60 protein-coding genes, 1 pseudogene and 1 riboswitch (1 of these 62 running past the window's edge) are annotated in these 53669 nt (G+C 70.2%); of the genes and pseudogenes, 32 read left to right on the forward strand and 29 right to left on the reverse strand.

Annotated features, from left to right (window positions below; all coding sequences use genetic code 11):
* The coding region (locus G6045_RS07200) for an RNA-guided endonuclease InsQ/TnpB family protein (RefSeq protein WP_235967657.1) at nt 1–1291 on the reverse strand (1291 nt) is incomplete at its 3' end.
* 52 nt (nt 1292–1343) lie between these two features.
* On the opposite strand from G6045_RS07200, the pseudogene tnpA reads away from it, so the two are divergent.
* Nucleotides 1344–1585, forward strand: a pseudogene (gene tnpA, locus G6045_RS42470) (IS200/IS605 family transposase); the annotation flags it as partial.
* Entirely contained in the window at nt 1578–1853 is a 276-nt protein-coding gene (locus tag G6045_RS41260) for an alpha-N-acetylglucosaminidase C-terminal domain-containing protein (protein ID WP_235967659.1), read from the forward strand. The pseudogene tnpA and the gene G6045_RS41260, both read left to right, overlap by 8 nt.
* Before the next feature lie 28 nt (nt 1854–1881).
* On the opposite strand, the gene G6045_RS07210 is transcribed toward G6045_RS41260, so the two are convergent.
* Nucleotides 1882–2796, reverse strand: coding sequence for a helix-turn-helix transcriptional regulator (locus tag G6045_RS07210; RefSeq protein ID WP_165330982.1), 915 nt, complete (start codon nt 2794–2796; stop codon nt 1882–1884).
* 164 nt (nt 2797–2960) lie between these two features.
* On the opposite strand from G6045_RS07210, the gene G6045_RS07215 reads away from it, so the two are divergent.
* Entirely contained in the window at nt 2961–3986 is a 1026-nt protein-coding gene (locus G6045_RS07215) for an SMP-30/gluconolactonase/LRE family protein (RefSeq protein ID WP_165330983.1), read from the forward strand.
* Here the strand turns inward: G6045_RS07215 and G6045_RS07220 are convergent.
* Complete coding sequence (locus G6045_RS07220) at nt 3921–5822, reverse strand: glycosyltransferase (protein ID WP_165330984.1); 1902 nt, start codon at nt 5820–5822, stop codon at nt 3921–3923. The two genes, G6045_RS07215 and G6045_RS07220, sit on opposite strands and share 66 nt — an antisense overlap.
* 612 nt (nt 5823–6434) lie before the next feature.
* On the opposite strand from G6045_RS07220, the gene G6045_RS07225 reads away from it, so the two are divergent.
* The 3 genes from G6045_RS07225 to G6045_RS07235 all read left to right on the forward strand — a co-directional run bounded on the left by G6045_RS07225 (nt 6435) and on the right by G6045_RS07235 (nt 7889).
* Nucleotides 6435–6839, forward strand: a complete 405-nt coding sequence (locus G6045_RS07225; protein ID WP_165330985.1) for a hypothetical protein — start codon at nt 6435–6437, stop codon at nt 6837–6839.
* 210 nt (nt 6840–7049) lie between these two features.
* A complete protein-coding gene (locus G6045_RS07230) occupies nt 7050–7223 on the forward strand; it encodes a hydrophobic protein (RefSeq protein ID WP_165330986.1) in 174 nt (57 codons plus the stop codon).
* A 111-nt stretch (nt 7224–7334) separates the two neighbouring features.
* Entirely contained in the window at nt 7335–7889 is a 555-nt protein-coding gene (locus G6045_RS07235; RefSeq protein ID WP_165330987.1) for a type 1 glutamine amidotransferase domain-containing protein, read from the forward strand.
* A 3-nt stretch (nt 7890–7892) separates the two neighbouring features.
* Here the strand turns inward: G6045_RS07235 and G6045_RS07240 are convergent, their stop codons facing one another.
* Nucleotides 7893–8402 carry an SRPBCC family protein gene (locus G6045_RS07240; RefSeq protein ID WP_165330988.1) on the reverse strand — a complete coding sequence of 170 codons (510 nt, stop codon included), beginning with the start codon at nt 8400–8402 and terminating at the stop codon, nt 7893–7895.
* 117 nt (nt 8403–8519) lie between these two features.
* On the opposite strand from G6045_RS07240, the gene G6045_RS07245 reads away from it, so the two are divergent.
* From G6045_RS07245 to G6045_RS07255, 3 genes are all read left to right on the forward strand, one after another.
* A complete protein-coding gene (locus G6045_RS07245; RefSeq protein WP_165330989.1) occupies nt 8520–9005 on the forward strand; it encodes a hypothetical protein in 486 nt (161 codons plus the stop codon).
* A 218-nt stretch (nt 9006–9223) separates the two neighbouring features.
* Nucleotides 9224–9961 carry a class I SAM-dependent methyltransferase gene (locus G6045_RS07250; RefSeq protein WP_165330990.1) on the forward strand — a complete coding sequence of 246 codons (738 nt, stop codon included), beginning with the start codon at nt 9224–9226 and terminating at the stop codon, nt 9959–9961.
* Nucleotides 9958–10344 carry a VOC family protein gene (locus G6045_RS07255; protein ID WP_165330991.1) on the forward strand — a complete coding sequence of 129 codons (387 nt, stop codon included), beginning with the start codon at nt 9958–9960 and terminating at the stop codon, nt 10342–10344. The genes G6045_RS07250 and G6045_RS07255 overlap by 4 nt, the downstream gene beginning before the upstream one ends.
* A 59-nt stretch (nt 10345–10403) precedes the next feature.
* Here G6045_RS07255 and G6045_RS07260 read toward each other — a convergent pair whose 3' ends face one another.
* Nucleotides 10404–11993, reverse strand: coding sequence for an FMN-binding glutamate synthase family protein (locus G6045_RS07260; protein ID WP_328707684.1), 1590 nt, complete (start codon nt 11991–11993; stop codon nt 10404–10406).
* 103 nt (nt 11994–12096) lie between these two features.
* On the reverse strand, nt 12097–13404 hold the full coding sequence (locus G6045_RS07265; protein ID WP_165330992.1) for an alpha/beta fold hydrolase: 1308 nt from the start codon (nt 13402–13404) through the stop codon (nt 12097–12099).
* A 193-nt stretch (nt 13405–13597) separates the two neighbouring features.
* Between G6045_RS07265 and G6045_RS07270 the strand changes: the two genes are divergently transcribed.
* Together G6045_RS07270 and G6045_RS07275 are read left to right on the forward strand one after the other, a co-directional pair.
* Nucleotides 13598–14677, forward strand: a complete 1080-nt coding sequence (locus G6045_RS07270; protein WP_165330993.1) for an NAD(P)H-dependent amine dehydrogenase family protein — start codon at nt 13598–13600, stop codon at nt 14675–14677.
* Complete coding sequence (locus G6045_RS07275) at nt 14674–15156, forward strand: carboxymuconolactone decarboxylase family protein (protein WP_165330994.1); 483 nt, start codon at nt 14674–14676, stop codon at nt 15154–15156. The genes G6045_RS07270 and G6045_RS07275 overlap by 4 nt, the downstream gene beginning before the upstream one ends.
* Nucleotides 15157–15194: 38 nt before the next feature.
* On the opposite strand, the gene G6045_RS07280 is transcribed toward G6045_RS07275, so the two are convergent.
* From G6045_RS07280 to G6045_RS07295, 4 genes are read right to left on the reverse strand one after another with little or no spacing between them, the layout of a single operon-like run.
* Nucleotides 15195–15674, reverse strand: a complete 480-nt coding sequence (locus G6045_RS07280; RefSeq protein ID WP_165330995.1) for a GNAT family N-acetyltransferase — start codon at nt 15672–15674, stop codon at nt 15195–15197.
* Between the two features lie 34 nt (nt 15675–15708).
* Nucleotides 15709–16236 (reverse strand): 2'-5' RNA ligase family protein, encoded by a 528-nt coding sequence (locus G6045_RS07285; protein ID WP_165330996.1) that lies wholly within the window; start codon nt 16234–16236, stop codon nt 15709–15711.
* 39 nt (nt 16237–16275) lie between these two features.
* Nucleotides 16276–16869: a DinB family protein gene (locus G6045_RS07290; protein ID WP_165330997.1), complete on the reverse strand. Its 594-nt coding sequence runs from the start codon at nt 16867–16869 to the stop codon at nt 16276–16278.
* Nucleotides 16870–16929: 60 nt separating this feature from the next.
* Nucleotides 16930–18075, reverse strand: a complete 1146-nt coding sequence (locus G6045_RS07295) for an ABC-2 transporter permease (RefSeq protein ID WP_408056308.1) — start codon at nt 18073–18075, stop codon at nt 16930–16932.
* Nucleotides 18076–18159: 84 nt separating this feature from the next.
* On the opposite strand from G6045_RS07295, the gene G6045_RS07300 reads away from it, so the two are divergent.
* Nucleotides 18160–18606, forward strand: coding sequence for a MarR family winged helix-turn-helix transcriptional regulator (locus G6045_RS07300; protein ID WP_165330998.1), 447 nt, complete (start codon nt 18160–18162; stop codon nt 18604–18606).
* A 13-nt stretch (nt 18607–18619) separates the two neighbouring features.
* On the opposite strand, the gene G6045_RS07305 is transcribed toward G6045_RS07300, so the two are convergent.
* Nucleotides 18620–19846 (reverse strand): amidohydrolase family protein, encoded by a 1227-nt coding sequence (locus G6045_RS07305; RefSeq protein ID WP_165330999.1) that lies wholly within the window; start codon nt 19844–19846, stop codon nt 18620–18622.
* Between the two features lie 105 nt (nt 19847–19951).
* A complete protein-coding gene (locus G6045_RS07310) occupies nt 19952–20512 on the reverse strand; it encodes a TetR/AcrR family transcriptional regulator (RefSeq protein WP_165331000.1) in 561 nt (186 codons plus the stop codon).
* Nucleotides 20513–20628: 116 nt separating this feature from the next.
* On the opposite strand from G6045_RS07310, the gene G6045_RS07315 reads away from it, so the two are divergent.
* From G6045_RS07315 to G6045_RS07330, 4 genes are all read left to right on the forward strand, one after another.
* Nucleotides 20629–21315 (forward strand): SDR family oxidoreductase, encoded by a 687-nt coding sequence (locus G6045_RS07315; protein ID WP_165331001.1) that lies wholly within the window; start codon nt 20629–20631, stop codon nt 21313–21315.
* Nucleotides 21316–21352: 37 nt separating this feature from the next.
* Nucleotides 21353–22357: an NADP-dependent oxidoreductase gene (locus tag G6045_RS07320; RefSeq protein ID WP_165331002.1), complete on the forward strand. Its 1005-nt coding sequence runs from the start codon at nt 21353–21355 to the stop codon at nt 22355–22357.
* 85 nt (nt 22358–22442) lie between these two features.
* A riboswitch (guanidine-III (ykkC-III) riboswitch) is annotated at nt 22443–22505 on the forward strand.
* 13 nt (nt 22506–22518) lie between these two features.
* Nucleotides 22519–22833, forward strand: coding sequence for a DMT family transporter (locus G6045_RS07325; protein WP_165331003.1), 315 nt, complete (start codon nt 22519–22521; stop codon nt 22831–22833).
* A 136-nt stretch (nt 22834–22969) separates the two neighbouring features.
* Nucleotides 22970–23131 carry a hypothetical protein gene (locus tag G6045_RS07330; protein ID WP_165331004.1) on the forward strand — a complete coding sequence of 54 codons (162 nt, stop codon included), beginning with the start codon at nt 22970–22972 and terminating at the stop codon, nt 23129–23131.
* Here G6045_RS07330 and G6045_RS07335 read toward each other — a convergent pair.
* Nucleotides 23104–23676 (reverse strand): dihydrofolate reductase family protein, encoded by a 573-nt coding sequence (locus tag G6045_RS07335; RefSeq protein WP_165331005.1) that lies wholly within the window; start codon nt 23674–23676, stop codon nt 23104–23106. The genes G6045_RS07330 and G6045_RS07335 overlap by 28 nt on opposite strands.
* 189 nt (nt 23677–23865) lie before the next feature.
* Here G6045_RS07335 and G6045_RS07340 point away from each other — a divergent pair, with 189 nt between their 5' ends.
* A complete protein-coding gene (locus tag G6045_RS07340) occupies nt 23866–24648 on the forward strand; it encodes an alpha/beta fold hydrolase (protein ID WP_165331006.1) in 783 nt (260 codons plus the stop codon).
* Nucleotides 24649–24734: 86 nt separating this feature from the next.
* On the opposite strand, the gene G6045_RS42150 is transcribed toward G6045_RS07340, so the two are convergent.
* Together G6045_RS42150 and G6045_RS07350 are read right to left on the reverse strand one after the other, a co-directional pair.
* Entirely contained in the window at nt 24735–25715 is a 981-nt protein-coding gene (locus G6045_RS42150) for a GNAT family N-acetyltransferase (protein ID WP_165331007.1), read from the reverse strand.
* 68 nt (nt 25716–25783) lie between these two features.
* On the reverse strand, nt 25784–25975 hold the full coding sequence (locus G6045_RS07350) for a hypothetical protein (protein ID WP_165331008.1): 192 nt from the start codon (nt 25973–25975) through the stop codon (nt 25784–25786).
* Between the two features lie 246 nt (nt 25976–26221).
* Here G6045_RS07350 and G6045_RS07355 point away from each other — a divergent pair, with 246 nt between their 5' ends.
* From G6045_RS07355 to G6045_RS07370, 4 genes are all read left to right on the forward strand, one after another.
* Entirely contained in the window at nt 26222–26881 is a 660-nt protein-coding gene (locus tag G6045_RS07355; protein WP_165331009.1) for a class I SAM-dependent methyltransferase, read from the forward strand.
* 156 nt (nt 26882–27037) lie between these two features.
* Nucleotides 27038–28684 carry a GMC oxidoreductase gene (locus G6045_RS07360; RefSeq protein WP_165331010.1) on the forward strand — a complete coding sequence of 549 codons (1647 nt, stop codon included), beginning with the start codon at nt 27038–27040 and terminating at the stop codon, nt 28682–28684.
* 148 nt (nt 28685–28832) lie between these two features.
* Nucleotides 28833–29876, forward strand: a complete 1044-nt coding sequence (locus G6045_RS07365; protein ID WP_165331011.1) for an enoyl-CoA hydratase/isomerase family protein — start codon at nt 28833–28835, stop codon at nt 29874–29876.
* A 119-nt stretch (nt 29877–29995) separates the two neighbouring features.
* Nucleotides 29996–30787 (forward strand): ArsR/SmtB family transcription factor, encoded by a 792-nt coding sequence (locus G6045_RS07370; protein WP_165331012.1) that lies wholly within the window; start codon nt 29996–29998, stop codon nt 30785–30787.
* Between the two features lie 12 nt (nt 30788–30799).
* Here G6045_RS07370 and G6045_RS07375 read toward each other — a convergent pair whose 3' ends face one another.
* Genes G6045_RS07375 through G6045_RS07385 form a run of 3 tightly spaced genes read right to left on the reverse strand, consistent with a single transcriptional unit; the run spans nt 30800 to nt 33259 of the window.
* Nucleotides 30800–31546, reverse strand: coding sequence for a maleylpyruvate isomerase family mycothiol-dependent enzyme (locus G6045_RS07375; RefSeq protein WP_165331013.1), 747 nt, complete (start codon nt 31544–31546; stop codon nt 30800–30802).
* Between the two features lie 37 nt (nt 31547–31583).
* Nucleotides 31584–32405: an aminoglycoside 6-adenylyltransferase gene (locus G6045_RS07380; protein WP_165331014.1), complete on the reverse strand. Its 822-nt coding sequence runs from the start codon at nt 32403–32405 to the stop codon at nt 31584–31586.
* A gap of 14 nt (nt 32406–32419) precedes the next feature.
* Complete coding sequence (locus G6045_RS07385) at nt 32420–33259, reverse strand: alpha/beta fold hydrolase (RefSeq protein ID WP_165331015.1); 840 nt, start codon at nt 33257–33259, stop codon at nt 32420–32422.
* 141 nt (nt 33260–33400) lie between these two features.
* Here G6045_RS07385 and G6045_RS07390 point away from each other — a divergent pair, with 141 nt between their 5' ends.
* Nucleotides 33401–33829, forward strand: a complete 429-nt coding sequence (locus tag G6045_RS07390; protein WP_165331016.1) for an STAS domain-containing protein — start codon at nt 33401–33403, stop codon at nt 33827–33829.
* A gap of 21 nt (nt 33830–33850) precedes the next feature.
* On the opposite strand, the gene G6045_RS07395 is transcribed toward G6045_RS07390, so the two are convergent.
* Together G6045_RS07395 and G6045_RS07400 are read right to left on the reverse strand one after the other, a co-directional pair.
* The gene (locus G6045_RS07395) at nt 33851–34618 is read right to left on the reverse strand and encodes an SGNH/GDSL hydrolase family protein (RefSeq protein WP_165331017.1); all 768 of its coding nucleotides are present in this window, start codon (nt 34616–34618) and stop codon (nt 33851–33853) included.
* Nucleotides 34611–35180, reverse strand: a complete 570-nt coding sequence (locus G6045_RS07400; RefSeq protein WP_165331018.1) for a PadR family transcriptional regulator — start codon at nt 35178–35180, stop codon at nt 34611–34613. Before G6045_RS07400 ends, G6045_RS07395 begins: the two co-directional genes overlap by 8 nt.
* A gap of 98 nt (nt 35181–35278) precedes the next feature.
* Here G6045_RS07400 and G6045_RS07405 point away from each other — a divergent pair, with 98 nt between their 5' ends.
* Complete coding sequence (locus G6045_RS07405; protein WP_165331019.1) at nt 35279–35710, forward strand: nuclear transport factor 2 family protein; 432 nt, start codon at nt 35279–35281, stop codon at nt 35708–35710.
* Between the two features lie 63 nt (nt 35711–35773).
* Nucleotides 35774–36742, forward strand: coding sequence for an endonuclease/exonuclease/phosphatase family protein (locus G6045_RS07410; protein ID WP_165331020.1), 969 nt, complete (start codon nt 35774–35776; stop codon nt 36740–36742).
* Nucleotides 36743–36795: 53 nt separating this feature from the next.
* Here the strand turns inward: G6045_RS07410 and G6045_RS07415 are convergent, their stop codons facing one another.
* The 3 genes from G6045_RS07415 to G6045_RS07425 are packed head-to-tail and all read right to left on the reverse strand — an operon-like array spanning nt 36796 to nt 39592.
* Entirely contained in the window at nt 36796–37329 is a 534-nt protein-coding gene (locus G6045_RS07415) for a cupin domain-containing protein (RefSeq protein ID WP_206343359.1), read from the reverse strand.
* Complete coding sequence (locus G6045_RS07420) at nt 37323–38549, reverse strand: cytochrome P450 (RefSeq protein ID WP_328707685.1); 1227 nt, start codon at nt 38547–38549, stop codon at nt 37323–37325. Before G6045_RS07420 ends, G6045_RS07415 begins: the two co-directional genes overlap by 7 nt.
* Nucleotides 38546–39592: a type III polyketide synthase gene (locus tag G6045_RS07425; protein WP_165331021.1), complete on the reverse strand. Its 1047-nt coding sequence runs from the start codon at nt 39590–39592 to the stop codon at nt 38546–38548. Before G6045_RS07425 ends, G6045_RS07420 begins: the two co-directional genes overlap by 4 nt.
* Nucleotides 39593–39749: 157 nt before the next feature.
* Between G6045_RS07425 and G6045_RS07430 the strand changes: the two genes are divergently transcribed.
* Nucleotides 39750–41993, forward strand: a complete 2244-nt coding sequence (locus G6045_RS07430) for an arylsulfatase (protein ID WP_328707686.1) — start codon at nt 39750–39752, stop codon at nt 41991–41993.
* A 116-nt stretch (nt 41994–42109) separates the two neighbouring features.
* Nucleotides 42110–44173: an MDR family MFS transporter gene (locus tag G6045_RS07435; protein WP_328707687.1), complete on the forward strand. Its 2064-nt coding sequence runs from the start codon at nt 42110–42112 to the stop codon at nt 44171–44173.
* 49 nt (nt 44174–44222) lie between these two features.
* Here the strand turns inward: G6045_RS07435 and G6045_RS07440 are convergent, their stop codons facing one another.
* Nucleotides 44223–45002 (reverse strand): AraC family transcriptional regulator, encoded by a 780-nt coding sequence (locus tag G6045_RS07440; protein WP_328707688.1) that lies wholly within the window; start codon nt 45000–45002, stop codon nt 44223–44225.
* 168 nt (nt 45003–45170) lie between these two features.
* Between G6045_RS07440 and G6045_RS07445 the strand changes: the two genes are divergently transcribed.
* On the forward strand, nt 45171–45872 hold the full coding sequence (locus tag G6045_RS07445; RefSeq protein WP_165331025.1) for an alpha/beta fold hydrolase: 702 nt from the start codon (nt 45171–45173) through the stop codon (nt 45870–45872).
* A gap of 5 nt (nt 45873–45877) precedes the next feature.
* On the opposite strand, the gene G6045_RS07450 is transcribed toward G6045_RS07445, so the two are convergent.
* Nucleotides 45878–46765, reverse strand: a complete 888-nt coding sequence (locus G6045_RS07450) for a bifunctional helix-turn-helix transcriptional regulator/GNAT family N-acetyltransferase (RefSeq protein ID WP_165331026.1) — start codon at nt 46763–46765, stop codon at nt 45878–45880.
* Between the two features lie 105 nt (nt 46766–46870).
* Here G6045_RS07450 and G6045_RS07455 point away from each other — a divergent pair, with 105 nt between their 5' ends.
* Nucleotides 46871–47734 carry a hypothetical protein gene (locus G6045_RS07455; protein ID WP_235967663.1) on the forward strand — a complete coding sequence of 288 codons (864 nt, stop codon included), beginning with the start codon at nt 46871–46873 and terminating at the stop codon, nt 47732–47734.
* A 60-nt stretch (nt 47735–47794) separates the two neighbouring features.
* On the opposite strand, the gene G6045_RS07460 is transcribed toward G6045_RS07455, so the two are convergent.
* On the reverse strand, nt 47795–49009 hold the full coding sequence (locus tag G6045_RS07460; RefSeq protein WP_165331027.1) for a cytochrome P450: 1215 nt from the start codon (nt 49007–49009) through the stop codon (nt 47795–47797).
* Between the two features lie 168 nt (nt 49010–49177).
* Between G6045_RS07460 and G6045_RS07465 the strand changes: the two genes are divergently transcribed.
* Nucleotides 49178–49495: an ArsR/SmtB family transcription factor gene (locus G6045_RS07465; RefSeq protein ID WP_165331028.1), complete on the forward strand. Its 318-nt coding sequence runs from the start codon at nt 49178–49180 to the stop codon at nt 49493–49495.
* Nucleotides 49492–50331: an SRPBCC family protein gene (locus tag G6045_RS07470; RefSeq protein ID WP_165331029.1), complete on the forward strand. Its 840-nt coding sequence runs from the start codon at nt 49492–49494 to the stop codon at nt 50329–50331. The genes G6045_RS07465 and G6045_RS07470 overlap by 4 nt, the downstream gene beginning before the upstream one ends.
* 16 nt (nt 50332–50347) lie before the next feature.
* On the opposite strand, the gene G6045_RS07475 is transcribed toward G6045_RS07470, so the two are convergent.
* Complete coding sequence (locus tag G6045_RS07475) at nt 50348–51205, reverse strand: AraC family transcriptional regulator (RefSeq protein WP_165331030.1); 858 nt, start codon at nt 51203–51205, stop codon at nt 50348–50350.
* A gap of 49 nt (nt 51206–51254) precedes the next feature.
* Here G6045_RS07475 and G6045_RS07480 point away from each other — a divergent pair, with 49 nt between their 5' ends.
* Nucleotides 51255–51689, forward strand: a complete 435-nt coding sequence (locus G6045_RS07480) for a DUF2000 domain-containing protein (protein WP_235967665.1) — start codon at nt 51255–51257, stop codon at nt 51687–51689.
* A 12-nt stretch (nt 51690–51701) separates the two neighbouring features.
* On the opposite strand, the gene G6045_RS07485 is transcribed toward G6045_RS07480, so the two are convergent.
* Together G6045_RS07485 and G6045_RS07490 are read right to left on the reverse strand one after the other, a co-directional pair.
* Nucleotides 51702–51935, reverse strand: a complete 234-nt coding sequence (locus G6045_RS07485; protein WP_165331032.1) for a hypothetical protein — start codon at nt 51933–51935, stop codon at nt 51702–51704.
* Nucleotides 51936–52151: 216 nt separating this feature from the next.
* The gene (locus tag G6045_RS07490) at nt 52152–52682 is read right to left on the reverse strand and encodes a CchlQ (RefSeq protein ID WP_165331033.1); all 531 of its coding nucleotides are present in this window, start codon (nt 52680–52682) and stop codon (nt 52152–52154) included.
* Between the two features lie 177 nt (nt 52683–52859).
* Between G6045_RS07490 and G6045_RS07495 the strand changes: the two genes are divergently transcribed.
* Nucleotides 52860–53669, forward strand: the 5' portion of a protein-coding gene (locus G6045_RS07495; RefSeq protein ID WP_165331034.1) for an esterase/lipase family protein. Its footprint extends 147 nt past the window's final position; only the first 810 of its 957 coding nucleotides appear in the window; it begins with the start codon at nt 52860–52862; the stop codon falls past the right edge of the window.

The raw sequence follows: 53669 nt of genomic DNA on the forward strand, positions 1-53669 counted from the left end.
GCGTCGGGCGGCCAATCAATGGAAGCCACTGACGGCAGAACGTTGAAAGCCACACCCGACGCCCCTGGGTGGACGAACCATACGAAGGGCTCGCCCGGTCCCGCAGAACAACGTAGGGAACGTTGAGGGCTCCCACCGTGTCCGCATGCGCCTGGTAACTGCACGAGACGCAGTGGAACTTCTCCTGTGTGAGCCGGTTCTCCTTGTCGACGTGCCCGCATTCGGGGCAGGTCCGGGAGGTGTTGCGGGGGTCCACGGCGATCACGTCTCGTCCGGCGCTTTCAGCCTTGGCGTGCAGGATCGTCAGGAGTACCCCCCAACCGGCATCTGAGATCGAGTGGTTGAGCCCGGCCTTCACAGCCGCTCCATTGGGCAGGAAGCCGCCGGGCTGGTCGGGATCCGGGTTCGGAGCGGGAGCCTTGACCATATTGCGGATCTTGAGGTCTTCGTGCGCGATGAAGTCGTGTTGCCGAACGAGGTCAAGCGCGGTCTTGTGTGCGTGGTCGAGCCGCTGACGCCGGACCGTGCGATACAGGTCGGCGACCTTCTGAACGGCACGACGGTGGTTACTGGTGCGCTTGTCGCGCCGTACACGCGGGAACCGGGCGAGGGCCTGCTGTGCGGCTTCGAGCTTTGCTGCTGCCCGGCGTCCCGGGCGTGGGTTGGGGACGAACTCGCCGTTGGAGTCGGCGAGGAAGTTGGCTATGCCCATGTCGACGCCAACCACACTGCCAGTTGCGGGCAGCGGCTCGGGCGGTGCCTGCTCTGCCGTCAGCACGACGTACCAGCGTTTGCCCTCGAGCTTGACGGTCACGGTCTTGACCTTGCCGACCACAGGACGGTGCTGGTTGACCTTGACGTGCCCGACGCCTTGGAGGCGGACGCGAGTGACGGGGTCGTGCGGGGTGGAGTTCCAGCGGCAGCCGTCGCCGTCTTTGGGGAACTCCACGGTGTCGAACCAATTGACGCCTCGGAACCTGGGGAATCCGGGCTTCTCTCCACTCTTCGCGCGCCGGAAGAAAGCGGCGAACGCCTTGTCAAGACGGCGAAGCGTGGCCTGCTGCGAGGAGAACGACCAACGGCCCTGACGCTGCGGGGCGAATGCCCGGATGTCCTTGAGCTGGGCGGACTGCTGCCCGTACCGGACAGAGGTCTTCGAGGCATGCCGGTAGGCGTCGCGGCGCTCTTGCAAAGCCCCGTTGTAGAGACCGCAGTGGTCCCGCAACATCTCGGCCAGTGCCCACTGCTGGGCCACGGTGGGCCGCAAGAGGAACATGTACGCACGGATCATCCTGCCCACCCCCATTCCTGCTCAGATTCGACCTTCATACCATCCTCGGCGTATGTCGCCCCGCTGGGCGCCAAACCCCGAAATTCGCGCTGATCATCACGTCGCATACAACCTTCACGCTCACTTGGTATTCGTCACCAAGTACCGGCAGGGCATCTTCGATGACTCCATGCTCAAAGGTGCGAGGAGATCATGCGGGAGGTGCGCTACAAGTCCGAGGTGGAGTTACGCGAGTTCAACGGCGAGGCCGATCACGTCCATCCCCTCGTGCACTACCCGCCGAAGATTGCTCTGGGGCCACCGCCAGGCAGCGGACGGCGGCGGACTGCGCGATTACGCCAACCGCGAGTGGTCCGGGCTGATCGACGGCCTCTACACCCTGCGCTGGCGAACGTACTTCGCCGAGCTCACGTCCGCCCTCGCCGAGGAGCGCGAGCCGGCACCCATCGACTGGTACGCCCTCGAGGAGCACTGGCTCCGCACCCACCCCGCGTATCCGACGAAACCGAGCGGCGACATCGTGCGGATCGCACGCAAGGTGGCGCGGGCTGTGGGTGCCTGAGCGGGCAGTCGAACAGCGTGAAGTCCAGTCAGGAATCGGCAGAGTTGGAGTGGGTGTCGGTGTCCTGCCCGCGCTCGTGGCCGGGTTCGAGGCGGCGGTCGCGAGGCGTGCCGTCGCCGTACCAGCTGGACAGGATGCGCAGGTTCTCCGCGTCCGCCGTCCCCGGCCGCGCGGTGTAGACGGTCAGGTACTGCTCGCTGTCGTCGGGCAGGTGCAGGGTCTCGTACTGCAGCGTCAGCGCACCCACCACCGGGTGCTCGAAGCGCTTGTAGCCGTGCGACTTGCTCTTGACCGTGTGCATCGACCAGTGCCTGCGGAACTCTTCGCTCTTCAGTGACAACTCGCCGACGAGCGCGGCCAGCTGCGGGTCGTCGGGGTGTCGTCCGGCGTCGAGGCGCAGGTGGCCCACGGTGTCCTTGACGACGAACTCCCGGTCCGGGTAGAGGCGGAGGACGTTCTCGTCGAGTAACACCAGCCGGGCGAGGTTGCGTTCGTGCGGAGCCAGTGCCCCGAAGTCGGTGATCAGCGCGCACGCGAGCTGGTTCCAGGCGAGGATGTCCATCCGTCGCCCGAAGACGAACGCGGGTGTGTCGCCGATGGTGTACAGCAGCTGCCGCATGCCCGGCCTGGCCTGCTGCGGCCGGTCCTGGCGCGGCACGCCGGCCGGCTGCCGGGCCAGGCGGTGCAGGTGGCTGCGCTCGTCCTCGTCCAGGCACAGCACCCGGGCGACCGCGTCCAGCACGGCGTCGGAGACACCGGGGTTGCGGCCCTGCTCCAGCCGTACGTAGTACTCGACGCTGATTCCGGCCAGGTATGCCAACTCCTCACGGCGCAGCCCGGGCACCCGCCGGATGCCACCGCCGGGGGCGAAGCCGACATCCTCGGGCCGCAGTCGGGCGCGGCGGGAACGCAGAAACTCTCCGAGCTCGGTACGTCGCTTCATCACAGCATCATCACCTCCAGCGGGCGCCTGAGGGTGGTCCTGTCAGTACCCAGGAATGTCCGTACCGGGGAACAGCGGGGTGATCACAGCGGCTCCCGCGGCTGTCGACAATGGCGGCATACGAGCACCGCGCCCAGCGGCGCATCCCGATGAGGAGTGGGTGAATGACGAAGCAGCCCCTGTCCCGGCGGACCTTGCTGTCCGCCACCGCCGCCACGGCCGCCACCGCGGTCCTGGCCGTGACGCCGCCCGCCGCCGCGCGCCCGGCGGCGCCCGCCCGGGCCCGCGGCGAAGTACTCCCGGACCACTATGTCGTGCCCGGAGACCGCGCCTTCCCCACCGGCAGCACCAACGATCCACGCACCGGTCACCTCTACGTCGGCAGCGCCGAGGACGGCACCCTCTACCGGGGCCACCTCACCAAGCCTCAGTTGAGCCCCTGGTCGTCCGACGGCACCGACGGCCGCAGCATCACCTCCGGACTGGCGGTCGACGGCGCCGGCCGGCTCTTCGTGGGGGGCGCGGACACCGGCACGCTGCGCGTGTACGACACGACCAGCGGCACCCTGCTCGCCCTGCTGCACGGTGTGGAGGGCGGGTTCGTGAACGAGATCACCGTCGCATCCGACGGCACCGCCTACGCCACCGACTCCTTCCGCCCGGTCATCTACCGCCTGACCCGCTCCGGCGTCCGCTGGACCCTCGAGCGCTGGCTCGATGTCGCCCGCACACCCATCGACTGGGTCGACGGGCAGCACAACCTCAACGGCATCGTCTGCGTGGGCCGTTACCTGCTGACCGTCAACAGCAACACCGGCCAGCTGTGGCGCATCGACCGCCACACCGGCGGCGTACGCGAAGTCGACCTCGGTGGTCACCTGCTCCGCAACGGCGACGGGCTCGTCTGGCGCGACGGCCGCCTCCACGTGGTCCAGGGCAACATCAACGACACCCCAGGGCTCACCCCGCAGGTGGCCGTCGTCCAGATGTCCGCCGACCTGAGCGCGGGCCGCTACACCGCCCGCATCATTCCTCCCGGCGGCTTCCGCCACCCCAGCTCGGCGTCGATCGCCCGCGACCGGATCATCGTGGTCAACAGCCAGTACAACCGCTGGATCGCCGGCCTACCGCCGGAGGTGCTGCCGTTCACGGTCTCCAGCATCCCGCTGACCGACGCGGAGCCGGTGTGAGGGACCTCGGTGGGTCGAGGCGAGGGCCCGGTCCGCGCGCAGCGCCAGTACCGGGGCGCAGGCGGCCAGGGCCGCGTAGAAGACGAGCATCGCGCAGACCCCGATGCGGGCCGGGGTGGGTGGCGCCGTGGCCGCCACGGTGACGGCGCCGGCAGCCCACAGGATGCCCAGAGATGTCTCCGGCCAGACCGCCGCCAACGCCGCGGCCCCCGACGGCAGTTCGGGAAATTTGCTGGTGCGGCGCCAGGGCCGGTGCGAGGTCCACCAGGAAGGAAGGACGGCCGCCCAAGTGATGTGGTGGAGGGCGCACTGCGCCCAGACGGCACCGGCAGCCTCCCGTGCCGTGCACCGCAGTACGCGCCGGAACAGGCACCACCGCAGCGCGAGGCCGTTGGCTGCGAGCAGCAACGCGACACAGGCCAGGGCGGGATGCCATGGCACCTCACCGCCCGCGACAAGCACGCAGGCCAGCACGGCAACGCAGGCCATCGCCAGGGCGGTGTGCGCTGCCCGCACCATCTCGCGGGCGCCATGGTGGGCGTGCAGGAGTTTCTGCGGTCCGCTCAGCGCCGAAGGCCGCGCCCACCGTCGGGGCAGCAGAATCCGCCAGTGGCGGCGCAGTTCTTGCGCGGGGCCGAAAACCCAGCGTGCGCGTTGCTTGCGGTAGCCACCGAAGGTCTCGGGCACCAGGCCGTGCCCGAAGGGCTCGTCGAAGTAGTGCGAGGCGTACCCGGCGGCATGGATGCGCAGGGCCAGTTCCGAGTCCTCGGAGCTGCACCACTGGGCCCAGCCCCCGGCCTCGCGCAGCGCGGAGGACCGGATCAGACACATGGTGCCCGCGATGATGGCGCTGCCGCGCTCCGCGCGCGCCACCAGGTAGGTGGCGTACATCATGCGGTACTCCCAATAGCAAGCCCGCACATAGGAGTTGCTCCACCAGCCGCGATAGTCGTGGCGCACCTGCACGAAGCCCGTCGCGGGGTCGTCGAACAGCGGGGTGAGGCGCGCCAGGAAGTCGGGGCGGGCCTGGTAGTCGGCGTCGATCACCGCCACGATCGCCACGTCCGGACTCGTGTGTTCCATGGCGTAGTTCAAGGCCCCGGCTTTGGCACCCTCAAGCCCCTCCACGTGGTGGAAGCGGAACTGCTTGCCCAGGCGCTCGCAGTGGTCGCGCACCGGCACCCACAGGGCCGGGTCGGTGGTGTTGTTGTCCACGACGAGGACCTCGAAGTCGTCGTAGTCCTGGGCGGCGAGTGCGTCGAGGGTCGCCATCACGACCTCGGGCGGTTCGGCGTGACACGGCACCTGCACACAGACGCGGGCTCCGGCACGCCGACCGGTGCGGGGCGCGTGCCGGGACCGCCGCCAGGTCTGCCGCAGCAGCCGCTCCTGACAGAGGTAGGAGTCGAACAGCGTCAGGGCGACGCGCGGAATTCCGGTGAGCAGCCATGCGGCCATCGCCACGCGCGCCGGCCCGGACCCCGATGCCGTCACCAGCGCCTGCACACACCAGGCCAGGATCAGCAGATGCGCGGCGACGGACACCGCCACGGCCAGCCGCCCCGTCGTATGCAGGTCGCCGGTCAAGGGTCGTACGGCCAACCAAGCCACGGGAACGGCAGCCACCAGCACGGCCGACAGGCCCAGCGCGTCCGCCCCTTGGAGACACAGACCGGCCGCGACACCTGCTGATACCAGCACCAGCACCCACTCGGCGATCCGGCCGCCCGGTAGTGGGCCGCGCCCGGCCCGACGGCACACCAACAGGGTGGCGGCCGTGTGAGCCGCGGCCAACGTCGCCGTGAAGCTGCCGAGCAGCGGGAGGGCGGCGGTCATCGCAGTACCGCGGGATGATCCGCACAAAAGCCGGTAAAGAACACATATGCGCAACGACCGGATCCCGTGAGGGTCACCCGCGCGCATGCCGCCCGGCGCCGTTCGCACGAGCTAACTCGTCTGGGCGATCAGGGCAATTGACGGGAAGTCGTTCCGCATCACGCCCCTTGCCCACACCATCGCCATCGGTGCCGGAGCCCTGCGTCTCACCTGGTTCGCGACCCAACCCGCCGCAGCCGCGCCGACGGCGGCCGGCCCCGAGCCCGACCCGGCCGTGCACACCGCGCTCTACTCGGTGCAGCACGTCGTGGACCAGGTCGCGAACGGCCCACCGTGGGGCCGCTGCAGGCGGGTCAGGACCTGCGGCACCCGGCAATACGCCGTGTCGTCCGTGCAGAGCCTGGCCGATGGAACCGCACGCTCGGGCAACGGCGTGCATCCGTAGCCAAAATACGCCGTCCCCTGTGCCGCACCCCGTCGCCGCTTTCGCCTCCGTCCGGGACCCTGGGTCCGACGATGCAGGGCGCCGCATGATGCGACCGCGATGGCCTGTACGGACGCAACCCGCTCCGCCTGGCCGAGGAGGCCAACCACTGGCCCGTACTGGCCGACTTGCTTGCCCAGTTCCGGACCGTCGAGCTCAACGACCACTATGTGTACGTGTGCACGAGGCTCCGTGCGGAGCACTCGCCGGAACTGGGCATCAGCGGGCTCCCGCGGCCGGCCCGGGAAGCTGTCTACGACATCGCCTACTACCTGCAGACCTTCGCCGGAATGGCCTCTTTGGGCGTCGCCGGTGAAAGGGAGCTGTTGGCGCTGCTGCACACCAGGGTTCCGCAGGTCTGGAACGCACTGCGGCCCTACGTCGAAAAGGAGCGCGAGACCGGACCCGTCGGCCCTCAGCTGCTTGCCCTCCTGGAAGCCTTCGCCGCACGTCCCGAGGCCCTGCGCGAACGGGCCGTTCACAACCTCCTGGAACGCGCCCGCAGCGGACGAACCACCCGCCTCGCCCGATGAAGACGCACCAAGGCCGACCGCCATGCGCGCAGGCCCGCCTTCCGCCCGCTCCTCCCGTCCGCCGCGTCCGCGAACACGCTCCTGGCCCCCGGCGTCGCTCTCGTCGACCGGATACGGGACTACGTGAGCGGCCGCGGGAAGTGACCCCCTGTGGATCACCGTGCGTGAGGCTGCCTGGTAGGGGTACTCGGCGGGCTGGAGGTTGATGACATGGTTCCCCTTCTTCTGGTGCTGTTGCTCGCTCTGGTCCTGTTCGGGGTGGGCTTCGCCGTCAAGGCGCTGTGGATCCTCGCGCTGGTCGTGATCGTGCTGTGGCTGGTGGGCTTCATGGCCCGCTCCCCCGCCACCGGAGGCGGCCGCAGGGCCCGCTGGTACCGCTGGTAGTCGACGACTCCTGAAGCACGGGCGGTGGCGCCAGGTGTGCGCCGCCGCCCGTACCTGCAACTCCCCGCAGTGGAAACCCTCTTGTAGCCCCCTTTGGAACGGAGCAACCTCATGCGCGTCGCCTTCCTGGTCGCCCCCGAAGGCGTGGAGCAGAGCGAACTGACCGAGCCCTGGCGGGCCTTGGAGCACGCCGGGCACACTCCGGTGCTCGTCAGCACCGACCCCGGGCACATCCAGGCCTTCCAGCACCTCGACAAGGGCGACACGTTCCCCGTCGACGAGACGCTCGCCGACAGCGAGCCCGGTGACTTCGCCGCGCTGGTGCTGCCCGGCGGGGTCGCCAACCCCGACTTCCTGCGCCTCGACGCACGCGCCGTCGCGTTCGTCCAGAGCTTCTTCCGCCTCGGCAAACCGGTCGCGGCGATCTGCCACGCACCCTGGCTGCTCGTCGAGGCGGACGTCGTCAGGGCCCGGACGCTCACGTCCTGGCCGAGCCTGCGCACGGACATCCGCAACGCGGGCGGCAATTGGAAGGACGCCCCCGTGAAGGTCTGCGAGGCGGCGCCCGGAGCGCTGATCACCAGCCGTAAGCCGGATGACCTCAAGGTGTTCTGCGAAGCGCTGCTCACGGAACTCGCGCGGCACCCGGACAGCCCCGCGTCCTGAGCCTCAGCCCATGGCGTGCGCGTACCGCACCATCGCCTCGATCGTCGCGCCCATGTTGTCGTTCATCGCCTGCAGTCGCTGGGGCAGGGACGACGGATCACGTTCCGAGGCGAGCCGCGTGCCGGTGATGCCGGGGCCGTGCTCGAAGCTGTGCACCAGCCGGGTGTGGCCCGGCGTCCCGGCCGGCGTGAGCTCGTATCGCCAAAGGGAGCCGGGGCGTTCGGGGTCCTCCGTGTCGTCGAGGACGATCCACGCGAAGACATCCGGCGGCTGCATCGTGGTGACCTGGCAGACGACCTTGCTGACGAATCCGTCCGGATAGCGGCTGCGCCCCTCGAAGCGGGCGCCCAGGCGGGGGCCGGGTGACGCGGTGTCGAGCCAGGCGCCGTAGATGCACTCGGGGCTCCATTCGCCGAACCGCGTGACGTCGGTGATCAGTTCCCACAGCCGCTCCTGCGGCAGGTCGACGGTGCGGGTGAGTTCGGTGCGTGCGCCGGTGACGGCGTCTTCCACGGTGTGCCCCTTCGTCCGCGGCATGCGCGCCGCACACCGTACGGGGCATGCTGCCCGCAGCCGCCGAGGCCTGTACAGAGGCCGTACGGTGGGCGCAACCGACCTCGGGGGGATGCCGTGAAGCCGTGGAGAGTGCTGCTCGCGCTGCCGGCGCTGGTGATCGCGGGCTGCGGTTTCGGCCCCGGCAGCGGCGGGCGCCCCTGCACCCTGATCGGCGGCGACTCGGGGGTCACCGTGCAGCTCGACACGGCGGACTTCACCGAACAGGTACGTGATGCCGACGGCTCCATCCTGCTGCGGCTCTGCGCCGACGGAGTCTGCAAGGAGGGCAGCGTCGCCAAGCATGACGGCGGCGCCAAGCATGACGGCGGCGCCAAGCATGACGGCGGCGCCATGGCGAGGGTCTTCGTGCAGCTCGACGAGGACATCGGCGAAGTGACGGTCCCGGTGCGGTTCACGATCTCCGCGGAGGGCCGTGAACTCTACGACGAACAGGCCGAGGTGAAGCTCCGCAAGTCGCAGCCCAACGGGGAGGGTTGCTCGCCGACCCTGTACCAGGGCGGGCTCACCGCCCACCCCGATCGAGGGCTCATCAAGGGCTGAGAGGGCGGTCGAGAAACCCTCGCCAGGTGATCGCTCAGAGCCCCCGTAACGGCCTTCCAGCGCCCTCTGAGCGCCTGCCCCAGGTGCCCCTGAAGGGGTCGGTCGGACAACGGGCTCGTAGCCCCTCCAAGCCTCGTCCAGCACTTCCCCGCACCGCCTCTGACCTGGGCTTTTCCTGCGTCGAGCACTAGAATCAAGGCTCTGACGAAGGGGTGGGAATGACCCGCGATATACGCACCGTGGACGACGTCATGACGATGCTCGACGGACTGTTCTCCGACGGCGCCGACCGCTGGACCGACGAGGGAGCGGCCTGGTGGGACGGCTTCTACGCGGACCGGTCCAAGCCGGTTCCGTTCTTCGTGCCCAAACCCGATGAAAACCTCGCCGGGCACGTCCAGAACGGACGGCTCAAGCCGGGCCGCGTGCTCGAACTCGGCTGCGGTCCCGGCCGCAACGCCCTCTATCTCGCCTCGCAGGGTTTCGAAGTGGACGGCGTCGACCTGTCGCCGGCCGCGCTCGACTGGGCGCGGGAACGTGCCCGTGAGACGGGAGCAGAGGCCCGCTTCCACCTCGGGGACATCTTCGGTCCGGTGCTCGCCGACCAGGAACCGTTCGACCTGATCTACGACTCGGGCTGCTTCCACCATCTGCCGCCGCACCGCCGCATCAGCTATCTCGCGCTCCTGGACCGGCTGCTCGCCCCGGGCGGGCACTTCGCCCTCACCTGCTTCGCCTCCGGCGGCATGGGCTGCGAGCTCCCCGACGCCGATCTGTACCGCGACCGCTCCCTGCACGGCGGTCTCGCGTACACGGACGACTCCCTGCGTACGGTCTTCTGCGAGTACGAGGAGGTCGAGCTGCGCCTCATGCGGGCGCAGACGCCCGAATCGCCGTACTTCGGCGAGGACTTCCTGTGGACGGGCTTGTTCCGCAGGTCCACGCTGACTGCATGACGCAGATCAGCCAGCTGTCCCTCGGCGTGCAGGACGACAAGCGGGCGGCCGCCTTCTGGGAGCGGGCGCTCGGGTACGTACGCCGGGCGCCGCGGTTCGAGGGCGACGACTGGATCGTCCTCGAACCGCCCGCCGGGGGCAGTGGGATGGCGATCGCGCTGGATGTGAGCGCCAGTCCCGCCGAGGAGTTCCCCCGCGTCCACCTCGATCTCGACGTGGGGACAAGGGACTTGGACGAGGAGGTGGAGCGGCTGGTCGCCCTCGGTGCCGAGCGGGTCGACTGGCCGTACTACCCCAAAGACCCTGACCCGGGCGCCAAGCCGTATGTGGTTCTTGCCGACACCGAGGGCAATCGCTTCTGCGTCGAGGGCCGCCGGGCGTAGCAGCCGAGGACGGCACGCCCCGGGCACGGGCGATCAGAGCGCGACCCGGGAACAAGCGCTCAGGGTGCGAACTTGTCCGGGTCCGCCTGGTCCCACGCCCGCGCCCATTCGTCCGGCAGGCCCTTGCCGCCGAGCAGGGCGCCGGGCTCCAGCCAGGTGAACAGGTCGGCGTACGAGGTCACCTGCTCGTAGGAGAGCCGACGGCGCAGCATGTGCGGGCGCAGCAGGGACGGGTCGTCGACGCCCATCGAGGCCATGATCTGCAGGGCGCTGTGCACGGTGGCCCGCTGGAAGCGGTACACGCGCCGGTACTTGTCCTCGACGTCGAGTGCCTGCGCACGGCCCGGGTCCTGCGTGGCGACGCCGACCGGGCAGGTATTGGTGTGGCAGCGCTGGGACTGGATGCAGCCGACCGCGAACATCATCGCGCGCGCCGCGTTGGTGTAGTCGGCGCCCTGGATCAGACGCTTGACGATGTCGGCACCGGTGGCGACCTTGCCGCTGGCGCCGATCCGTACGTGCTCGCGCAGGCCGGTGCCGACGAGCGCGTTGTGCACGATGTTCAGGCCCTCGGTGAGCGGGGTGCCGACGTGGTCGACGAACTCCATCGGCGCCGCCCCGGTGCCGCCTTCGGCGCCGTCGACCACGATGAAGTCCGGCCACATCCGTTCTTCGAGCATCGCTTTGCAGATCGCGAGGACATCGCGCCGACTGCCCACGCACAGCTTGAACCCGGCCGGTTTGCCGCCCGCGAGCTCGCGCATGCGGCCCATAAAGCGGATCAGTTCGCGGGGCGTGGAGAAGACCTGGTGGTATCCGGGCGAGTGCACGGTCACGCCCTCGGGCACATCGCGTACGCGCGCGATCTCGGCGTTGACCTTGGCTCCGGGCAGGACCCCGCCCATGCCCGGCTTGGCGCCCTGGGACAGTTTCAGCGCCACGCAGCGCACCACGTCCTGCGCCGCCTTGTCCGCGAACTTCCGCTCGTCGAAGCCGCCGTCCTCCGTGCGGCAGCCGAAGTAACCGGTGCCGACCTCCCACACCAGATCGCCGCCGTGGCGCACGTGGTACTCGGAGATCCCGCCCTCTCCGGTGTCATGCGCGAAGCCGCCTTCGGCCGCTCCCCGGTTGAGCGCGAGGATCGCCTGGGCCGAGAGCGAGCCGAAGCTCATCGCCGACACGTTGAGCAGGGCCATGTCGTACGGCTGTGGGCAGGTGCCCTCGCCCAGGCGCACGGTCGGCGGCTCCTCGGGCACGCGCACCGGCATCACCGAGTGGGTGAAGAACTCGTAGCCCGGCTCGTAGACGGAGAGCTCGGTGCCGAAAGGGTCGTCGCCGAAGACGCCCTTGGCGCGTTCGTAGACCGTCTCGCGGGTGTCGCGGTCGAAGGGCCGGCCGTCGTAGTCGCGCTCGATGAAGTACTGCTGGACCTCGGGCCTGATCATCTCCATGAGGTAGCGCAGATGGCCGATGACCGGGTAGTTCCGCAGGACCGAATGGCGGCGCTGGGTCACGTCGTACGTGCCGACGGCGGCGGCCCCGAGCAGGGGCCCGGCGAACAGCCACCACCAGGCGGAGCCGGTCACGGCCAGGGCTGTGCAGCCAAGCGCCACGACGGCGAGCGCCGCCACGAGTCCTCTGCGCAGCACGACGGCTCCTTCCGGCCCGGTCTCCGGATCTATTCATCGACAGGGCGATTCGACGCTACGGCGACTCGGCCACGGGTGCCCGCCGAGCAGGCCCGTAAGCCCGTCAGAGCTCGCCGCGCACCAGGCCGAGCAGCCGGTCGAGGACGCGCGGGCCGTCCGCCCGTACGCCGTCGTGCTCGTATTCGTCCGTCACCCAGGTGCGCAGGCCCCGGATGGCGCGGGCGGTCTCGAGCGAGTGGGCGGTGTCGACGTACATGTCGTCGTGGTAGACCACGGCTGCCACAGGGACCTCGTTACGGGCGAGGATCTCGGGGGCGTACAGCTGACCCGGCCAGTCGGTGCGGGCGGCGAGCAGCTCTGCCGTCTCACGCAGCGGGGCGAGGGCGGGGTCGGCGTCGAACATCCACGGGTGGATGGACTCGCCGGTGAACAGCAGCGGCGCCTCGCCCGCGAGGGTCTTCTCCGCGTCGAACTGCGGGAACTCGCCGCGTACGCGCTCGGCCGCCCAGCGCGTGGCAAGACCGGGCTGTGCGTAGATCGCTTCGTGAAGCACCGCGTACAGCGGGCGGGCGGCGTACGAGAGCGCGGCCTGGGCCTCTTCCTGGAAGGTGTCCGGCAGGGCGGGGCCGTTCGGGGTACGGACGAAGGCGTTCTCCAGGAGGTAGTGCAGCTTGTGGCTGCCGTCGCCGATGCCGAGCAGGATGCCAAGCGACTGGAAGGCCTCGACGCTCAGGCGGTAGCCGCCGTTCAGGGTGAGCGGTCCCTGCTCCGCCAGGTGGCCGGCGATGGCCCGGGCGCGCGCCACGTCCTGCGGGTAGCGGGCGTAATGGGCGGCCACCTTGCGCTCTACGCGCGGGTAGCCGGCGCGGTAGACCTCGTCGGCCGTCGCGCCGAGCGAGGGCAGACCGCCGGTGATGAGGACCGCCGCGAGACCCTCGGGAGCCGTCGAGAGGTAGTTCACGGCGCAGAAGCCGCCGAAGCTCTGCCCGAGGACGGTCCAGGGCGCGCCGCCGGTCAGCTCGCGGCGGATCAGCTCGCAGTCGCGGACGATCGCGTCGGCGCGGAAGTGGGCGAGGTAGTCGGCCTGTTCGCGCGGGCCGCCGCGCAGCGGAAGGGTCTGCCGGTTGGCAGGTGTGGAGCGGCCGGTGCCGCGCTGGTCGAGCAGCAGCACCCGGAAGTCCTCGAGCGCCCGCTCCAGCCATGCCTGTGCACCGATCAGCCGCCGGGCCTGGCACCCCGGACCGCCCTCCAGGTACACCAGCCACGGCAGGTTCTCGCCCGCTTTGCCCGTGGCGACCACCTCGCGTCCATACACCTCGATGGTCTCGCCGTCGGGCCGCTCGTGGTCGAGCGGGACGGTGAACACACGGTCGGTGAGGACGACGCCGGGCTGACGGTTCGAGAGGGTCATACGGGGCTCCTGAGCTGTGCGGGTGCACGGCCCAGTCCATCACAGCGCGCACACCTGCCGGGATCCGCCCTTGCCGCCCGGCGACCGCGGGTGCGGCCCGCGGGACCGGCCCCGGACGCCAATTCCTGACGGCCCGTCAAATCCTTCGGTCAAGGCTCTACCAACCGAAAGGGCCGAGAGCTACCCTCCGCGCATGATTTCCACGGTTGTCTGGGGTACCGGAAATGTCGGCCGCCTGGCCCTGCGCGCGGTCGACGCGCACCCGGAACTCGAGCTCACGGACGTGATCGTGCACAGCCCGGACAAGGTGGGCCGGGATGCGGGCGAACTCGCCGGGTTCGAGAACCGGTTGGGCGTCGCGGCGACCGATGACATCGACGCGGTCCTGGCCAGGAAGCCCCGGGCCGTCGTGTACGCGGCATCCGGCGACCTGCGTCCCGACGAGGCGCTCGAGGACATCGGCCGCGCCCTGCGGGCCGGCGCGGTGGTCGTCACCTGCGCGCTGTACGGCCTGTACGACATCCGCAACACCCCGGACGAACTGCGCGCCCCGCTGCTCGAAGCGGTCGAGGAAGGCGGCGGTTCCCTCTTCGTCTCCGGCGTCGACCCCGGCTGGGGCAACGATGTGCTGCCGGCCCTGATCAGCGGGCTCGGCTCGCGGATCGACGCGGTCCGCTGCCAGGAGATCTTCGACTACTCCACGTACGAACAACCCGAAGCCGTCCGCTACTCGGTGGGCTTCGGCCAGCCCATGGACTACATGGCGCCCATGCTCATCGAAACGGTCCCCTCGATGATCTGGGGCGGCCAACTGCGCCTGATGGCCCGCGCGCTCGGCGTCGAACTCGAGGACATCCGCGAGACGATGGAGCGCCGCCCGCTCGAAGAGACCGTGACCACCCCGTCCATGGGCGAGTTCGAGGCCGGTACGCAGGGGGCGATCCGCTTCGAGGTCCAGGGCATCGTGAACGGTGAACCGCGTCTGGTCATCGAGCATGTCACCCGGATCCACCCTTCGTGCGCTCCCGACTGGCCGCAGCCGGCGAACGGTACCGGCGCCCATCGCGTGATCATCGAGGGGCAGCCGCATATCGAGGTGACGGTCGAGGCGAGCGACGAGGGCGAGAACCGTTCCGCGGGCGGCAACGCCACCGCGGTCGGCCGCCTCGTCAACGCCATCGACTGGCTCGCCGAGCAGAAGCCAGGACTCTACGACGCACTCGACGTCCCGCTCCGGCCCGCGGTCGGCCGACTCGGAAGGAAGCAGCCATGATCATCGATATCCCCGAGGGACAGGAACCCATCGGGTACGTATGGGACGACATGGTCCCGCACATCGGCCGGGCCGCCGCCGGGTTCTCCTTGTCCGTGTACGCCCACTCGAACCTGGGACTGCGCGAGTTCGAGGCCGCGCGCCTGCGGATCGCGCAGATCAACGGCTGCACGCTCTGTATGGACTGGCGCACCGAACGGGACGGCGAGGAGACGGTCGAGGACTCCTTCCTCGACGCCGTGGAGCAGTGGCGCACGACCGACGCTTTCGACGACCGTACGCGCCTGGCGGCCGAGTACGCCGAACGCTATGCGGTCGACCACCACAACCTCGACGAGGAGTTCTGGGACCGGATGACCGCGCACTACTCGCAGAAGGAGATCGTCGAGCTGAGCATGAGCATCGGCTCCTGGCTGGCCTTCGGACGGCTCAACCATGTGCTCGGCATCGACGCGGTGTGCAAGCTGCCGGCCAGGTGACGGGTTGACCGTGTGTTCGTGGTGTGCCGCCGAGGCGCTCAGAGATCCCTGCGGTACGCGAAGCCCGGCGCGTCTCCGATGACGATCTCCCCGGTCACCGTGAAACCGGTGCGGGTGAGCACGGCCTGGGATGCGGCGTTGTCCGTGGTGGTCACGGCGCGCAGCGCACGCAGACCGTACTGCTCCGCGGCGAGCGCGCACACCTGCCGTACCGCCGCCGTGGCAAGACCGCGCCCGCTCGCCGACTTCGCGATGCGGTAGCCCAACTCGGCCTCCCCGTCGGTGACATCGATCAGATTGACCCGGCCGAGAATGGCGCCCTCGGTGTCCACGAGGACATGAAAATGGCACTCCCCCGTGGCCTGTTCGTCGAGGCGCTCCTGGAGGCGCGCGTCGAACTCGGTGAAGAAGGCGTCGCCCCGGTCGGGCACGAAGGCGGCGAAGTACGCCCGGTTCTCCTGCTCGAAGGCGAGCAGGGCCGGTGCGTGCGCGGGGCTCAGGCGCTGCAGTGCGGGCATGGGCAGACAGTACGTGAGGTGCGGCTCGAGCACCTCACCGGCCGTCGCCCGCACTACCGTTCAGCCGGATGCGCCGCAGCACGGCGAACTCCGGTGGGCGCCCCTGCCGGTACACGGTCTCGGTCTGCAGCAACTCCGCCACCTGCACCACGCCTCCCGCATACCGCCCGGCCAGCTCGGCCCAGCACAGAGGGCCGCGTTCGCTCGTACGGGGGTGGGCGAGCGTCACGTGGGCGGGGATGTCGAGGCGACGCAGCGGCGGGGCGAGCAACTGTGCCCGCAGGCGCGCCCACCGGCCCTCCACATCGTCCACCGCGACGAACACCCCGCCCTGCCCGTCGTCCACCGCGCGCACTTCGCCGAGGCCGAGCCGGAATGGTCCGGACGTGGCGCAGTACTGCTCGGCGCGCTCGATCAGAAGCGCTTCGTCGGTGGTCTCCTCCGGGTAGACGACGGTCACATGAGCGGGGACCGCGGCGGCCATCACCGGGTCCCACTCGCCTCGCCACCGCTCGATCCGCTCGACCCCCGCAAGGGCCACGCACAGGTGCCGTCGTCTCATGGCCGCACCGTAGCCGCGCCGGGCTCCCACGGCAGCAGGTCAGCCCTGGTCGGCTTCCTTCGCCGCGGCCTCCAGGCGCTCGTAGTGCGCCTTCCACCACTCGGTGTCCGTCGAGGGCAGGTTCTCGTTGCCCTGCTTCATCCCGGCCGCACCGTCGACCAGTTCACGGACGATGTCGGCATGTCCGGCATGGCGGTGGGCCTCGGCGATCATGTGGATGAGGATCTGCTCAAGGGTGACCTGCCGGCGGTCCGGGTGCCACCACGGCACCTCACCCGTGGCGCCCAACTCCAGTGCTTCGACGGTCGCGTCGGAGTGCTCCCACACGCGGTGATAGAGCCCCACGATGTCCTCGCGGGATTCGTCGGGCCTGGCCCACATGTCGGCATTGGCCTCGGCGTCCTCCGCCATCCACGGCAGCGGCTCGGGGAAGGGCCGGCCGAACACATCGCCCAGATAGCCCGCCTCCGTACCGGCCACATGCTTGACCAGGCCGAGCAGATTGGTGCCGGTGGGCGTGAGCGGGCGGCGCACCTCGTACTCGGAGAGTCCTTCGAGCTTCCAGAGCAGCGCCTCGCGGGCGGACTGCAGATAGCGGTGGAGGTGGGCCTTGGCCTGGGCATCAGTCGTCATGCGCGCAGTCTGGCATCCGGGACTGACAACACGGTCCGCCGGGGCTCGGGCGCCCGCCGCTCAGACGGCGACCGCCTCCTCCATCTCCTCTTCCTCTGCGGCCAGTTCACCGGCGTGCTGCGCCCGCGCGGGGCCGGACGCGAGCGGAGTCGGGGACGCCGCGACGGCCTCGGTGGCCTTCCTGCGCCGCTCCACGATCCCCGCGACCGTCACCGCGGCCAATCCCGCCGCCAGCCAGATCACCAGCGTCCACACGCTGCGCGCCAGGTCATGGCCGCCGAAGTAGACCAGCGAGCGGACACCCTCGATGAAGCCGGCTCCGTTCCAAAAGGCGTGCAGTGAGCCGAAGAAGCCGTTCTGCAGCTCCGGCCGGAAGATCCCGCCCGAGCTCGTGAAGTTGAGCATCACGAACAGCACCATCACGCCGAGCGTCGTCCAGCGCTTGAGGAAGGTGTGCAGCCCGATGCCGAGGAACAGGATCCCGGCCGCGTACATCCAGGCCATCCCCCACAGGCCCCACAGGTGGCCGTCGACGAGGTGGAAGACCGGACCGGCGAAGGCGGTGCCGATGAGGCTGACGACGAAGGAGGCGCCGGCGACGAACAGGGCCCGTGTCCGCATCGGCAGTGCGCTGCCGGCGGCGCCGAGCGCGGCGACGGAGGCGTAGGCGCCGATGCTCAGCGCGACGAGAAGGAAGAAGACTCCCTGTCCGGTGGGGTCGCCCGAGGCGGGCGGCACCACGTCGGTCACGTGCAGGGGTTCGCCCTGCTGCTCGGCGACGGGCGTGAAGACCTTCTCCGTGGCGGTGGCGCTGGTGTCGGATCCGGCGGTCGCCACCAGCAGGGTGGAGCTGCCGGGGAGATAGGCGCCGGTGATGTCGCGCGTCTTCAGCGCCTGTTCGGCGGCGGCGCGGTCCGGCAGCGTGCGTACGTCGAGGGCGTCGCCGGTCTTGTCGTGCAGCTCCTGGGCGAGGACCTCGACCTGGGCGCCGCTGCCGACGACCGCCACGGGCAGCTGGTGGGGTTCGGGGTGGGCGAAGGCGCCGAGGTAGGCGAGGCCCATGCCGAGGCACATCAGGAGCGGAGTGAGCAGGTGCGTCACGACGTGGCGCAGGGTGCCGGGCGGTGCGGAGCCGAGCAGGCGCGAGGCGGGCGCCGCTTCGGCCGTGTACGTGCTTCCGTGGTCCTGCCGGTGTGTTCCGCTCACGACTGCGTCCCTCAGAACTGATAGTTGCCTTTTACAACTGCTTGATAGATGTACTGTACAACTACTTCTTCCGAGGGAGCAACCATGAGCGGCACGGCAGGCGCCGCGGGCGAGCGGGAGGCGGCGATCGCCACCATTCAGCGCGAGCTCACCGCCTTCGCACGCCGCTCCCGCGCCGCGGCGGCACGGATGCACCCCGAGCTGTCCCTGGTGTCGTTCACGCTGCTCGCGCACCTCGAGGACAGCGGCGGCTGCCGGGGCACGGATCTGGCGGCGCACTACCTGCTCGACAAGTCGACGGTGAGCCGGCAGGTGGCCGCCCTCGAGCGGGCCGGGCATGTCGAGCGGCGCAGCGATCCGGAGGACCACCGCATGCAGCTGCTGCATCTGACCGAGCAGGGCGAGCAGGTGCTCGCACGGGCCGCGGACCGCCGCAGCCAGGCCTTCCACGCGCGCCTGGGCGACTGGGAGCCGGCCGAACTGGAGCGGTTCGCGGCGTACTTGACGCGGTACAACGACGCGGCGGGCTGACCGTATTCGCCGGTCAGTCCGCCAGGAGGGTGCCGCGGCGCCAGACGGCGCGGGTGTTGAGGGTGTCGGAGACGGTGGTGGTGGGATCGCCGTCGACGAGGACGAGATCGGCACGCAGTCCCTCGGCGATGCGCCCGCGGTCGTCGAGGCCGAAGCGGCGGGCAGTGGTGGCGGTGGCTGCGCGCAGCGCCTGGGCGGGGGTCAGTCCGGCCCGCACCAGGTACTGCAGTTCGTGGTGGACGCTGGCGCCGTGGGCGAGGCCGCCCAGGAACGGCAGCGGAAGCGAGACGTCGGTGCCCGCCAGGAGGTCGACGCCGGCGTCACCGAGAGCCTTGACGGTGGCCAGGACGTCTTCGATCCTGCCCTGCGGGTAGTGGCCGAAGCAGGAGCGCAGCGCCTTGTCGCAGTCGGCGTCCAGCCGTGCGGCGACGCGCGGGTCGTCGGCGAGTTCGCTGCCGGTGATGCCCATCATCGAGGCGTTCAGGACGACGCACGGGACGACGAACGCCCCGGAGTCCTTGATCATGCCGATGATCTCGTCGGTGTGCGGCCGATCCATGAAGAGGTGGGCCAGGCCGTCGATGCCGGCCTCAAGAGCCATGCGGGTGGCGTCCACGGTCAAGGTGTGGGCGACGGTGAGCATGCCGTGCCGCTTGGCCTCCGCCACACCCGCGTTCAAGGTGGCCTGGTCGAGCATCGGCAGGCCCGGATGACCTTCGACACTGCCGTCGTCGACCATGAACTTGATGTAGTCCGAGCCGCGTTCGATCAGCTGCGGGATGAACGCCACCGCTTCTTCGGGGCTGGTGGAGAACGGCATGAGCGGCGGCTGACCGACGGGCTTCGCTCCGGGCGGCGGGCCGGGTCGGAAGCCTTCGGGGAACAGTTCGCCGGGGTGGCCGCCCGGCGGGGTGATGCCGAAGCCGGAGGAACGTACATCCGCGACCGTGTCGTCCTCGGTGATGTGGGTGCGGCTGTCCGCCGTGTTGGTGCCCTGCATCTCCAGCTCGGTGGTCACCCCGAATCGCAGTGCCAGGGCCAGTGACTCCCGGCCGGTGTGGGCGTGTGCGTCGATCAGGCCCGGCAGCAGCGTCGCCCCGCCGCCGTCGATGACCTCCGCTCCTTGTGGAACGTGGCCGCCGAGGCGGGCGATCCGCCCGGATTCGACGAGCACCGTGGTGACGCCCAGCGTCTTCTCACCGTCGAAGACCCGGGCACCGGTGATAGCAGTCACGGACATGGCTTGCCTCGATCCTGGAGTGCGGCCCCCTCCATCCCATCCCGACCGGGCCGGACCTGCACTGCGACGGATGCCGCGGCGAACCTCCGGCGGACGCGGCCCCCGTCAGTCGGTGGCCGTCAGCGCTTCGCGCGCGGCAGCGAGGATCTCCTCGGAGAGCGGGGACCCCTTGGTGGCCCGGGACAGGACGAGTGCGCCGAACAAGGTGCACAGCCGGGCGGTGCCGTCCTGATCCTCGGTGGCGAGGAAGTCGGCGAACTCCCCCACCCCTTGGGCGTAGACGCGGCGGGCCTCCTCGCCCGCGCCGTCACGGGCGATGTCGGTGGCGAGCGCGGCCACGGGGCAGCCGTCGGCCGGGCTGTCGCGGTGCTCGACGGAAAGGTAGGTGTCGATCAACGCGCGCTGGGCGGCGTCGCGCCCCCCGGCGTGCCGGTCGAGCCCACCCTCGTATCGCCGGGCGAGTTCGGCGAACGCGTGCGCGGTGGCCTCGTCGACGAGCTCCTCCTTGGAGGCGAACTGCTTGTAGAAGCCGCCGTGGGTCAGGCCGGCCGCCTTCATGAGGTCGGCGACGCTGACATGCGTCCCCTGCTCCCGGATCAGCCGGGAGGCGGTTTCCACGACGCGTCGGCGGTTCTCCTGCGCCTGTGCCTGCGATACGCGGCCCATCGGTCACACCTCCCATTTGGATGTCGGTCGGAATCTATTCTAGGGTAGAGTTTAGATGTTGCTCGACATCTATTGACGAACGGGCGGTCACCCCGCCCCCCACATCAGGAGTGCTCATGGAGCTCAAGAACGCGGTCGCAGTGGTCACCGGCGCCAACCGAGGACTTGGACGGCACCTGGCCGCCCAGCTCCTTGAGCGTGGCGCCAAGGTGTACGCGGCAGCCCGGCGGCCGGAGACGGTGGACCTTCCCGGCGCCATCCCGCTGCGGCTCGACGTGACGGACCCGGAGTCCATCCAGGCCGCGGCCCGTACCGCCTCCGACGCGACGCTCCTGGTCAACAACGCGGGCATCTCCACCGGTACGCGACTGCTCGCGGGCAGCCCGGACGCGGTACGCCAGGAGATGGAGGTGAACTTCTTCGGCCCGCTCGCCGTGACGCGGACCTTCGCCCCGGTCATCGAGGCGAACGGCGGCGGCACCGTGCTCAACGTGCTGTCGGTCCTGTCCTGGCTGCACCCGGCGGACCTCGGGGCGTACTCCGCCGCGAAGGCCGCGGCTTGGGCGTTGACCGGAGCGACCCGGGAGGAACTGGCGCCTCGCGGCATCACCGTGTCGGCTCTGCACGTCGGGTACATGGACACCGACATGGCCGCCGCCGTGCCCGCCGATCAGAAGGCCGACCCGGCCGAGGTCGCCGCCCAGGCCCTGTCCGGCATCGAGACGGGTCTGCCGGAGATCCTCGCCGACGACACCACACGGTGGGTGAAGCAGCAGCTCGCCGCTGCGCCGAGCGTCGCGTGAAGCCCCTGCCGACCACGGACGAGACACGGAGAGCGCGATGAAGACCTTCCTGATCGAGAAGTACGGTGACCAGTCCGCGGTACGCGCCGCAAAGTCGCCCGATCCGCGACCGGGCCCCGAGGACGTCCTGGTCGAGATCCACGCCGCGAGCGTCAACCCGCTGGACTTCAAGATCCGCGACGGCGCGTTCAAGGCGATCCTGCCGTACCGCCTCCCGCTCATCCTGGGCAACGACCTCGCCGGTGTCGTGGTCCAAGTCGGCTCGGCCGTCACCCGGTTCGCGGTGGGCGACGAGGTCTACGCGCGCCCCGACAAGGACCGCATCGGCACCTTCGCCGAGTTGATCGCCGTCCACCAGGACGATCTGGCCCCCAAGCCGTCCGGCCTCACCATGGAACAGGCGGCCTCGCTCCCGCTGGTCGCCCTGACCGCCTGGCAGGCACTGGTCGAGCGCGGGCGGGTCCGGCCGGGCCAGAAGGTCCTGATCCACGCGGGCTCCGGCGGAGTGGGCACCATCGCCCTCCAGCTGGCCAGGCACCTGGGCGCACATGTGGCCACCACCGCGAGCGCGGCCAACGCCGGCCTGGTCAAGGAGCTCGGTGCGGACGTCGTGATCGACTACCGCGCCGAGGATTTCGAGGAACTCCTGGACGGATACGACCTCGTCCTCGACACCCTCGGCGGCGAGATCCTCGACAAGTCCCTGCGGGTCCTCAAGCCCGGCGGGAAGGTCATCAGCATCGCCGGGCCTCCCGACGCGGACTTCGCCCGCGAGCTGGGCACCGGCCCGGTTCTCCGTCTGGCCATGAGCGCGCTGAGCTTCAGGACCCGCCGCCGCGCAAAGCGCCGAGGCGTCACCTACTCCTTCCTCTTCATGAAGGCCGGCGGCGACCAACTGCGCGAACTCACCCGCCTCATCGACGCCGGCGATATCCGGCCCGTCGTCGACCGCGTCTTCCCCTTCGGCCGGACCCGCGAGGCCCTGGAGTACGCCGAGCAAGGCCGCGCCAAGGCCGGCAAGGTCGTCGTCTCGATGGCGTGAGGTCGGTTGGCCACGGACCGGCCCTGGTGGCCAACCTCACCGGCTTCGCCGCGGCCCCCGTACGACCGTTTGTGCGATCATGAAGGCAGAGCCCCAACCGGCTCCCGGACGAGGCGCACCGTACCCGGATTTTCGACGACGGTGCTGAGGGAGTCGTCGTCATGGCATGGATCGTTCTGATCGTTTCCGGGATGCTCGAGGCCGTCTGGGCCACCGCACTGGGCAAATCCGAGGGGTTCTCCCGCGTCCTTCCCACCGTCGTCTTCGGCGTCGGACTCGTGGCGAGCATGGCCGGTCTGGCCTTCGCCCTGCGCACGCTGCCGGTCGGCACGGGCTATGCGGTCTGGGTCGGCATCGGCGCGGTCCTCACCGTCACCTACGCGATGATCTTCGACGGCGAGCCCGTCTCTGCCCTGAAGCTGCTCTTCCTGGCCGGCATCGTGGGCTGTGTAATCGGCCTCAAGGCGCTGCACTGAGCGCCAACCCGAGCGATCTCGACGCCCGGCGCGCGCCGCAGCTCGGCGAACGCGGTCAGGGAGCCGTTGGCGTGCAGCCTGCTCAGTTCGGCTTCCCGGTCACGCAGCCACTGCTCGCTGTCGAGTCCGGTGCTTCGTGACCGGACACCAGCAGGCGGGGTCGGACGGCGCGCAGTACTTCTTCATGGGGACACCGACCCAGGAGATGCTGGACATGCTCGCGGCGGGCGCGCCGCAGGCGGAGCGCGGTTCCCCGGTCCGCCTCAGGGACTACTCCCCGCCCCGCCCCGCCTCATAGCCGAGCAGCGCCACCCCGTTCGAGAACGTCCGTGTCTCCACCAGGCGCAGGTCGCTGCGCACGCCGGAGGCCGGGAACAGGGGGCGGCCGGCGCCGAGGATCACCGGCATGACGTAGAGGCGGTAGGCGTCGATGAGGCCCAGGCGGCGGAACTCGTCGGCGATGGTCGCGCCGCCGACGACCATGTCGCCGCCCGGCTGGGCCTTGAGCGCGTTGATCTCGTCCGGGTCGACCTCGCGCAGGATCGTCGTGTTCCAGTCGGCCTTGGTGAGGGAGCGCGAGAACACGTACTTGGGCATGTCGCGCCAGATTCCGGCGAACTCGGCCTCGGCGGAGGACGCTTCGGGGTTCGCGTCGGCCGTCGGCCAGTACGCGGACATCAGCTCGTGGGAGACCCGGCCGTCGAGGAAGGCGCTCATGGTGCGCAGCTCGTCGTTGAAGTGCTGGTGCAGCTCGTCGTCGACCAGATGCCAGTCGAGGCTGCCGTCCGGTCCCTCGAAGTAGCCGTCGAGGGACACCGACAGGGACAGGATGATCCTCCGCATCGCGGACTCCTCGTCGCAGGGGGCAGATCGTCCCGTTCGACGCTACCCGCCGCCTGTGACAACGCCCGGCACCCACACGGCAGCGCGCGCTCGGCGCGCGGCCTTGAACCTCCCCCAGGAGGAGTTCCTACGGTACGGACGAGCGCGGCCGGCCCGACGGTCCGGGCGCCGCGGGAAAGGAGCTTGGTCATGACGGGATACGTCCTGGTCTCGGGCGGTTATACGGGCGGCTGGATCTGGCGGGATGTGGCGGCGCAGCTGCGCGGCGGGGGTGCGGAGGTGCATCCGGCGACCCTCACGGGTTACGGGGACCGTCGCCATCTCGCCGGTCCGGCCACCGACTTGGAGACCCATGTCGAGGACGTGGTGCAGCTGATCGACCATGCGGACGCCCCGAAGCTCGTCCTCGTCGGTCACTGTTACGGCATCTTCCCGGTGCTCGGCGCCGCGGACCGCAGGCCCGAACGTGTCGAGCGGATCGTGTACGTGGACACCGGGATGCCCGAGGACGGCGAATCGGTGCTCGATGTCGCACCCGACGACGCGTCCGACCATGTCACCGGGCGCATCGCCCAGAGCGAGGACGGCCATACGCTCAAGCCGCCGCCGCTCACGGACACGGTGACGTGGGGCAGCCTGGAGGGGATCGGCGAGGCGGGTCTCGAACAGCTCGCCCGCCTGGCCGCACCGCAGCCCATCGGCACCCTGACCCAGCCGCTGCGACTGACGGGCAAGGCCCTCGAACTGCCCGCGTCCGGCGTCTTCTGCACCGCGAACGGGATGAGCATCGCCCTGGTCGAGGCCGTCGTCGCGGCCGGCGACCCCCGCGCCCAGCGCCTGTTGGACCCGCAGGTCACCCTCCACGACCTGCCGACGGGCCACTGGCCGATGCTGTCGGCGCCCGGCGAGCTGGCCGAGGTACTGGTCCGAGCCGCAGCCGGTGAAGGACATCGACTGGTCCCGGCGCCCTGAACGCACCGACAGGGCCCGGCACTTGGCCGGGCCCTGTCGACCTGCGCGCGAGCACTCAGCCCAACACCCGCCCGTACGCCACGAACTCAGCCCAGCGCCCGCCCATACGTCACGAACTCCCGCGCCACCGTGTACCCGAGCCGCTCGTACAGCCCGAGCGCACCGGACGGATTCACCGTGTCCACGGTGAGCGATGCCGTGTCGTACCCGGCCTCGTACGCGGCCTCGAGCGTGGCCGCCATCAGCGCGGGCGCCGCACCCCGGCCCCGGTACGCGCGGCGCGTGGCCAGATAACCGACGTGGCAGTCGCGGACGCCGAAGGCCTCGGTGTCGGCGTCCGACTCCTCGGCGATCAGATAGGCCGCCACCTGGTCGCCGTCGACGAGGAGCCGTGTCATTTCCGGCCGGAAGGAGCGGGATCCGGTGACCCAGGTACGCCAGTCCGTCTCGTCCATGACCGTGAAGTTCCAGTGGTCGCGGAAGGCGTCGTTGTGCGCGAGCCGCGTCGCCTCGTCCAGGCTTTTGTCGTACGGAACGATGTCGAGGCCCTCGGGAGCGGGAACCCGTGCGGGCCGGCCGTGCTGCAGCGGGTGGGCCATCTCGAACCAGTAGCGCTCGGGCTCGAAGCCGAGCGCCGCGGTCAGCGCCTCGAGGTTCTCGTCACCGGACTTGCCGGTGATCATCAACCGGCCTTCCAGTGGCGCGAATCGTTCGGCGTGCAGGGCCTTGGCCCGCTGGTCGAGGAAGTCCACGAGCCGGGCGCCGACGCCCTCGCGCCGCCATGCCGGATGCACTCCCGCGTCACCGTCGAAACGGGCCGCGTCCACGGCGCCCTCGGGCGTGTGGAGGATGGCGTACGCGATGAGCTGCTCGTCGTCGAACACGGCCAGGGTGTCCGTGGCCAGGTCGAGCTTGGGATCGGACAGCTCCTCGGCGAGATCGTCGGCGTCCCGGTGGTGGCCGGTGCGGTCGACCGCCTCGATGTCGTCGCGCAGGCTCAGCCAGGCGGGGACATCGCTCTTGTCGAGGGGGCGCTCGGTGCGGGCGTCCGTGTGCGCTTCGTTCACTGGACCATCGTCGTACGGATGGCCGGATCTCGCCCCTGCAGCCCGGCCTCGCGCCGCTCCCGCGGTGCTCAGCGGGTCGCGTGCGCCCGGCGTGCGGGTCTGCGCGCGGTCTGGCCCGTATGGGCCGGGCAGCGGACGGCCATCTTGCGTTCGCCGCAGTAGTACGGGCCGTTCGCGACGGAATCGATGCGCTCACCGCACAGCGGGCCCTCCTCGTCGGGCCGGTAGCTCACGACGCGCAGCCCGAAATGAAAACGCACGAGCGCCTTCTCCCCCTTCGCATGCTCTGTGGCGCCCCGGAAACGGGACGCTGCTTGTGCCGCCAGGTTATGGAGGCAACCAGGCCCTTCGGGCCCGCAAAGGTCCCGCACCGGCAGGGTCCAAAGTCCCGTACCGCCGAGGGCGCGACCGGGTGAGTTTTGCCGCTTCGGCAACAGACTTTGCCCCTGTGCACCGAGCGGGCACACGCTGGCCTTCCGTGCACCGCGAGCGGAAGGGGCCACACGATGACCGAGACACAGAGCACCACGACCGGCGAAGCGTCGCCGAGCCCCCAGGAGTTCTGGGACGGGCGCTATCGGCAGAGCGAGAAGCTCTTCAGCGGCCGGCCCAATCTCGAACTGGTCGAGGAGACCGAGGGCCTCACGCCGGGCCGCGCCCTGGATCTGGGCTGCGGCGAAGGCGGCGACGCGATCTGGCTGGCGCGGCAGGGCTGGCAGGTGACGGCGAGCGATGTCTCCGCCGTGGCCTTGGAGCGTGCCGCCCGGCACGCCGAGGAGGCGGGCGTGGCCGAGCGGATCGATTTCCAGCGGCACGACCTCGCAACCAGTTTCCCGTCCGGCTCGTTCGACCTGATCTCCGCACACTTCCTGCAGTCGCTCATCGCGCTGCCCCGTGACGCGATCCTGCGCACCGCCGCCGCGGCCGTCGCCCCCGGCGGCACGCTGCTCGTCGTCGATCACGCCGGCTTCCCATCCTGGGAGCCGGGGCCACACCCCGATGTGCACTTCCCGAGCACGCAAGAGGTCCTCGCGGGGCTGCAGTTGAACCACTGCCAGTGGGAGGTGCGCACCGAACGGCTCTATGAACACGAGGTGACGCTCGTCGACGGCCGGGTGATGACCCGGGCCAACAACATCCTCAAGGTGCGCCGGTTGAACGCCTGACAGGCGCCAGGGGCGTTCCGGTTTGTACCGGGCGTACGGGGCGGCGGACCGCCCCTGTAACAAGATCGGGCAGAAGTTACCTATCGGTTTAGCGTGACTTTACGGCCCGGTAACAGTAGAACCTGTCCTCACCCCACAGAAGGTGAGGAAGATCACATGCACTCAACTCCCAAGCGTGCCAACGGTTCTGATGGGATCTCCCGTCGAAGACTCCTCGCTGGAACAGGTTCTATTCTCGGCGCCGGGGCCTTGGCCTCCCAGGCGACCGCGGCGCACGCCCGTCCCCTGGCGGCAGCGGACATACCCGACGGAGGACGGGTTCCGGTCCTGGTGATCGGCACCGGATACGGCGGTTCGGTCGCGGCACTGCGGCTGGCCCGGGCCGGCATCGACGTACACATGGTCGAGATGGGCCAGGACTGGGGAGCCGCCCCCGCCGGCCCGGACGGCAAGATCCACCCGAAGGTCACCAGCCCCGACTACCGCTCGTTCTGGATGCGCACCAGGACCAAAGCGCCGATCAGCAACTTCCTCGGATTCCCGATCGACAAGGACGTGCCGAAGTTCGCCGGCATCCTGGACGCCGAGGACTTCGCCGGGATCTCCGTCTACCAGGGCCGCGGCGTCGGCGGCGGTTCGCTGGTCAACGGCGGTATGGCCGTGACCCCGCGCCGCCAGCACTTCGCCTCGGTGCTGCCGTCGGTGAACGCCGACGAGATGTACGCGACGTACTACCCGAGGGCCAACTCCGGCCTCGGCGTGGGTCTCATCAACCCCGACTGGTTCGAGCGGACGTCGTACTACCAGTACTCGCGGGTAGGCCGCAAGCATGCCCAGCGCTCCGGCTTCGCCTGGACGTTCGTCCCGGATGTATACGACTGGGCGTACATGGAGGCGGAGGACAACGGCTCGGTGCCCAAGTCCGCGCTCGGCCAGGAGATCCTCTACGGCAACAACTACGGCAAGCGGACCCTGCCGAAGACCTACCTCGCCCAGGCCAAGGCCACCGGGAAGGTCACCATCTCGCCGCTGCACGAGGTCACTTCGGTCACTCCGGCGACGGGCGGGGACTACGCGGTCGTCATCCGGCAGATCAACACCAGCGGCGCCACCGTGGCCACCAAGACGGTCAAGGCGGGCAAGGTGTTCTTCGCGGCCGGCAGCGTCGGCACCAGCAAGCTCCTGGTGAAACTGAAGGCCACCGGCGCGCTCCCCCAGCTCAACGCCGAGGTCGGCAAGGGCTGGGGCGAGAACGGCAACGTCATGGTCGGGCGCGCGAACCACCTGTGGGACCCGACCGGCGATGTGCAGTCGACGATCCCGTGCTCGGGCATCGACAACTGGGACGGCGGCGGTGCCTTCGCCGAGGTCGCGCCGCTGCCGACGGGGATCGAGACCTTCGCCTCGTTCTACCTGTCGATCACGAAGAACACCCGGCGGGCCGAGTTCACGTACAACCCGGCCACGCAGAAGGTCGACCTGTCCTGGCAGCGCGCCTGGAAGCAGGACTCGATCAACATGGCGAAGACCATCTTCGACAAGATCAACAGTAAGGAAGGGACGATCTACCGAAGCGATCTGTTCGGGTCCAACAGGGTCTGGGGCGACCATCTGACCTACCACCCGCTGGGCGGTGCGGTCCTGAACAAGGCCACCGACAACTACGGCCGCCTGCACGGCTATCCGGGCCTGTACGTCATCGACGGCGCCCTGATCCCCGGCAACACGGCGGTGAACCCGTTCGTCACGATCACCGCGCTCGCCGAGCGCAACATCGAGAGGATCATCGCGACCGACCTGTGAGTGCCTGTACTGCTGAACTGCTGCTCTGCTGATCGACATGCTCCGCTGCTCTGCTGAACCGCATGCTCTGCCGCTCAACGGATCCACCCCGGTGGCCCGGCCATGGTGCCGGGCCATCGGCGTACGGTGGAAGCGGATCTTCCACCGCATGAAAGGCACCCTGGTGACCGACGACGTTCTGGTACGGACCGAGGGCCACGCCGCCCAGATCGTGCTCAACCGGCCGCGTGCGCTCAACGCCCTCACCCACGCGATGGTCGGCGCCATCGACTCCGCACTGACCGCCGCGGAGTCGGACCCCTCGGTCGAGACCGTCGTCCTGTCCGGAGCCGGCGAGCGCGGACTCTGCGCGGGCGGGGACATCCGTGCCATCCACGACGACGCGAAAGCGCGCGGCGGCGCCTCTGCCGCCTTCTGGCGCGACGAGTACCGGCTCAACGCGCGGATCGCCCGCTTTCCCAAGCCGTACGTGGCCCTGATGGACGGCATCGTGATGGGCGGCGGTGTCGGCCTGTCCGCGCATGGTGCGCACCGTGTCGTCACCGAGCGCTCGCGGGTCGCGATGCCGGAGACGACCATCGGCTTCGTACCGGATGTGGGCGGTACGTATCTGCTCTCCCGCACTCCCGGCCTGCTCGGCGCGCATCTGGCGCTGACCGGTGCGGCGGTCGGGGCGGCGGATGCGCAGCTGTGCGGGCTCGCCGATCACTTCGTTCCCTCCGAGCTCTTGCCGGAGCTGCAGGCGGATCTCGCGCGACTGCCCGCACACGACGCGCTCGCCCGTTGGGCGCGGCCCACACCCGAAGGGGAGCTGGCCGAGGCCCGCGAGTGGATCGACGCGTGCTACGCCGCGGACACCGTCGAGGAGATCCTGGAGCGCCTGCTCGACAGTGGCGTGCCGGCCGCGAAGGAGGCGGCGGTCACGCTCCAGTCGAAGTCGCCCACTTCGCTCAAGGTGACCCTCGAAGCGGTCCGCCGGGCAGGCGAGTTGGGCTCCCTGGAGGAGGTCCTCGTCCAGGAGTTCCGCGTCTCGTGCGCCGCCGTGACCATGCCCGATCTCGTGGAGGGCGTGCGCGCCCAGGTCATCGACAAGGACCGGTCGCCGAAGTGGTCCCCTGCCGGTCTGGCCTCGGTGACGGCGGCCGATGTGGAGCGGTTCTTCGCTCCCGTACGAGATGAGCTGACCTTCTAGCCAGAACCCCCGCCGCCCTCTGCGGGGCGGCGGCCACCTTGACATGCAGCCAAACAGCTGCCTATCGTTTTTTAGGCAGCCGAATGGCTGCGTATTGGTGAGGGGGTCGGAGCACAGCGATGGACGAGGTCTTCAAGGCGCTGGCGGATCCGAGCAGGCGACGCCTGCTCGACCGTCTCAACGAACGGGGCGGGCAGAGCCTGCGCGAACTGTGCGCGGAGCTCGACATGGCCCGCCAGTCGGTGAGCAAACACCTCGCCCTGCTCGAAGCGGCCCATCTGGTCACCTCGGTGAAGCAGGGCCGCGAGAAGCTCCACTACCTCAACGCCGAGCCGATCAACGCCATCGCCGACCGCTGGATCAGCCGCTACGACCGCACCCGGGTGCAGGCACTCGCCGACCTCAAGACAGCACTGGAGCACTCCCCCATGGACAGCAACGCGTTCGTCTACACGACCTACATCCGTACGACGCCCGAGAAGCTCTGGCAGGGCCTGACCGACCCGGCGTTCACCACCCGCTACTGGGGCATCTCGCTGCGCACCGACTGGGCGCCCGGTTCCCCGGTCGTCTGGGAGGGCGAGGGTCTGTCGGGCGCCGACCCGGCCCAGGTGGTCCTCGAAGCGGATCCGTACCGCCGGCTCTCGTACAGCTGGCACACCTTCACGCCCGAGTGGGCCAAGGCGGTGGGGGTCGACGAGGACACCTACGAGAAGCTGGCGGCCGAGCCGCGCTCCAAGGTGGCCTTCGACCTCGAGCAGCAGGGCGAGATCGTCAAACTGACCGTCGTCCACGACGGTTTCGAGCCGGGCAGCACCCTGCGGCAGATGATCTCCGGCGGCTGGCCGCATCTGATCTCCGACCTCAAGACGCTCCTCGAGACCGGCGAGACGCTGCCGCGCGAGCAGTGAACGACCGGGCGACTACTGGCCCTTCACGGGTGGCTGGGGCCAGGGCGGCGGTTCGGGCAGGGGCGCCGACGTCAGGATCTGCGCCACCGAGGACAGGCTCTGCGCCGGGACACGGCCCGCGAGCCAGCCGAGGAGCAGCCGGGACGGGCCGGCCACGACCGGTCCGTCCGGGGAGATCTCCCAGCGTACGGAGAGGTCGGTGGCCTCGACGGCGGTGACCGGGAAGTTCCGGGACCGCAGGGTTTCCAGAGTGTCGTCCAACGCCCACCGCACGTATGGGGCGGGCCACTTGTCGTTGACGTAGCCGATGCCCAGGTCCGTGTGATGGGTCTCCAGTTCGCGCAGACAGCGCAGCAGCGTATAGCGGGCCGTGTGCTGCCAGCCGCCTCCCGAGGTGACCTCGCGCTCCCAGTCCTGCGGGGTCAGCGACCGCGCCCGGGCGATGAACTCCTCGGCGCCCTCGCACAGTTCGCGTACGAGGACTGGCCCCGGCAAGGCAGCCGTTTCCTCGACGGGGCGGCTGTACGCGGCGGTGGTCCGGTCAAGAACCCCCGCACCCCGCTCGGAACTCGCCGCACCGCTCAGGATGCGGATGTACGCACCGAGGGCCTGTGCCACATGCGCGATCCCGTAGGCCCGCGTCCATCCCGGGAGCGCCGCCGGGGCTCGCAGCTCCTGCTCGCCGAGCGGACTCACGGCCGCGACGAGTCGTTCGGCCGCGCCCTCGGCCAGATCGATCGCCTGCTCGGTGCTCAGCATCAGGCCCCCGCCCTCGAATCAACGCTGTACGTTCAGCTCAACTCTGTCCGTTCAGCCGATCAGCGATCTTGTCATGGAGCCGCTCGGGAACCTGGCAGCCCCACCGCCGTGCCGCCTCGGCGGCCAACTGCCGGGTCCAGGCCCAGCTGTTGCGGGCCGCGTCGCGCAGGGCCGCTTCCTCCAGCGGGGCCGTCGTCTTCGCGTAGCGGGCGATGTCCTCGGCCGGCAGGTCCTGTTCCAGGGCGCGGCTGGGGGTGAGCCAGTGGGTAGTGCTCTCCCGCAGGACGCGCAGCAGCTGGAGCTGCTGAGGCGCGATCATCGCGGTCAACAGATTGTGCGCGCGGGCCAGTTCGCCGCGGGCGAGGATATGGGCGAGGGCCAGGGTCCAGTTGGTGAGTTCGTCGATCCGCTGCTGCGCGGTGACCGCGGCCTCCGGTTCCCGGCGTTCGGCCAGGACGCGTGCGGCCTCGGTGAGACGGCCGGTGCGGTCGAGCAGGACGGCCGCCTCGGGGCGCGGCAGGTGGACCAGGCCCGCCCAGCCGGGGACTTCTTCGATCCCGGTGCTCGCCGCCGTCAGATGGAACTCGCCGCGCATCAGGTCGTCGAAGACCACCGCGAGGATGCCGAACATGTTCGTGTACGCGAGTTCCAGCGGCGCGAGCCGGCCGAGGAAGGCTTCGCCGTCGAAGGTGTCGAGGTGTTCGTCGCGGACGTACAGATAGGCCTCGATGTCCGAGTGCTCGTCCGCCTCGCCGAGGGTCCACGACCCGTAGAGCAGGACTCCTTCGAGGCGTTCGTCGGCCTCGGCGAGCTCACGGAGAAGGGCGATGCGTTCGTCGAGCGCTGCGTGCTGGGGCATCGGCGAGTGGTTCCTTACGCGAGGAAATCGGATACGGCGGCGACGAACAGCTCCGGATCGTCGAGCCAGGGGAAGTGGGCGGTTCCGGGCTGCTCCACATAGGCGGCGGCCGGGAAGAGGTCGGCGAAGGTCCGCACCGCGGCCGGCGGCGCACCCGGGTCGACCTCGCCGGCGAGCAGCAGCACCGGTGCGTGCAGGGCGCTCAGTGCCGCGCGGGTGGCGTCCGGCTGGAAGGCACCCTCGCTGCCGTAGACGGCCATCGCCTCCGCGTTGCGCTGCACGGCTTCGCGGGCGTGATGCGCACGGGCCGCCTCGTCCCAACGCCCGTAATGGAACGGGGCGATGGCCTCCCAGTGCTCCGGCTCGGCCTTGCCCGACGCAATGGCCTCGAAGGCCGCGTACGCTTCCGCGAACCACGGCTCGTCGCGGCGCCGCAGCACGGAAGCCCGGCGCTCACCGCCGCTGGGCGGCAGTCCCACGGCGAACATGCCCGGAGTGATGAGCAGCAGCCGCGCGATGCGCTCGGGGTGCCGCGCCGCGTACAGGCTCGCGAGGTTCGCCCCGCCCGAGTGACCGAGCAGTTCGACCGTCTCCAGGCCCAGGTGCTCGCGCAGCGCCTCGACATCGTCGACGAGCCGGTCGCAGCGGTACGTCGCCGGGTCCTGGGGAACCGCCGAGTCGCCGGTGCCCCGCAGATCCAGGGTGATCAGCTGACGGTGCCGGGTGAGGCCGCCGAGGTCGCCCAGGTAGGCGGAGGCCTGCATGCCGCCGGGCAGACAGATCAGCGGCCGGCCGCTTCCCTGGGTGTGAAAGGCGAGCTTGGTGCCGTCGTACGCGGCGAAGGTGGCAGTCATAGGCTCCGAGCCTCTCAACCTTGATCGGCGCGGGCAAACGGGTTTTCCGCACGGTGGTACGTATCCCCGCTCCGCGGGGAATGCTTCCCCTCGGACGGGGAACCCGCAGCTCAGCCGGTCCGCGCCCCGGAGCGAGGTGCGATGCACACACCATCCGAACCACCCCACCTGACGATCACCGAACTCGCCTGGGGCGAGGACAGCGCCGTGCTGCGCGTAAGCGGCGAACTCGACCACTCCGGCGAGGACTTCTTCCTGCGCACCCTCGGTTCCGTGATCGAATCCGGGCGCCAGCATGTGGTGCTCGATGTGACCGCGCTGGTGTTCTGCGACTCCCGCGGCCTCAACTGCCTGCTCGCGATCAGCTGGCTGCTGCAGCGCCGCCATGGAGTGCTGCTGCTCGCGGGCGTCGGGCGCCGTCTGGCCCTGCTGCTCGCCGGCACGGGCAGCGCCGAGGTACTGCCCGTGCACTCCTCGGTGGGCCGCGCCCTGGAAACACTGCCGCCACGCCACCGTCCGCCCTGGCCACCGCTGCGGCCGGGCGAGGAGCACCAACTGGACGCCGGCTGACGAAACTCCTGGGTCGGCCCCTCAGATCACCGGCAACAGCTCCGGCCGCTTGGCCACCCGGCCGTCTCCCGAGGATCTGCCGCGCAGCCGGCGGCCGAGCCACGGGCCGAGGAAGCCGCCCGCCCAGCGCAGCTCCGCACCCCAGCCGCCCACCGGACCGGCCACGGGCGGCAACGCCTGCGTCCACGCATCGCTGCTGCCGGGGAGCGCAAGGGCCTGGGCGAGCGACGCGGCGATCCGTTCATGGCCGAGCGGACTGGCATGCAGCCGGTCCGCGCACCACAGCCGGGCGTCCGTGACCACCTCGTGCACATTGGTCTCGGCGAGGCTCACGCCATGCCGCCGGGCCGCTTCCCGTATGCCGGCATTGAGCGCCACGACCCGGCCGCCCAGGGGCTTGGCCAGCGGGACGATCCGGGTGATGTCCGGGAAGGTCACGGTCGCCACCCGGGCGCCCTGAGCGGTGAGTGCGGCGAACATCGCGTCGAGATGGCCGACCACCTCATCGGCGTCGAACTTCGGCCGCAGCAGATCGTTCACGCCGGCCACCACCGTCGCGACATCGGGCTTCAGCGCCAGCGCCGCATCGAGCTGCAGGGCGCGGACCTGTCCGGCCAGACGTCCTCGTACGGCCAGATTGGCGTACAGGAACTCGGAGTTGAGCCCCGCGAGCTGCTCGGCGAGCCGGTCCGCGAAGCCCCGCAGGCCAGCGATGTCGTCGCCGTCGCCGACCCCCTCGGTCTGACTGTCACCGAGCGCCACATACCGCCCGTACACGATGTCACTCATGCCGCCCCCCACTCTTACGTGCCTCCAGAATCCCGGCGATGCGCTCGCACCACTCCAGATAGCCCTGCTCGAAGACCAGACCGCCGAGACAGGTCAGATACGGGCCGATGCGCTCGCCGCCCCGCAGGAACTCCTCCTCGCCAAGCCCCTTGCGGAACTTGAGCAGGAGCGACTCGAAGAGCTCGATCTTCGCCCGGGCGAATGTCGCCCGCTCGCGCAGCTGGGCGATCACCGGCGCCGTGTCCACGAGATCGCTCGACTGCACCTTGACCGCGAGGTCGTCGCGGAGCATCGAGGGCTTGGCGGAGGCCGCGGCGAAGCGCTCCAGTTCCGCGAGACCTTCGTCGGTGACCTTGAACAGGCGCTTGTTGGGCCGGGATTCCTGCACCACTTCGCGGCCGGCCACGAGCCCGTCCGCCTCCAGCTTCGCGAGTTCGGCGTAGAGCTGCTGCGGCAGCGCGTGCCAGAAGTTGGCCACGCCCAGGTCGAAGGATTTGGCGAGCTGGTAGCCGCTCAGCTCCTCGTCGAGCAGCGCCGCGAGCACCGCATGGCGCAGAGCCATATCGCTCCCTCTCCCTCTGTTGCAGTCACCACCCGTCATGGTACTCAAGAATCTGACTATTCCTATACGTGAGTATGCACACGAGCATGGAGGACCCCATGGCCCAGTCGACCCCGTTCCGCGCCGCCGTCGAGGCGGGCGATCTCGCCGCTCTGGAAGCGCTGTTCACCGAGGACGTCCGGCTGTACAGCCCGGTGAAGTTCCGGCCGTTCGAAGGCCGCGAGATGGTGCTCGGGCTCTTCGGGGTGCTGCTGCGCACCTTCGAGGACTTCCACTACGTGGGCGAGCTCGAGGGCGCCGCCCGTACGAACGCCGACGACGAAACCGCCCCGGCCGAGGCCCTGTTGTTCCGTACGGTCGTCGACGGCAAGCAGGTGCACGGGATGGATCTGCTGCAGTTCGACGAGGACGGGAAGATCAAGGAGTTCACGGTGATGGTGCGGCCGCAGTCGGCGGCGCAGGCCGTGCAGCAGGCGGTGTACGCGGGCCTGGTCGAGGCGGGTCTGGCGCCGACGCCCGCGCAGGCCTGACCGGGGCCGGTCCGGCGGGTAAATGGCTGAGGGCCGGGCGGCCACGGCGCATAGGATCACGCGATGGATTCCAGCGTCATAGCGCGTGCCCGCCGGATCGACTGGCGCGCCCAAGTGCGCCGCCCGGCCCGCACCACCCTGCTGCTCACGCTGTTCTGCCTGGTCACCGCGCTGGTCATCGCCATCCCCGCGGTGCTGCCCAACGCCGGGCCGCGGCTGGGGAGCTTCGTCGAGACCTTCCGCCCGTGGCTCGGGCTCGCGGTCCTGCCGGTGCTGCTTTTCGCCCTGATCCGCCGCTCCCCCGCCGTGGCCGCGTCGGCCCTCGTACCGGTCCTGGTCTGGCTGGAGGTCTTCGCCGGGTGGTCCGGCGAGGAGTCGTACGACATCGAAGTCGTGCAGCACAACGTGAGCGACACGCACGCCGATCCGGCCCGCCTCGCCCGTCATCTCCTGCACAGTCAGGCCGAGTTGATCGCTCTGGAGGAGGTGACACCGGCCGCTCGCGAGGACTTCCGTGGCGTCCTGGAAGACACCTATCCGCACCATGCCCACATCGGCACCGTCGACCTCTTCTCCCGCCACCCGCTGAGCGATGTGCGCCGGGTGGACCTGCGGCCGCCGGGGATCCCGCAGGGCTGGGAGCGGGGTCTGCGCGCGACGGCCCGGCTGCCGCAGGGCGAGACGGCCGTGTACGTCGCCCATCTGCCGTCCGTACGGTTCCGGGCCACCGGCTTCGGGACGGACCTGCGGGACGCGAGCGCCCGGCTGCTCGGCGAGGCACTCGACCGCGAACCCCTGGAGCGCGTGCTGCTGCTCGGGGACCTCAACAGCACCACGGACGACCGCGGTCTCGACCCCGTGCTCGACCGGCTCGACGCCCCCGACGAGCGGTTCGCGTTCAGCTGGCCGAGCTCCCTGCCCGTGGCCCGGATCGACCAAGTGCTCGCCAAGGGCGCGCGCGTGGTCGACGTACGGACGCTGCCCGACACCGGCAGCGATCATCTGCCGATCGCGGCACGCATCAAATTCTGACGAAGCGGATCACATTCCAGGTCTCGGGCGCGCATCGGATTCCGAACCACGGATCACGCGTGCCGCAGCGGTGTCAGCTGCTCGATGTCGTACCGCGCCCGCAGCTCGGCGATCGCCGTGTCGTCCACCGGTGCGCCCGAACGCAGGAGTTCGAGGAGTTCCTCGAAGTAGCGCTCGTGGTCGGGCGGCGGCGACGCCTGGAAGAACATCTTCGCCGGGGTGTCCGTGCGGTTGGCGAAGGCGTGCGGGCAGCCGGGCGGAACGACGATGACCGTGCCCGGCGTTGCCCGTACCGTTCCGGCGCCGCTGAGCGAGCGCCAGTCGCGCCAGTCGTCGGGCGTACGGACGAGGGGTTCGAAGGCCAGGATGTCCAGTTCGCCGTCCAGGACGTAGAACAGTTCCTCGCTGCGGGTGTGCCGATGCGCGCCCACGTCGAACCCGGGCGGCACGACCACCTCGAAGCTGGACGCGACGCTGGAGTGCTCCCCGGTCACCTTGAAGGTCACCTCGTGCGCCGGCACCTGCAGGGTGCGCCCCTGCCCGGCCGGAACGAGCAGACCGTCGCGCGGGATCGCCGCCGTCACCAGGTCACCGGCAATCCCTCGGGGCCGCGGATCAACGCGCCGGGGCGCCAGCGCAGTTCGTCCACGGGGACCGCGAGCGTCAAGTCCGGGAGACGGTCGAGCAGGGTGGAGACGAGCAGTTCGCACTCCAGACGGGCGAGCATGCCGCCCACGCAGTAGTGCGGTCCGTGCCCGAAGGCCACATGCGGGTTGGGTGAGCGCGTGAAGTCGATCGTGTCGGGGTCGGGGAAGACCTCCGGGTCCCGGTTCGCCGCCAGGTAGGAGACGTAGACCGCGTCGCCCGCCGCGATATCCACGCCGCTGACCGTGACGTCCTCCAGGGCGATACGGGACAGGCCCACGGAGTTGCGGTGCGGGATGTAGCGCAGGAGCTCGTCGATGGCGCCCGGGCGCAGGCCGGGGTCCGTGCGCAGCCGGTCCCACAGTTCGGGGCGGCTGAGCAGCAGATAGACCATGTTTCCGGTGTTGTTGGTGACGGCTTCGCCGCCGATCTGGATCAGGAGGGCGAGGCCCACGGCCTCGGACTCGCTGATCTCACCGCGTGCGACGGCGGCGGCGAGCAGGCTGGTGACGTCCTCGCCCGCGGGCTGTGCACGCAGCCGTTCGGCGAAGTACCCGCACATGGCGCGCTTGGCCTCTTCGCTGCGCTCCGCGCCCTCGGCCGAGGACAGGATGCGCACGGTCCACTCGTGCATCCGCGGCCGGTCGGCCTCGGGGACGCCCATCACCTCGCACACCACGGCCAGCGGGAACGGTGCGAGGACCCGCTCGGTGAGGTCCGCCGGCGGACCCTCGGCGAGCAGCGGCTCGATCAGCTCGTCGAGCATCTCCTGGGCGCGGGCACGCAGGCGCTCCACTCCCCTGCTGGTGAACGCCGGGGCGACCGCGCGGCGCAGCGTGGTGTGGTGCGGCGGGTCCTGGACGCCGACGGCTTCCTTGCTCGGGATGAAGTGCGGTGCGAGCCGGGTGACGTCGCGGTCCATGACGGCGGCCCGGCCGAACCGCGGGTCGTTGGTGACCGCCTTGACGTCCTCGTGCCGGGTGATCAGCCAGGCCCAGCCCTCGCCGTGCGGCAGCCGGATCCGGGCGACCGGGCCCTCCCCCATCAACTCGGCGAGTACCGGGTCGAATTCGGTGCCCTTGAGCTCGGGCGCCGGCCACTCCCGTACGGGAGGAAGTCCGCCCGTGTCCGAGGCCGCCGGCCGTCCCGTGACGGTGGTCACCGCGACCACCTCCCCAGGGACATCTCGGCGGTGATCCCGGGACCGAATCCGGCGAGCATTCCGGTGGCCGCCTCGTGGGCGCCGCCCTCGTCGAAGAGCCGCCGCAGCGCGTCCAGGACGACGGCGCTGGCGATATTGCCGTACTCGGTGAGCGTGGCCCGGCTGAAGCGAAACGCTTCGGGGGCGACGCCGAGGTACTTGCTGAGGTCGTCGAGGATGCGCGGGCCGCCGGCGTGGATGATGTAGAAGTCCAACTGGGCGGCGTCCCAGCCGTGTTGACCGGCGATCTCCTTGAGCGCCGGGGCGAGCGGCTCCATGGTGCCGGGCACGCGCTTGTCGAGCTGGAAGTGGAATCCGGTGGCGCGGACCTGGTAGGAGATCCAGTCCTCGGTGTCGGGCACCAGGTAGGAGGCGTTGCGTTCCAGGCTGATGCCGGTGCCTCCGGTGCCGCGGACGACGGCGGCCGCGATGCCGTCGCCGAAGAGTCCGTTGGAGAGCAGATTGCCGACGCCGAGATCGGCGGGCTGGTAGCACAGCGAGCAGAACTCGCAGCAGACGATCAGCGCATTGGCCTTCGGGTAGGCCGTGCAGAAGTCGTGGGCCCGGTTGACGGCGGCACCGCCGGCGGCGCAGCCGAGCTGGGCGATGGGGATCTGGCGGGTGTCGCTGCGGAACCCCATGCGGTTGATCAGCCAGGCCGTCATCGACGGCATCATGAAGCCGGTGCAGGACACGTAGATGATCACGTCGACGTCCTGGGCGCGGATTTCGGCGTCCGCGAGCGCCCTGCGTATGACCTCAGGGACGCGCCGCTTGGCCTCGGCCTCGTAGACGGCGTTGCGGGCCTCGAATCCGGGGTGGCGCAGCGTGTCCTCGATCGGCTGGACGATATGCCGCTCCTTGACCCCGGTGTTCTCGATCAGGCGCAGGGCGAGGTCGAGTTGGGGGTGGTCGGCGTGCAGTTCACGCGCCAGCTCGAGGGTCTGCTCCATGGTGATCACGTGCTCGGGTACGGAGACCGCCGGTCTGCAGATCGTCGCCATGGGAGGGCCCTTCTGTGTCGCCGAGGTGCGCGAGATGCGTGCACTCACCATCTCCCCCGGCCCCGGGTCGGCCCCCAGTTCAACTGGGCCGAACCGGTGACGCGCCCGGCCGCACATGGCTCTTGTCTTGTCCGCCCCTAAGGCCCACACTGCCGCCGTGCACCGGCCTGAGAGCGCCCCGCGTCCCGCCCCCGGCTCCCCCGACGTCGTGGTGATCGTCCTCGACGACCTCGGGTTCGCCCAACTGGGCTGCTACGGATCCGACATGGCGACCCCGCACATGGACCGCCTGGCCTCGGGCGGGCTGCGGTTCAACCGCTTCCATGTCACCGCGATGTGCTCCCCGACCCGGGCGAGCCTGCTGACCGGCCGCAATCACCATGCCGTGGGCATGGGCTTCCTCGTCGACCTGCCGATCGCGTATCCCGGCTACACCGCCCGGCTGCCGAAATCCGCGGCCCCGCTGCCCCGCGTCCTGCGCGATGCCGGGTACTCGACGCTGGCCGTCGGCAAGTGGCATCTGACCCCGCGCTGGGAGCGGACGGCCTCCGGGCCCTTCGACCGCTGGCCGCTGGGCTACGGCTTCGAGCGGTACTACGGCTTTCTGCAGGGCGACACGAACCATTGGGCGCCCCATCTGGTCCGCGACAACCACTACGCCGAGCCGCCCGCGGGCCCCGATGAGGGCTACCACCTGAGCGAGGACCTGGCCGACAGTGCGATCCGGATGATCCTCGACCAGCACCAGGCGACCCCCGACAAGCCGTTCTTCCTGTACTTCCCGCTCGGCGCGATGCACGCCCCGCACCATGTCGCGCCCTCATGGACCGAGCGCTACCGCGGCCGTTTCGACCAGGGCTGGGAGCGCTGGCGCGAGGAGACCTTCGCCCGGCAGGCGGCAGCGGGCGTCGTACCTTCCGGGACCACCCTGTCCGAGCGCCCGCCGTGGATCCCCGACTGGCGTGAACTCCCGGCGGACCAGCGGCGGTTGTTCTCCCGTATGCAGGAGGTGTACGCGGGGTTCCTCAGCCACACCGACGCGCAGATCGGCCGGCTCCTGGACTTCCTGGAGCGGATCGGACGCCTGGACAACACCCTGGTGCTGCTGCTCTCCGACAACGGGGCGAGCGCGGAGGGCGGGCAGCTCGGCACCCCCAACGAGCACCGCTTCACGGCCCGTTCGGGTGACACCGTGGAGGCCAATCTCGCCGCGTACGACGACTGGGGCGGGCCCGCCACGTATCCGCACTACGCGTGGGGCTGGGCCTGGGCGGGCAATACGCCGCTGCGGCTGTGGAAGCGCTACACCTGGCTGGGCGGCACCCGTGCGCCACTGATCGCGCACTGGCCGCGCCGGATCCATGAACAAGGCGCGCTGCGGGGGCAGTTCGCGCACGCCGTGGACCTGATGCCGACGATCCTCGACGCCTGCGGGGTGGCGCGGCCCGGGCAGGTGGACGGAGTGGAGCAGGAGCCGTTCGACGGGCGGAGTCTGTTGGACGTGTTCGACGATCCCGAGGCGCCCGCGCCGCGCGGCACGCAGTACTTCGAGATGCTGGGGTCCCGGTCGATCGTGCACGACGGCTGGAAGGCCACCACCGACCATGTCTCGTACGGGGTGACGGACGAGGAGCGGCTGCTGCCGGGCAGCCGGGACTTCGCGGCCGACCGCTGGTCCCTGTTCCGCTTCGCCGAGGACTTCTCCGAGGCGCACGATCTGGCCGACGAACACCCGGAGGTTGTGCGGGAGTTGGCGGCGCGCTGGGACGCGGAGGCGGCCGCGAACCAGGTGCTTCCGCTGGACGACCGGATGCAGGAGCGGCTCAGCGCGATGATCGGTCCTGCCTGGCCGCTGCCCGACCGGGGGGTGTATCTGCCGGGCGGCTCGCCCGTGCACGACGAGGCGCTGCCCCTGCTCTTCGGCGGGTTCACGCTCACCGCCGACGCCGAGGTGCCGACGGCCGGCGCGCGGGGGGTGCTGTGCGCGCTCGGCGATCTGACCGGCGGCTTCGTCCTGTACGCCGACGACGCGGGGCGGCTCACCTTCGCCTGCTCACGCGCCGGGGACCTGGACCGGGTGGCGGCACCCGAGCCGCTCGCGCCCGGCCGGCAGTCAGTCGGCGTCCGCTTCGACGCCGCCACGGGCACGTATGCCCTCCTCGTGGACGAGAAGGAGGTGGCGGGCTGCGCACTCGGCGGCCCGTTCCCGTTCACCTTCCAGCACGGCGGTACGGGGCTGTGCGTCGGGCGGGACCGGGGACTGCCGGTGGAGGACGGCTATCGGCCGCCGTACCCCTGGACCGGGGTGCTGCATCAGGTGGTGATCGAGACGCCGCACGGGCGGCGTGCCGCTCGGCGCGCCCTCAAGGACGAGATCGAGGCGGCGATCCACGCGGACTGAGGGCCCGGCGTGAGGGGAGCGGCCGGCCCCGCAGCCGTCTGCGCCGACCGCGTCCGGGTCGCCTGTTCGGCCTACCGCGCATGCACCCGCCTGCCGCCCCCACGACAGTGACAGGTGTGACCACAGCTACCGAGTCCGCAGCCCCGGCGTCCGCGCCCCCGGTGCTCGACAACCGGACGAAGAACATCGTCTTCGTGACGATCATGCTGGGCGTACTGCTCGCCGCACTCGACCAGACCATCGTGGGCACCGCGCTGCCGACGATCGTCTCGGATCTCGGCGGCGGCGCGCATATGTCGTGGGTGGTCACGGCGTATCTGCTCGCGGAGACGGTCTCGACGGTCCTGGTCGGCAAGTTCGGCGACCTCTTCGGCCGGAAGATCGTCTTCCAGGTGTCGGCGATCGTCTTCATCCTCGGCTCGTTCCTGTGCGGCCTCGCCGGGAACATGCTGATGCTGGTGCTCTTCCGCGGTATCCAGGGCATCGGCGCGGGCGGTCTGATGGTGACCGCGATGGCCCTCATCGCCGATGTGATCCCGCTGCGCGAACGCGGCAAGTACCAGGGCGCGATCGGCGCGGTCTTCGGCGTCTCGACGGTCATCGGACCGCTGCTCGGCGGCCTGTTCACGGACCATCTGTCGTGGCGCTGGGCGTTCTACGTGAACGTGCCGATCGCCATCGCGGTGGTCGTCGCGGCCGCGCGCACCATTCCCAGCGTCCGCTCGGCCGCGAAACCCGCGATCGACTATCTCGGTATCGCCCTGGTCGCGGTCGGTGCGAGCGCCCTGATCCTGGCGACGAGCTGGGGCGGCAACGAGTACGCGTGGAGCTCGGGCGTCATCATCGGCCTGTTCGTCGGCGGTGCCCTCGCGCTCGCGGCGTTCGCCGTGGTGGAGACCCGCGCGGCCGAACCGATGCTGCCCATGCGCCTGTTCAGCAATCCTGTCTTCACGGTCTGCTCGGTGCTCAGCTTCATCGTGGGCTTCGCGATGCTCGGCGCGATGACGTTCCTGCCGATCTATCTCCAATACGTGGACGGGGACTCGGCCACCGTGTCGGGCGTCCGCACCCTGCCCATGGTCCTCGGCCTGCTGATCGCGTCGATCTTCAGCGGCAACGTGGTCAGCAAGTCCGGCCGGTACCGGATCTTCCCCATCGTCGGCTCGGCGGTGATGACGCTCGGCCTCTTCCTGATGTCGCGGATGTCCGCCGACACCAGCGCGTGGCTCGAGTCCCTGTACATGTTCGTGCTCGGCGTCGGCATCGGCCTGTGCATGCAGGTCCTGACCATCGCGGTGCAGAACACGGTCGAGTACGCGGATCTGGGCACCGCCACGTCGGGCGTGACCTTCTTCCGTACGCTCGGCAGCGCCTTCGGCACGGCGGTGTTCGGCACCATCTACGCCAACACCCTGGAGCCCAACCTCAAGGAAGGCATCACGGCCGCCGCACAGCTCGGCGCCGATCCGGCGCAGGCCGCGCAGGCGGCGGAGAGTCCCCAGGGACTGCACCGGCTGCCCGCCGAACAGGCCGCCCCGATCATCGAGTCGTACGCGGAAACGGTGCAGACCGTGTTCCTGTGGACCGTGCCGGTCGCGGTGCTCAGCTTCCTCGTGGCTCTGTTCCTCAAGGAGGTCAAACTGCGGGACTCCGCACGCTCCTCCTCCGCCGACATGGGCGAGGGCTTCTCCTCGCCGGCCGCCAACGCGGACTCGCGGCGGCTGCTCGAACTCTCCGTCGGCAAGGTCTTCAAGACCAAGGGCCTCTCCGACGCCCGCCAGGTGGTGGCCTCTTCGGACACCCGCCTCGACATGGCGGGCGCCTGGGCGGTGATGCAAGTCGCCCTGATGACACGGATGGTGGGCCATGCCAGCCTCGGTCTGATCGGCTCGACCAAGAAGGTGCCGCCGGAGGTGCTCCTGCCGGTGTACGAGCGCATGGTCGACGAGGGCTATCTGACCCGCGAGGGCAGCTATCTGTCGCTGACCTCGGCCGGTGAGCGGGAGGCCGAGACGATCGGCCGGGCATGGTCGCAATGGTTGGGCGACCAGGTGGAGGCCGACCTGGGCCGGCCCGCGGGCCCCGAACTGCGGGCGGCCGTGGACACGATCGCCAAGCGGCTGCTCGCGGAGGATCTGCAGCAGGCACTGCCGCAACCACAGGCGGCGGGGGTCGGCTAGCCGACCAGACTGCTGGGGTCGGCCGGCCGTCGCGGTTGCCGCGTCGGAGTCAGGAGCTGTCCGCCGCACCGTGACGTCCGGCCCGATAGCGGCCCGGGGTGCTGCCGATGAGGTGCGTGAAGGCGGCGATGAAGCCGCTGGGATTGGCCCATCCGCAGGCGTGGGCGGTGTGCGTGATGTCGTGACCCTCGGCAAGGAGCACGAGGGCGTGGTGGATGCGCAGTTGGGTGCGCCACTCGTAGAAGGTCATCCCGAGTTCGTTGCGCATCAGCCGGCTGAGGGTGCGCGAGCCGGCGCCGATCGTCCTGCCCAGCTCGGCCATCGAGGAGTTGTCCTCCGGCGTTTCGGTCAGCACCCTCGCCATGGCCCGCAGGCGATCGTCCCGAGGTTCCGGCAGGTACAGCGGCTGCTCCTGTGCCTCTCTGAGTTCGTCGACCAGGACGCGCAGGAGCCGGGCGCGGGCAGAACGGCTGTAACCCGGCTCCGTGCCCCCGTGGTGATGTGGTCCTGACAGAGCAAGGACGACCTCGCGCGCGAGGCCGGTGGCGAGGAACACCGCCGGCCGGTCCGGCAGACGCCCGGCCAGGGACGGCGCGAGGAACACGACGCGCATGTCCGTGTCCCCGTGGGCGCGGTGCCGGTGCGTGCTTCCGGCGGGGGTCCACGCGATCCGGTTGGCCGGGACGACGGAGGTGCCGCGGTCGGTGTGGACCGTCAGCACACCGGTGGCCGCGTACACCAGATGCCCCCGCGCGTGCGACTGCACCGAACTGGAGCCGCCCGACGGCCACAGGTGCTGTCCACCGGACGGCCAGACACGCGACGTCACCCCTGCGGGTTCGGATGCTTGGCGGCCAACGGGCATAACGCGGCAGCCTATTGGTGGCACGCCATGCCAGGGAAGTGGTGACCTGGACCGACTCCGGAACCGAGGGTGTTCCGGAGCGCTCCGAAGTGGCACCACATCCGGAGATGGAGATGGAGAAGGAGATGGGTGATGGCGACGTTCGTCCTGGTCCCTGGCGCGTGGCACGGTGGTTGGACTTTCGAGGCGGTGACCCCTTTGCTGGAACGTGCCGGGCACACCGTCCACGCCCTGACCCTGACGGGGCTGAGGCCGGACGACGACGATGCGACGGTCGCGAGCGCCAACCTCGATACGCACGCCGACGACGTCCTGAGCCTCTTGGGCCGCACCCGGATCACCGACGCGACGCTTGTCGGTCACAGCTACGGCGGGATGGTGATCTCGGCCGCGGCCGACCGTGCGGGCGGCCGTGTCTCGCGACTGGTGCATCTCGACGCCTACGTTCCGCGTGACGGCGAATCGTGCTGGTCTTTGACCACCGACGGCTACCGGCGGTCATTCGTCGAGGGTGCGGCGGACACGGGGTACGCCGTCCGTCCCCCGTTCCGGGCCCCGCACGGCGGCGACCCCCGTCGCCGTCCCCACCCCCTGGCCTCCGTCGTGCAGTCGATCCGGCTCACCGGCGCCGTCGACCGTGTGCCCCGGCGCGAGTTCGTCTACTGCTCGGGCTGGGCGGACGGCACTCCCTTCACCGCACTCCGCACCCGCCTGCAGGCCGACCCGGAGTGGCACGTCCATGACGTCCCCACCGGTCACAACGCGATGCGGGAGGCCCCACGTGCCGTCGCCGAGCTGCTGTTGCGAGCAGCACCGAGCGACACGTCGGCCTGATACGGCTAGCCGTCGAGCGGCTTCTCGAACCAATGGTGCGCGTAGTACTCGTCGTTGAAGGCCGGGACCTCCTCGTAACCGGCCGACCGGTAGAGCGCGATCGCCTCGCGGAGCTCCCCGTTGGTCTCCAGACGCACCGACCGTGCACCGGAACGCACCGCGTACGCCTCGAGTTCGGCCAGTAGCCGGCGGCCGAGCCCGAGGCCGCGGGCCGACTTCGCCACCCACATGCGTTTGATGTACGGCGGCTCGTCCCCGCCGAGGTGAATGCCGCCGCACCCGACGGGCTCCCCGTGCAGGCGCGCCACCACGAACACCCCGTGCGGTGGCCCCAGGACACCGGCATCGGGCACCGCGCTCAGCGCGGCATCGAAGCCCTCCTCGAAACGTTCGCTCAGCTCGTCGAAATACGCCCCCAGGCAGGCCACGGAATCGGGATGCGCCGGATCCAGCTCCTCCACGCTCACCGTCCCCGCGGTGAGCAGCCGGTCGACCTCGGCCATGGCGGCGGTGAGCCGGGTGCGCTGCCGCTCGTTGAGCGAGGTGAGGATCAACTCGGCCAGTTCGTCGCTGCGTTCGTCGAGTACGGCTCGCTCCTTCCGCCCGGCCGCCGTGAGCCGTACGGTGCGCACCCGCCGGTCGTGCTCCTGCGGCTCCACGGTCACCAGTCCGTCCCGCTCCAGGGACCGCAGCAGCCGGCTCACGTATCCGGAGTCGAGCCCGAGCCGGTCCCGCAGCCGCCGCACATCCCGCCCCTCGGCTCCGATCTCCCACAGCAGCCGGGCCTCACCGACGGGACGGTCCGTACCGAGGAAGTGGTCGTGCAGCACACCGATGCGTTCGCCGACGGTGCGGTTGAAGCGCCGGACTTGGGCGATTGATTCAGCATCCATTCTCTGACTTTAGTCAGAGACTTCTGCGGAACGCAGCCCAATTGCCGGAATCGGAGGCACACTTGGCCGAGCGGATCGAGCGGATCGAGGGGAACGGGGTGGGGAATGGGACGACGTCTGCTGTGTACCGCCGCAGCACTCCTGGCCCTGGCCCTCACCTCGTGCAGCGAGAGCCCGGGCGACCTCACGGTCGAGGGTTCGCCGCCGGCGTCGCCGTACGACGGGCCGCTGGATCTGCCGGTCAAAGAAGTCCCGGACGAGGACCCGGACGACGCGTACACCCCCATCCAGTCACTCGGGTCGGCGGGCCGCGCCCTGGAGTGCGACTGGGAGGTCATGAGCGGCGGCAAAGGCGACCGGTGGAGCAAGTCCGACGGTGGCGGCACACCCGAGGACGGGCTCCGCCTCTACTTCGAGATCTACCAGCCCGGCCTCCCCACGTCCGGCTATCGGATCGAGCGCAAGGAGAAGGGGCGCGTTCTCTTCTCGTACGACGTGCGGGGCCGCACGAAAGTCGCGGTGATCGTCGCCAAGGACCAGCCGAGGCGGCCAGGTTGGGGTCCCGACACCTCGGCACACTGCGATGTCGCCGAACTCCCGGAGAGCTTCACCGACGACATGGCCGACGACATCTGGCACGACCTGGACGGACGGCGCGTACCGACGGCGATCATCACCAGCAGCGAGGGCTCCGGCCACTGCGACTGGCAGCGGGCGCACTTCCTGGAGTTGGGTTCGGGTATGAAACGTGTCCTGTACGCCCGCGACCCGCATACCGTCCTGCCGGACACCATGCTGATCTCCCGGTACGAGAAGGATGTCGAGCTGCCCGCCGACGCGAAGGACAGCGGCTACCGCCTGGACGACTGGCAGTTGTGGCGCACGGACAGCAAGTCCGCCGTGTATGTGCGCACTTCGGACGCCGTGGAGAAGTGGCCCGCGGTACGCAAGGGGATGGCCTGCGCCTGACCGCGCGGCGTCATCTGCGCGCGCCCCGCGGCGCCGGCCGCACGAACGGCAACTCGCGCCCTACGCCCCCCAGCCGACGGGCAGCGCTTCGGGGCCGCGGATCAGGGCGTTGCGGCGCCAGGTGACCTCCTCCTGCGGGACCGCCAGGTGGAGTCCGGGCAGGCGGTCGAGGACCGTGTTCATCAGGAGGTCGATCTGGAGGCGGGCGAGCAGTCCGCCGGTGCAGTAGTGGGTGCCGAAGCCGAAGGAGATGTGGGGGTTGGGGCTGCGGTCGAAGTCGATCTCCTCGGGGGCGGGGAAGACGTCGGGGTCGCGGTTGGCGGCGAGGTAGGAGACGTAGACCGGCTCGCCGGCCTTGATGCGGTGGCCGCGCAGGTCGAGGTCCTCGGTGGCGATCCGGGCGAGGCCGACCGCGCTGCGGTGCGGGATGTAGCGCAGGAGTTCGTCGAGGGCCCCCGGACGCAGGGAAGGGTCGGCCGCGAGACGGGAGAGCAGCGCCGGGCGGGTCATCAGCAGGTACAGCATCTGGCCCGTGTTGTTGGTGACGGCCTCCCCGCCGATCTGGAGCGGCCCGGCCACACCGGCGGCCTCCTCGGCGGTGAGTTCACCGCGGGCCACGGCCGCGCCGAGCAGCGACAGGATGTCCTCGCCGTCGGAGTCCTTGCGCGTACGGATCGCCTCGGCCAGCCAGGCGTAGAGCTGCTCCTTGACCTGGCCGGTGGTGCGCGGGTCGGCGGACGGGAACACGATCTGGTCGGTCCACGCCGTGAGTTGAGCCCGGTCCGCCGGCGGCACCCCCATGGCCTCGCACACCACCGCGACCGGGAACGGTGCGAGCACCCGTGCCACGAGGTCGGCGGGCGGGCCCTCGTCGAGGAGCGCGTCCATCAGGCCGTCGAGCATCGGCTGCGCCTTGACCCGTACGCGCTCGACGCCCGCAGCCGTGAACGCGGGGGCCACGACGCGCCGCAGCCGGTGATGGTCGGCGCCGTCCGCGAAAGCGAGGGATCCGGGCTTGGGCTTGAAATGCGGGGCGAGCCGGGTGATCTGACGCTCGGTCACGGGTCCACGGACGAACCGCGCGTCGTTGGTGACCATCCGCACATCCTCGTACCGGGTCACGAGCCACGCCCAGCCCTCACCGTGCGGCAGCTTGATGCGGTGCACAGGACCGGCGTCCATGAGTTCACCGAGCACCGGGTCGAAGTCCATGCCGGTGAGATTCTGCGCGGGCCACTCGCGTACCGGGAGTGCTGCGGGGGCGTCGTCGATCATGGCGGGCTCCGTCCGTTCATCCGTGGTCCCCCTCACGCTCCCGCGCGCCCGGGGTACGGCTCGCGCTGAGTTACGCCGGATGGGCTCGCAGTACGTCCCCGGCGTCAGAAGACGCGCCCATCCGTACATGCCATTGCGGCTATATAACCAAGGAGGTATTTTCGAGATATGCCCATACCGTTCGATGTGCTCGCCGAACCCCAGCGCCGACGCATCCTGGACCTGCTCCTTGAGCGCCCCCGCCTGGTCGGCGAGCTGACCGCCGAGCTCGGCCTGAGCCAGCCCGGCACCTCCAAGCACCTGCGGGTGCTGCGCGAGGCCGGTCTGGTGCGCGTACGGCAGGACGCGCAGCGCCGCTGGTACGAGCTGCGCCCCGAGCCCCTCGCCGAACTCGACGCATGGCTCGCGCACTACCGGCACCTGTGGTCGGCGAGCTTCGACCGCCTCGAACGCCATCTCGACCAGCTGAAGGACGACGCGCCATGAACCCCGAAGCCGACACCCTCACCACCGCCGACGGCCGCAACGCCCTGGTGATGCGGCGCAGGCTCGCCCATCCCCCGGCCGCGGTCTGGGCGGCCGTCACCGAACCGAAGCAGCTCGCCCAGTGGTTTCCGTCCGAGGTCTCCGTCGAGCTGAAGCCCGGCGGCACGGTGGGTTTCCACTTCCCCGGCGAGGACGGCCCCGGAATGACGGGCCGGGTCACCGACGCCGACGAACCGCACGTGTTCGCGTTCACCTGGGGCGAGGACCATCTGCGCTGGGAGATCACGCCCGAGGGCGAGGGTTCACTGCTCACGCTCACCCACACCTTCGGCGACCGCTTCGGCGGGGCGAGCTTCGCCTCCGGCTGGCATCTGTGCCTCACGGCGCTCGGCCAGGTCCTCGACGGGGTGCCCGTGGACGTCGAGCCGGACCGGGGCGAGCTGCACGAGGCGTATCTGGAGCAGTTCGATCTGGGCCGCGGTGAGATCGACGGCACGACGGTCCGCTTCGAGCGTCAGCTGCTGCGGCCCGCGGACGGCGTCTGGTCCGAACTGGCCGGCGGAGCTCCGGTGTCGGAAGGGTCCGCCGTTCCGCAGGGCTTCACGGCGCCCGCGTACGAGCAAGGCCATGTGACCGAAGTACGGGAGCCCGAGGTGCTCTCCTATCGGACGCCGTCGGGTGAGCTCGTCCGCTGGAAGTTCGGCGCGGGCACCGGCCACGGGGCCCGGCTGGTCCTCACCGTGGACGGGTCCGGCGATCCGCGGCATGCCCGGGACGCCTGGCATGAGCGGATCGAGCGGCTCGCGGCGCGGATGCTGGACATCGCCGCTTCCTGAACGGAGTTCGGCCGGCTCAGCGCGACCGTGCGTAGCGCCCCGGGGTCGTCCCGACCACGCGTTTGAAGTGACGTGTGAGATGGGGCTGGTCGTAGAAGCCGGCTGCCGCTGCCGTCTCGCCCGGAGGGTGGCCGGCGAGGAGCAGTCGGCGGGCGTGGTCGATGCGGCGCGACATCAGGTACTGGTGCGGGGCGATACCGAACGCGCCGCTGAACGCCCGTATGAGATGGGTGGAGTGGGCGCCGAACTGCCGCGCCGCTTCGTCCAGGGCGATGCCCTCCACGTGGCGCGCGTCGAGAAGTTCGCGCAGCCGGTGGGCGAGGGTGCGGTCGGTGGGCCCAGTGGCGGGGAGCAGGTGGGGGCGCAGATGGCCGCGGAGCCGTTCACCGATCAGGGCGAGCCGGCTTTCGGCTTCCAGTTCGTCGCCGGGGCGGCCGAGCGCGGTGTGCAACCGGCCGATGCGGCTGCGCAGCGCGGGGTCGCGCAGATCCGGGCTGTCCACCGCGGCGCCGATCAGTGAGCGGTCCAGGTGGGACTCGTCCAGGTAGAGGACACGTTTGCGGAAGCCCTGCGGGGTGGCTGCGGAGCCGTTGTGCGGCACGTCCGGGGGCAGCAGCGAGACGGTGTCGCCGGGGATGCCGTGCTCGTGCCGGTCCAGGTCGTAGCGGACCGCTCCCTCGTCGACGATCAGCAGGGCCCAGGCGTCGTGCACATGCATCGGATACGCGTGCTCCGTGAAGCGTGCGTGGAAGACCTCGACCACGCCCTCGACCTGGGGGCGCCATGCGGTGATGTGCTGTCCGGACGCCGCGTCCAGGGGCGGGTGCGCACGTCCCGCCTGCGGCGGCGCCGAGGGCTGCGGTTCGGTCGCCATGCAAGGAACGTACAAGACCGGGCAGCGGGCCGTTCGGCAGTCTCATGGCATGGACAACGACACCACCGCACCCATGCGTTTCGACACGAAGATCGCCATCCTGCTGCGGGAGGACCTGGAGACCTGGCAGCGGCTGAATGTGACCGCGTTCCTGGTGAGCGGGCTGGGCAGCGAGGCCGGCGAGGTGATCGGCGAGCCGTACGAGGACGCCGACTCCACCCCGTATCTGCCGATGTTCCGTCAGCCGGTCATGGTGTTCGAGGGCAGTAAGGAGACGATGACCGCCGCACACGGCAAGGCGCTCGCCCGGGGCCTGAAGGTCGCGGTGTTCACCTCGGATCTGTTCGCCACCGGCAACGACCGCGACAATCGCGCGGCTGTGCGCGCCGTGCCGCGTGACCAGCTCGATCTGGTGGGGATCGCGGTGTACGGGCCGCGCAATGCGGTGGACAAGGCCCTCAAGGGTGCCCGGATGCACCCCTGAGGGCGGGGCCCGTCAGTCCTGGCGGCGCCATTCGGCCACCAGGTGGGGGCGGCCGTCGGCTCCCGTGACGGTGTGCCAGCGGGCCTGCGGCTTGCCGAAGCCGCGGCGGACGGGCACCGACCGGACGACGCTCTGCTCCAGTGGTGCGTCGGCGAGACGGGCGATGACGCGGGCCAGGGCGCGTCGCCAAGCACGGGGAGCGAGCAGGGAGTTGAGGCGTACGGGGTGGTGGAAGACGGCTGCCATGACGGCACCTCCATGGGTACGTGCGGCTCTCGGCCGGCGCACGCGGAGGTGCTGGTGCTCAGGGGAGCTGCTCGGCCGGGAGCGGGGTGTGGGTGACATGGATGAGTCGATGCCGACTCGGACTGTTGGAGTCCATGACCGCCCCCTTCCCTCGGGCTCGACGGTGCCCCCATACTTGCACATTGACGCAACAAAGCGCAAAGCGGACAGGCTCGTCTATGCGGCCGACGTGCACAGCTCGCAGCGGTCCCGGCCGTCCCAGCGCTGCCAGCCGAACTCGGCCGGGGCGAGCGCCTTGCCGTCCAACTCGCCGCGCACCGCGACCCGGTAGCCCCAGACGGAGCCGATATAGGAGTGGTATGCGTCGTGGTACGCGGCCGAGTCCGGCTCGGCTCCTTCGCCCACCGTCCGCTGCAGTCGGCGCAGTTGCTCGAACATGGCCTGTCCCGCACCGGCCACTTGGGTGCTCGCGTCGATGAAGAGCCGTTCGCGCGCCTCGTAGATCCCTGAGGCGGTGAGCGCGGTACGCGACTCCCCTGCCCGCTCCTCGCGCGGAGTGCTCTGCAGGGCGCGCAGCCGAGAGTGGCAGGTCTCGGCGGCGGCGATGAAGTCCAGGTAGACGGCCCGGCGCCGCTCCCCCAACCCCCGGTCCTGCTCGTGCCGGTGGCGCAGATGGTCGGCCAGTACGGTGCCGGCCATGGCCAGCGAGCCGCCGCTGACGGCGGCGATGAGCGTGCCCCAGTCCACGTGTCCCCCGATCGCGTACCCCGGATCCGCCGGTGATCCAGGGGGCGAATCTACCGCCAGTCGGAGCAGCCCGGGCGGGGAGTGTGCGGGTCGGGGAAGCGACGCGGACATAGATGAGCGGTGATCACGCCGAGCACGGCTGATCGCGTCCGTCCCCGCGCTGCCCCTGGAGCTCTGATGCGACTCCCCCGGATCGTCACCGTCCTCGCCACCTCACTCGCTCTGTCCTTGCCGGTCGCCGCGCCCGCCGCCGCATCGGTCCTGGAGCCGGCCGCCGCCGGCACCTCGTTCTCTTCCCCGCCCTCGGCCTCAGCCGGTAGACAGCTGGACCCCGTCGCCGACGCCAAGCAGCTCGCGACGTCCGGCCTCTCCGGTGCCAACGACTGGGCCTGCAAGCCCTCCGCCGCGCACCCGCGGCCGGTGATCCTCGCGCACGGCACGCTCGCGAACGGTCATGTGTGGGCCAAGACGGCACCTCAGTACAAGGCGGCCGGCTACTGCGTCTTCTCCCTCGATTACGGCAAGGGCGGCGGCATCCTCCAGCTCATCGGCGGCGGCACCGCGCCCGTCGCCAAGTCCGCGAAGCAGCTGGCGGTGTTCGTGGACGGAGTCCTCGCCGCCACCCGGGCCCGGCAGGTGGACATCGTGGGCCACTCGCAGGGCGGGATGATGCCGCGCCAGTACATGAAGTTCGAGGGCGGTCAGCAGAAGGTGCACACCCTGGTCGGGCTCGGACCGTCCAACCACGGTTCGCAGTCGCCGGTCGTCGAGGGCCTCCTCAGGGACCAGCCGTGGCTGGCGGCGCTGCTCAATCTCATCGGCGGCGTGGTCTCCGATGTGACCTGCCCGGCGTGCGGCGACCAGATCGCCGGGTCCGCCTTCCTGCAGAAGCTCAACGCCGGCGGGGACACGCTGCCGGGCGTCAGGTACACGGTGATCGCCTCGCGCTATGACACGGGCGTCACCCCGTACAACGGGCAGTTCCTG

The sequence above is a fragment of the Streptomyces mesophilus genome (assembly GCF_011044995.1).
GTDB lineage: Bacteria > Actinomycetota > Actinomycetes > Streptomycetales > Streptomycetaceae > Streptomyces > Streptomyces mesophilus.

Coding starts and splice junctions, on each gene's coding strand:
- G6045_RS07310 (WP_165331000.1), bottom strand. CDS start 20,512: ATGGGCCGCGTATCGCAGGCACAGGCGCAGGAGAACCGCCGACGCGTC.
- G6045_RS07300 (WP_165330998.1), top strand. CDS start 18,160: ATGAGCGGCACGGCAGGCGCCGCGGGCGAGCGGGAGGCGGCGATCGCC.
- G6045_RS07450 (WP_165331026.1), bottom strand. CDS start 46,765: ATGGATGCTGAATCAATCGCCCAAGTCCGGCGCTTCAACCGCACCGTC.
- G6045_RS07480 (WP_235967665.1), top strand. CDS start 51,255: ATGGACAACGACACCACCGCACCCATGCGTTTCGACACGAAGATCGCC.
- G6045_RS07265 (WP_165330992.1), bottom strand. CDS start 13,404: ATGACCCTCTCGAACCGTCAGCCCGGCGTCGTCCTCACCGACCGTGTG.
- G6045_RS07400 (WP_165331018.1), bottom strand. CDS start 35,180: ATGGCTCTGCGCCATGCGGTGCTCGCGGCGCTGCTCGACGAGGAGCTG.
- G6045_RS07410 (WP_165331020.1), top strand. CDS start 35,774: ATGGATTCCAGCGTCATAGCGCGTGCCCGCCGGATCGACTGGCGCGCC.
- G6045_RS07460 (WP_165331027.1), bottom strand. CDS start 49,009: ATGATCGACGACGCCCCCGCAGCACTCCCGGTACGCGAGTGGCCCGCG.
- G6045_RS07280 (WP_165330995.1), bottom strand. CDS start 15,674: ATGCCCGCACTGCAGCGCCTGAGCCCCGCGCACGCACCGGCCCTGCTC.
- G6045_RS07285 (WP_165330996.1), bottom strand. CDS start 16,236: ATGAGACGACGGCACCTGTGCGTGGCCCTTGCGGGGGTCGAGCGGATC.
- G6045_RS07425 (WP_165331021.1), bottom strand. CDS start 39,592: ATGGCGACGATCTGCAGACCGGCGGTCTCCGTACCCGAGCACGTGATC.
- G6045_RS07390 (WP_165331016.1), top strand. CDS start 33,401: ATGCACACACCATCCGAACCACCCCACCTGACGATCACCGAACTCGCC.
- G6045_RS07305 (WP_165330999.1), bottom strand. CDS start 19,846: ATGTCCGTGACTGCTATCACCGGTGCCCGGGTCTTCGACGGTGAGAAG.
- G6045_RS07255 (WP_165330991.1), top strand. CDS start 9,958: ATGACGCAGATCAGCCAGCTGTCCCTCGGCGTGCAGGACGACAAGCGG.
- G6045_RS07485 (WP_165331032.1), bottom strand. CDS start 51,935: ATGGCAGCCGTCTTCCACCACCCCGTACGCCTCAACTCCCTGCTCGCT.
- G6045_RS07320 (WP_165331002.1), top strand. CDS start 21,353: ATGAAGACCTTCCTGATCGAGAAGTACGGTGACCAGTCCGCGGTACGC.
- G6045_RS07215 (WP_165330983.1), top strand. CDS start 2,961: ATGACGAAGCAGCCCCTGTCCCGGCGGACCTTGCTGTCCGCCACCGCC.
- G6045_RS07250 (WP_165330990.1), top strand. CDS start 9,224: ATGACCCGCGATATACGCACCGTGGACGACGTCATGACGATGCTCGAC.
- G6045_RS07220 (WP_165330984.1), bottom strand. CDS start 5,822: ATGACCGCCGCCCTCCCGCTGCTCGGCAGCTTCACGGCGACGTTGGCC.
- G6045_RS07395 (WP_165331017.1), bottom strand. CDS start 34,618: ATGAGTGACATCGTGTACGGGCGGTATGTGGCGCTCGGTGACAGTCAG.
- G6045_RS07405 (WP_165331019.1), top strand. CDS start 35,279: ATGGCCCAGTCGACCCCGTTCCGCGCCGCCGTCGAGGCGGGCGATCTC.
- G6045_RS07230 (WP_165330986.1), top strand. CDS start 7,050: ATGGTTCCCCTTCTTCTGGTGCTGTTGCTCGCTCTGGTCCTGTTCGGG.
- G6045_RS07270 (WP_165330993.1), top strand. CDS start 13,598: ATGATTTCCACGGTTGTCTGGGGTACCGGAAATGTCGGCCGCCTGGCC.
- G6045_RS07475 (WP_165331030.1), bottom strand. CDS start 51,205: ATGGCGACCGAACCGCAGCCCTCGGCGCCGCCGCAGGCGGGACGTGCG.
- G6045_RS07455 (WP_235967663.1), top strand. CDS start 46,871: ATGGGACGACGTCTGCTGTGTACCGCCGCAGCACTCCTGGCCCTGGCC.
- G6045_RS07445 (WP_165331025.1), top strand. CDS start 45,171: ATGGCGACGTTCGTCCTGGTCCCTGGCGCGTGGCACGGTGGTTGGACT.
- G6045_RS07340 (WP_165331006.1), top strand. CDS start 23,866: ATGACGGGATACGTCCTGGTCTCGGGCGGTTATACGGGCGGCTGGATC.
- G6045_RS07465 (WP_165331028.1), top strand. CDS start 49,178: ATGCCCATACCGTTCGATGTGCTCGCCGAACCCCAGCGCCGACGCATC.
- G6045_RS07375 (WP_165331013.1), bottom strand. CDS start 31,546: ATGCTGAGCACCGAGCAGGCGATCGATCTGGCCGAGGGCGCGGCCGAA.
- G6045_RS07380 (WP_165331014.1), bottom strand. CDS start 32,405: ATGCCCCAGCACGCAGCGCTCGACGAACGCATCGCCCTTCTCCGTGAG.
- G6045_RS07210 (WP_165330982.1), bottom strand. CDS start 2,796: ATGAAGCGACGTACCGAGCTCGGAGAGTTTCTGCGTTCCCGCCGCGCC.
- G6045_RS07335 (WP_165331005.1), bottom strand. CDS start 23,676: ATGCGGAGGATCATCCTGTCCCTGTCGGTGTCCCTCGACGGCTACTTC.
- G6045_RS07290 (WP_165330997.1), bottom strand. CDS start 16,869: ATGACGACTGATGCCCAGGCCAAGGCCCACCTCCACCGCTATCTGCAG.
- G6045_RS07275 (WP_165330994.1), top strand. CDS start 14,674: ATGATCATCGATATCCCCGAGGGACAGGAACCCATCGGGTACGTATGG.
- G6045_RS07470 (WP_165331029.1), top strand. CDS start 49,492: ATGAACCCCGAAGCCGACACCCTCACCACCGCCGACGGCCGCAACGCC.
- G6045_RS07370 (WP_165331012.1), top strand. CDS start 29,996: ATGGACGAGGTCTTCAAGGCGCTGGCGGATCCGAGCAGGCGACGCCTG.
- G6045_RS07385 (WP_165331015.1), bottom strand. CDS start 33,259: ATGACTGCCACCTTCGCCGCGTACGACGGCACCAAGCTCGCCTTTCAC.
- G6045_RS07360 (WP_165331010.1), top strand. CDS start 27,038: ATGCACTCAACTCCCAAGCGTGCCAACGGTTCTGATGGGATCTCCCGT.
- G6045_RS07235 (WP_165330987.1), top strand. CDS start 7,335: ATGCGCGTCGCCTTCCTGGTCGCCCCCGAAGGCGTGGAGCAGAGCGAA.
- G6045_RS07325 (WP_165331003.1), top strand. CDS start 22,519: ATGGCATGGATCGTTCTGATCGTTTCCGGGATGCTCGAGGCCGTCTGG.
- G6045_RS07365 (WP_165331011.1), top strand. CDS start 28,833: ATGAAAGGCACCCTGGTGACCGACGACGTTCTGGTACGGACCGAGGGC.
- G6045_RS07355 (WP_165331009.1), top strand. CDS start 26,222: ATGACCGAGACACAGAGCACCACGACCGGCGAAGCGTCGCCGAGCCCC.
- G6045_RS07315 (WP_165331001.1), top strand. CDS start 20,629: ATGGAGCTCAAGAACGCGGTCGCAGTGGTCACCGGCGCCAACCGAGGA.